This is a genomic window from Ignavibacteriales bacterium (assembly GCA_020635255.1).
Taxonomy (GTDB): Bacteria; Bacteroidota; Ignavibacteria; order Tepidaquicellales; family Tepidaquicellaceae; genus JAEYVS01.
In genome coordinates, this window is the sequence record JACKAC010000001.1 from 828,186 (window position 1) to 885,856 (window position 57,671).

Below are 57,671 nucleotides of genomic sequence, written 5' to 3' on the forward strand. Positions count from 1 at the left end.
TCGGTAAACACATATTATAGTATTGAAAAGTTTACAATTAACCGAGATACAATAATATTCGGGGTAAAGTATTATTATCTTGAAGTAATTCCAAATCACAGCGATATCTGGGTCAGGACTGATACAGTGACAGGATCTTTATATACATTTGATTCAACTAATAGTTGTTTCAATTATTTTTATGAAAAACTTGTTGATAGTCTGGCTGCCAATCAAAATGACACATCCGGTATGTGTTTTACTCTTGATAAATGTTTAGGACAATCTCAAGATACATTATTTAATACCACAATAAACAGTCTTGGTTTTCAAATGATAAACGGATTTATGTTTACATACTATGCTAAGAACATTGGTCTTTATTATGTTTGGGGTGGAATGCCAATGTATATCTGGTCTGATAGACTTCGTGGTTGTGTAATAAATGGCATAGTTTATGGAGATACTTCAAGTAGCTTGAGTAATATCGGTATTATTAATCAGGAAACCCCCTCCATCTTCTCCCTCTCTCAAAACTATCCCAACCCATTCAACCCGTCGACAAAAATAAAATTCGATATCCCCAAAGGCTCACTGGTGAAGCTGAAGGTATATGACATACTCGGACGCGAGGTCGCAGTACTCGTAAACGAAAAGCTCACAGCCGGCATATACGAATACGACTGGAACGCTTCCGCTCTCCCCAGCGGTGTCTACTTCTACCGCCTCGAAGCGGGCGATTTCATCGAAACAAAAAGGATGGTACTGGTAAAATAATTTTTAAACAATTATTTAGCCTTAATCACTTGATTTTACAGCCCTGCTTGGAAGCCTCAAAAGCAGGGCTTTTTTTTCATTTAGATGTCATAAAAGACTAATTATTGAGCAGTTTCTTATATTGACTTTTGGGACGGATTTCAGTATTTTTGTGTTTGTCTAAAAATTGAACTTGTACTGAACCCATGGCTTTAAAGAAACTAAAACCGAATACACCGGCGACCAGATATTATTCGATATCTACTTTCGAAGAGATCACGAAAACCGAACCCGAAAAATCCTTAACCAAACCGTTAAAGAAATCCGGCGGTAGGAATAATCTCGGAAGGATCACCTCGCGTCACAGAGGAGGCGGTCACAAAAGAAGATACAGAATTATAGATTTCAAGCGTGGTAAAGAAGGAACGGCTGAAGTGATAGCGATCGAGTACGATCCGAACAGGACCGCCCGCATAGCTCTTGTTAGATACGAAGACGGAGAGAAAGCATACATCATCGCTCCCAACGAAATTAAAGTCGGCGACAAAATAAGATCCGCGAACGACGCCGATCTCAAACCGGGCAACACAATAGAATTAAAAAGCATCCCGGTCGGTACGTTCATACACAACGTAGAATTGAAACCCGGCAAAGGCGGACAGATCGCAAGAAGCGCTGGCAACTCTGCTCAGCTTGTTGCGAAAGACCAGAAGTACTGCCAGGTTAAACTTCCGTCAGGCGAAGTCAGAATGATACTCAGCAATTGCAAAGCAACCATTGGCGTTGTCAGCAATATCGATCACGAAAACATCAGCATCGGTAAAGCCGGTCGCTCCAGGTGGTTAGGCAAACGCCCTCAGTCCAGAGGTGTTGCGATGAACCCGGTCGATCATCCGATGGGTGGTGGTGAAGGTAAGACGTCCGGTGGTGGACACCCGGTCAGCCCGTGGGGACTTCCTGCAAAAGGATTGAAAACAAGGAAGAAGAAAAAACTGTCTAACAAATTCATTGTTAAAAAGAGAAAGTAATTATAAAAGTATAAATGTCTCGATCACTTAAAAAAGGACCGCACGTAGATTATAAACTCGTTCAGAAAGTTGAAAAACTTAATGAGCAGAATCAGAAGAAGGTAATCAAGACCTGGTCCAGAGCATGCACAGTTATCCCGGAATTCATCGGGCACACATTCGCGGTACACACCGGCAATAAGTTCATCCCCGTTTACGTTTCCGAAAACATGGTTGGACACAAGCTCGGCGAATTTGCAATGACCCGCACGTTCCGCGCTCACTCCGGTCAGAGAAAAGAGGAGAAAGGTAAATAATGGAAGCCAGAGCGATAAAACGATATTCGAAAGGTTCACCCAGGAAAATGAGGCTCGTAGTTGACCTCATCCGCAACCGCTCGGTGCAGGACGCGGTCGGTATCCTCCGCTTTTCGAAGAACCACTCCGCAGACGTAGTGGAAAAAGCTGTTGTCTCCGCTTACAATAACCTCGAGAACAAGCTCGACGGCGGAAGGCTCAGCATGGAAGATGTTTTTGTGAGTGAGGCGTACGTGGACGGAGGACCGTCGTACAAGAGGTTGTTGCCGGCGCCGCAGGGACGCGCATACAGAGTGCGCAAGAGGACGGCGCACGTGACTATAATAGTGAGCAACGGGGAAGAGGAAGAGCTAGTGGAGGAGGAAATACCGGAAGACGAGGAAGTAGTGGATGAGGACGCAGTACAGGAAGAGGACACGGATGAAGAGGACGTAGATGACGCTGAGGACGCGGAAGACGACCAGGAAGAATCAGAAGAAGTAGAAGAAATAGAAGACGAAGAGGACGAAAGCCCTCTGGAAAAAAATGAAGATGATCAGAAGGAAGAAGCAGACTACGACGGGGATGAAGCAGACGAAGAAGAGCAAGAATTAAACAGATAAAAAAACTAAAACTAACTAACTAGGAATAATTTGGGACAGAAGACGCATCCGATAGGTTTCAGACTTGGGGTGATAAACACCTGGGACTCTAACTGGTATGACGAGAAAGATTTTTCGAAGAAGCTACAGGAAGATATTCTAATAAGAGAGTATCTGGGAAAGAGGCTGGAAAAAGCCGGTGTAGCTAAGGTGGCAATCGAGAGGACGCTGAAAAAGATAACTCTAACGATACACACGTCAAGGCCGGGATTTGTAATAGGTAAGAGCGGTAAGGAAATCACACAGCTGGAGAGCGAGATCAAGAAGATCACCAATAAGGATGTAAAGATAAACGTATTCGAGATAAAGAAACCCGAACTGAGCGCAAAGCTGGTAGCGGACAACATCGCTAACCAGATCTCTAACAGGGTTGCATTCAGGAGAGCGATGAAGGGCGCGATCACCTCTACGATGAGGATGGGCGCAGAAGGTATCAAAGTAATGTGCGCAGGAAGGTTAGGCGGTACTGAAATAGCAAGGACAGAACAATATAAAGAGGGAAGGATCCCGCTACAGACATTGAGAGCGGACATAGATTACGCTTCAGTGCAGGCACAGACAATTTACGGAATAATCGGAGTAAAGGTCTGGATCTGCAGAGGAGAGAAGCACACAAAAATAAATTACCAACAATAATTACTAAAGACGCGAGGATAAGCATATGTTAATGCCCAAAAGGGTAAAGTTCAGAAAGATGCAGAAAGGCAGGATGCGTGGAAACGCAACCCGCGGTCACACTGTGAACTTTGGCGCATTCGGATTGAAGACACTCGAAAGAGGTAAATTGACATCAAGGCAGATAGAAGCTGCCAGGGTAGCCCTTACGAGGTATATGAAGAGGGACGGTAAAGTATGGATAAGGATATTCCCGGATAAACCGGTAACAAAGAAGCCTGCAGAAACCAGAATGGGTAAAGGTAAAGGCGCTCCCGAATACTGGGTAGCACCCGTACTTCCGGGCAGGATATTATTCGAGGCTGACGGCGTATCTGCCGCGGTCGCAAGGGAAGCATTCAGGCTCGCATCGAGTAAGCTTCCGATAAAAACAAAATTCGTAGAAAGAGTAGGATAATGAAGACATACCAATTCAGAGAAATGACAACCGCTGACATAGAGAACGAGCTTCAGCAATCAAGAGAGGCGCTGGAGAATTTCAGATTTCAGCATGCAACGGGACAGCTAGAGAATCACAAGGCTATGAAAAACATGAAGAGGGACATTGCAAAGATGGTCACGGTACTAAAGGAAAGGGGAATGGGAATTAATTCTCACCTGGACAAAACCAAAGATAAAAAATAATAATTAATGAGCGAAGAGAATAAAACAGAAGAAGTACAAGAACAGGTGACCGAGGAAGTAAAGACACCGGCGGTTAAACAGGAAGCACCTGCAGTAGAAGAAAAAGGCAGAGGCATCAGGAAGACAAGAGTAGGAAAGGTCGTAAGTAACAAGATGGACAAGTCCATCGTCGTCTCAGTAGAGAGAAGAGTAAAACACAGACTTTATAAGAAGTTCTTTAAAAAGACTACGAAGTTTATGGCACATGACGAGAAAAACGAATGCACAATCGGTGACACTGTGAAGATAATGGAAACCAGACCACTCAGCAAGAACAAGAGGTGGAGACTGGTAGAGGTAGTACAAAAAGCGAAATAATAAACACTAGATTTATAATTTTACACAATGATACACGAAGAAACAAACCTGGTGGTAGCTGATAATTCGGGAGCAAAGTCGATAAGGTGCATAAGAGTTTTAGGCGGTTCAGGTAAAAGGTACGCGACCCTCGGAGATATAATAGTAGTATCCGTAAAGACGGCTATCCCGGGCGGCGCAGTAAAAAAAGGTGAAGTATCCAGAGCAGTAATAGTAAGGACTGCAAAAGAGAGAAGAAGAAAAGACGGAAGCTATATAAAGTTTGATGAGAACGCGGCGGTACTGATAAATAACCAGAACGAGCCGAGAGGCACCAGGATATTCGGACCGGTAGCAAGAGAGCTGAGAGAGAAGCAGTTTATGAAGATCATTTCACTCGCACCGGAAGTAATATAAAGTTTAAACGAAAGTAAGATGGCAACAAAGACAAGATTAAAAAAAGGCGATAACGTAATGGTAGTATCCGGTAACTATAAAGGTACATCCGGAAAGATACTATTTATTAACAGGGAAAAAGGAAGGGTGATAGTGGAAGGTGTGAACATAATGCACAGACACACTAAACCCAACCAGAAGAACCCCCAGGGCGGAATAGTAAGGAGAGAAGCTCCAATTAATATTTCGAACATAATGCTTATCTGCCCAAAGACGAATGAGCCGACAAGAATAGGTATGGAAGTAATAACAGATGAGGCAACCGGAAAGCAGAAAAGGATGAGAACGAGCAAAAACTCCGGTGAAATTTTATTAAGCTAACAAGTTTATTTACAATAGATAATGGCTAAATCCAAAGAAGAAAGAAAAAAAGGTCAAGAAGAACCCGGTAAGCAGAAGGACGAGAAGCAGGCTAAAGGAAAAAAGGCTGACAAAGGTGATTTTGTAGAAGAGAAAGTACCTGCAAGACTGTATGAAAGATATAAAGACAAGATCATTCCTGAGCTCGTAAAGAAGTTTAACTATAAGAGCAAGATGCAGGCTCCTAAGCTGGAGAAGATCTGCATTAACGTCGGTGTGGGTGACGCAGTGAACGATCCGAAGCTGATAGATAAGACAGTAGAAGAGATAGCGACTATAACGGGTCAAATGCCTGTGGTTGTAAAAGCAAAGAAGTCGGTATCGAACTTTAAGCTCAGAGAAGGAATGAACATCGGTGTAAGGCTGACACTCAGGAACGCAAGGATGTACGAATTCCTGGACAGGTTCATAAACATCGCCGTACCGAGGATCAGGGACTTCAGAGGATTATCCGACAAGAGTTTTGATGGAAGAGGAAACTATTCCATCGGTATTAAAGAGCAGATAATATTTCCGGAGATCGACGTAGATAAGGTGACAAGGATAAGCGGAATGGACATAACATTCGTAACGAACGCAGAGACGGATGAAGAATCGCTCGAACTATTGAAAGCATTCGGAGTACCGTTTGCAACAAGACAAACAAAAGCAGAGCAATAATTTTATGGCAAGAAAATCTTTATTAGCAAGACAGGCAAAAAGAGAAAGAATGGCGGCGAAGTACGCGGCTAAGAGAAAAGAGCTGAAAGAAAAAGGCGACTACGAAGGATTACAAAAGCTTCCAAGGAACAGCAGTCCGACAAGACTGAACAACAGGTGCAACGTAACCGGAAGGGTCAGATCATATTACAGGAAGTTCGGTGTATCGAGGCTTGTTTTGAGGGAATTCGCGCTCCAGGGAAAGCTTCCCGGCGTAGTAAAATCAAGCTGGTAAAACAATAAATTAAGAGGAACAATCAATGTCGATGTCAGATCCAATAGCGGATTTTTTAACGAGAGTCAGAAATGCTATTAAAGCAGAGAAGAAGATCGTGGATATACCGGCTTCAAATCTGAAGCAGGAGCTTGCGAGGATATTAAAAGAGAACAATTACATAACAGATTTTAAATTGCACGAAACAGATAACAAGCAGGGTGCAATTTCTATCTACCTGAAGTATAACAGCGGCAAGAGTGTAATAGCCGGATTAAAAAGATCAAGCAGACCGGGACTAAGAAACTATGTAAAGACCGACGACATTCCAAGAGTAAGAAACGGATTAGGTATCGCAGTCATGTCAACATCTAAGGGTGTAATGACAGACAAGCAGGCAAGGAACATGCAGATAGGCGGTGAAGTAATCTGCGAGGTCTGGTAAAAAATTATAAAGAGTAATTCACAGAAAGATGAGCAGAATAGGTAAAAAACCAATTACAATAGATAAGGATATCAAAGTAAAGTTTGAGAACAAGTCTCTCGAGCTTACCGGACCAAAAGGTTCGCTCAACCTGGACATGAAGGGCGACATCAACGTCGAAGTAAAGGACGAAGAGATCGTCGTAACCAGGGCTAATGATCTGAGAGAGAACAGAGCATTGCACGGACTTTACAGGTCACTGATACAGAATATGGTATCCGGAGTAAAAGACGGATATTCAAAAACACTTAACCTGGTTGGTGTGGGTTATAAAGCTGAGATGAAGGGTGACAACCTTTTCGTTTACGCAGGATATTCTCACCCGATCATATTTTCCGCTCCTGAGGGAATAACGATCGAGACAAAAGATCAGACAACGATCCAGATAAGCGGAATAGATAAACAATTAGTAGGACTGGTAGCCGCTAAAATAAGGTCATTCAGACCGCCGGAACCTTATAAAGGTAAAGGCATTAAATACAGCGACGAGCGTATTAGAAGAAAAGCAGGTAAAACAGCCGCAAAATAAGGTAATCTGATATAAATAATGGGATACAAAGAGAATCTTAAAAAAAGAAGAGAAAGAGCAAGACTCAGAATAAGGAGGAAGCTCCAGGGTACTGCAGACAGACCAAGACTGGTAGTTTACAGGAGTTTATCGCACATCTACGCGCAATTGGTAGATGACGAAAACGCAAAAACTATTGTTTCTGCAAGCAGTAAGTCGAAGGAAATAGAAGCAAAGGTAAAGGATTCCAAGGGAAAGATAGATAAGAGTAAAGAAGTAGGTAAATTAATAGGCGAAAAGGCGAAATCTGCCAATATAGAAAGCGTTATTTTTGACAGAAATGGGTATTTATACCATGGCAGAGTAAAAGCTCTGGCAGACGGTGCCCGTGAAAGTGGTTTACACTTTTAGAGAGAAATTATTATATTTGTTGCAATTTAGTAACTTTCTCGGGTCGTCTAATGGCAGGACAGCGGCCTTTGGAGCCGTATGTGGAGGTTCGAATCCTCCCCTGAGAACAATTTTAGATAAACACTAAGTTAGTTAATGGCGAAAAGAGAATTCATAAAGGCAAGTGAGTTAGAGCTGAAAGAGAAGCTGGTGAAAGTCGGCAGGGTAGCGAAAGTTGTAAAAGGCGGACGCAGGTTCAGTTTTAATGCCGTGAGCGTAGTTGGCGACGGTAAAGGTCATGTTGGAATAGGACTTGGAAAAGCAAATGAAGTTACCGACGCGATAAAGAAGAGCGTAGAAGACGCAAGAAAAAACGTAACAAAGGTATCAATTACATCAAAGGGTACTATTCCGCACACGATAATCGGTAAATACGGAGCAGCAAAGGTATTATTGAAGCCAGCGGCACCGGGAACGGGAATCATCGCGGGCGGTGGTGTGAGAGCGGTACTGGAGTCAGCAGGGTACCAGGATATACTTACGAAGTTATTGGGTTCATCGAATCACCATAACGTAGTGAAGGCTACAATGAGCGCGCTTCAAAACCTTGATAACGCAACAGGTGTAGCACAGCGAAGAGGAATATCTCTTCAGGAATTATTCGAAGGAAATTTACAAGAGACAGCGTAATGGCAAAGATAAAGATCACACAAATCAAGAGTGTTATTGACAGACCCAAGAGGCAGAAGCTAACGATGGAAGCGTTAGGACTGCGTAAGATGCATAATATGGTAGAGAAAGAGGACACTCCTCAGATCCGAGGAATGCTGGACAGGGTGAAACATTTGGTCAAAATCGAAGTATCATAATAGAGTTTTTTAGGGGTAATCAGCGCGTTCTTTAAAATTTTAATTTAAGTTAAGAATTTGGGTGGAGAGAGCCTGGAAACGGCACATTAACTGTATGAGAATACAGGCAATTACTCAACAACCAGCAACAGCCGTGACCGCACTTAAAATCCAGATTTATTATTTGAATTAAAATTTAAATTATTTTTATTTAAATTATATTGATGCAGTAAAAACGGCATCAATATAGGAGTTAAAAATTATTTATTCTCTTATTTTATAAATCATTTGAAAGGAGAAAAAATGTCAACAATTAAAAAACTATTTGTTGCATTAACTTTAGTATTATTTGTTGCTGGTTACTCACAAGCTCAGTATAAGCCTGTAAACACAAACTTCGATGGTCCAATGCCAGAAGTAAAGAAAGGTTCAAGATCATTCATCTTTACATATACACCTTTCCAAAGCAATTTAGGATCAGTTTACGCAGGTTCTTATACTTCAGCTAGTGGTACTAACTACGATGAATTATCACAGATTGATCTGTACGGTATCGGTTTTCAGTATTATGTGAGCAATAATGTATCACTGGGTGGTGGTATTCAATTTGGTTCAACTTCAGTAAATGGAGTTGATTCAACAAACCTCCAAGCTCCTGGAACTGATTTCAGTGCTACAACCTTTGGTATTTCGTTAGATGTAAATTACCACTTCAGGTCTCTCTACAGTGTATCACCATACTTAGGACTGAATCTGAATTACGGTAATTATTCATCAACTACTACACCATTAGCATCAAATTCTACAGCTACTGATACAAAAGGTAGTTCATTTGGTGCAGGTGTGAACTTCGGATTTGATTGGTACTTCACCGAAGGTATCTCACTTGGTGGAAGGTATACATTAGGATTCAGACAGTGGTCAGCTCCTGAGCAAACTACTGGTAATAACACATTAACAGGTCCCGATGGAAACAGGATCGGAACAGGTATTATGAGTGTATTAATGAACGTTCATCTCTAAAGATTAAAGATTACTTATATTTAATTCCTTTGGGGGTTATCCCCCAAAGGAATTTATTTATTTTATAATCCACATTTATAACAATAAAAGGAATTAGTTACTGATCAATGAGCATACTAAGTAATTTAAAATACGCCGAAGGATCCAGAAAAAAGCGCAAAAGAATCGGCAGAGGGCAAGGATCGGGATACGGCGGTCACACATCTACTAAAGGTCACAAGGGTCAAAAGTCGAGATCCGGTTATAAAAGCAGGGCGTGGTTTGAGGGCGGTCAGATGCCTATCCAGAGGCGCGTACCTAAATTCGGCTTTAAGAATGTTAACAGGAAAGAATTTAGTATTCTTAATGTCGGACAATTACAAAAACTGATAGACGGCGGTAAGATAGGTGAGACTGTCATAGACAAGGAGTTTTTGATAAAGAGCAAGTTGATCAGAAATAAGAATCTTCCATTGAAGATACTGGGCAACGGTGAATTAAAATCCAAGATAGAGATAACGGCAGACGCTTTCAGTGATTCCGCAAAAGAAAAAATCGAAAAAGCGGGAGGCGTAGTAAAAACAGCATGAGTGGTTTCGTAGAGAATTTCAGGAATGTATTCAAGATAGAAGAGTTACGCACGAGGATCTTATTCACACTTGGATTACTGATAATTGTAAGGATAGGGGCGCACATCACACTTCCGGGTATAAACGCAAGTCTGCTCGCGGCGGCAACCCAAAACCAATCTTCCAATACATTATTCGGTCTTTATGATCTGTTTGTTGGAGGAGCGTTTAGCAAAGCGGCTGTATTTGCACTTGGAATAATGCCTTACATCAGCGCCTCGATCATAATCCAGCTACTCGGTGCGGTATTCCCATACTTCCAGAAACTTCAGAAGGAAGGTGAAGAGGGAAGAAAGAAAATAAACCAGCTTACAAGAGTAGGTACGATCCCGATCGCGGCACTTCAAGCATGGGGAGTAAGCGTACAGCTTGCAAGCAGGAACGTGAACGGGGTGAGCATCATCAGTCCCGACCTATCGAGTTTTATGTTCACGTTTTCGACGGTAATTTTTTTGACAGCAGGTACGGTATTTATGATGTGGCTCGGTGAACAGATAACGGACAGGGGGATCGGTAACGGTATTTCGCTCATTATATTCATTGGTATCATAGACAGGCTTCCTTTTGCGATGCTGGATGAATACCAGCTTATTGCATCGGGTGTAAGAAACGCACTGATAGAGATCGTATTCCTTGCGGCTTTCGTATTTATCGTCGCTGGTGTAGTGGCGGTCACGATAGCAACGCGGAGGATACCTGTTCAATACGCAAAGAGAGTTGTCGGAAGGAAAGTATTCGGCGGGGTAACACAGTATATACCGCTCAAAGTCAACCAGGCAGGTGTTATGCCTTTGATATTTGCGCAGTCGATAATGTTTATTCCAAGTACATTCCTTACGTTTTTCCCGGACAGCCAGTTCATGCAGACGCTTGCGGGATATTTTAGCTATACGAGTTTTGTATATGCGATCATTTATTCATTGCTGATCGTGTTCTTTACATATTTCTATACCGCGATCGCTTTCAATCCGAAAGACGTCGCGGATAACATGAAGAAGCAGGGCGGTTTTATTCCGGGCGTAAGACCGGGTAAACCAACCTCGGATTTCATAGATAACATTTTGACAAAGATCACACTGCCGGGAGCAATATTCCTGGCAATAATAGCCGTACTCCCGACCTTTATCATGAAGGCAGGACTTACATCGGGTATGGCGGCGTTTTTTGGCGGTACCAGTCTGCTTATTATCGTGGGTGTTGCTCTCGATACATTACAGCAGGTAGAATCGCATCTATTGATGAGACATTATGACGGATTTATGAAGGGTTCGAAACTAAAAAGCAGAAGGTAAAGAGTCAATGTCGCTTGTAAAAAGTGAAAAGGAGATCCAGCTGATCTCCGAGAGCTGCAGGATAGTAGCTGACGTTCTTAAATATATTAAAGATTACGTAAAAGTAGGAGCAACTACCAGGGAACTGGACAAGATAGTAGAAGAGTTTATTCTATCCAGAGGCGGTCAACCTGCTTTTAAAGGTTACAGAGTAAAGAACAGAACATTCCCGGCTAGTATCTGCTCATCACTTAACGAGGTGGTAGTTCACGGGATACCAAATGACGAGAAGCTGATATCGGGTGACATTCTTTCGGTGGATGTAGGTGTAAGGAAGAATGGATATTACGGAGACAGCGCGTACACATTCGAGGTAGGTGAGGTTTCAGCTCAGAAGAAGAGACTCTTGAGTGTAACCGAAGAATCTTTATATAAAGGCATACAACAGGCAAGAGAAGGGAATACGGTAAACGATATAGGACTTGCGATACAGGAATTTGTAGAGGGGTCGGGTTTTAGTGTAGTGAGAGAACTGGTTGGACACGGAATAGGTAAGAATCTTCACGAAGAGCCTGCTATACCAAATTACTATTCCCCATCGGGAAAACAGAAATTAAAAAAAGGCATGACCATAGCGATCGAGCCAATGGTCAATTATGGTACTTCGGCAGTATATGAAAAGGAAGACGGATGGACGGTGGTGACGAGAGATCATAAGCCGTCGGCGCATTTTGAGCATACGGTTTTGATAACAGATGGTGAGCCGGAGATCTTAACAAATAGAAATTAGAAGGAAGGTTTATTTAGTATAGATGTCAAAACAGGACTTAATAAAAGTTGATGGAATAATAACGGAAATCCTGCCAAACACGACCTTTAGAGTGAAGCTCGAAAACGGTCATGAAGTTTTGGCGCATATTTCCGGTAAGATGAGGATGAATTTTATAAGGATATTACAGGGTGATAAAGTGACGGTCGAGCTGTCGCCTTATGACCTGTCCAAGGGGCGAATAACATACAGGTATAAATAAAATTTAAACATTACAGTCATGAAAGTAAGAAGCTCGGTAAAAAAAATGTGCGATAAGTGTAAGATCATAAAGAGGAACGGCGTAGTACGGGTAATCTGCCCGAATCCAAAGCACAAACAAAGACAAGGATAATAAAAAAATAAAAATCCAGGAGTTATAAATTGGCAAGAATATCAGGAATAGATCTACCGAAGAATAAGAGGATCGTAATAGGATTAACCTCAATATTCGGTATTGGTAGAAGCACTGCCGAATCAGTATTAAGCAAAGCAGGCATCGACGAGAACAAGAAGGTGTCGGAGCTTACAGATGACGAAGTAAACCAGATCCGTTCGGTAATAGACGCGGAAGCAAAGGTAGAGGGCGCACTAAGGTCAGAGATACAGATGAACATCAAGAGACTGATGGAGATCGGCACATACCGCGGTAAGAGACACAGAAAAGGTCTCCCACTTCGCGGGCAAAGGACACGTACAAACGCGCGTACCAGAAAAGGAAAGAAGAAAACTGTTGCAGGTAAGAAGAAAGCAGCAGCTAAGAAATAAAGTATAAAACTATAAATAAAATTATAGAAATTGGCGAAGTCATTTAAAAAGAACAAGAAGAAGATCCAGGTAGATGCAAACGGTGTGGCACACATTAAGGCTACATTCAATAATGTAATAGTGACATTAACAGACCTGTACGGTAACACTATTTCATGGGCATCTTCAGGCAGAATGGGATTCAAAGGCTCAAAGAAGAGCACACCTTTCGCGGCACAGGTTGCGGCGGAGACAGCTACAAAGGAAGCATTTGATCTCGGTTTGAGGAAAGTCGAAGTACTGATAAAAGGAGTAGGTTCGGGAAGAGACGCGGCGGTAAGGTCATTGAACACGAACGGTCTGGAAATTACTTCTATAAAAGATATTACGCCTCTGCCTCATAACGGGTGCAGACCTCCAAAGAGAAGAAGAGTTTAATAGTAATCAAATTAATAATTGCATTAAATGGCAAGATATACAGATGCAAGTTGTAAACTATGCCGGAGAGAAAGACAGAAGCTGTTTCTAAAAGGCACGAAATGTTTTACCGATAAGTGCCCGATAGAAAAGAAAAACTATCCTCCGGGACAGCACGGATTATCCAGAAGGTCCAGAATGACCGACTATGCCGTCCAGCTCAGGGAAAAGCAAAAAGTAAGAAAGACTTACGGTATCCTGGAAAAGCAGTTCAGGAATTACTTTAAGGAAGCATCCAGGAGAAAAGGCGTAACGGGTAATAACCTCGTCTCTATATTAGAGAGCAGGCTGGACAATACTCTGTACAGACTCGGGCTAGCACCTTCGAGGAAATCAGCAAGGCAGTTGATACTTCACAGACACCTCACGGTAAACGACCAGATCGTCGACAGACCGTCATATCATTTGAGGTCGGGTGACGTGATCAAAGTAAGAGATAAGAGCAAAAAACTGCCGGTATTTCATGACTCAATGAAGAGGATGAAAGATACCATGATGATGCCGTGGCTGTCATTAGATAAAGCCACAATGACGGGTACATATCTAAAGAACCCGGAAAGAGAAGAAGTACCGTTCATTGGAAATGAGCAATTGATAGTTGAGCTTTACTCAAAATAGTAACTAAGGTTTTTAATAACAAATTTAAATCATTTAGGCAGACTATGAAGATATTTCACATTCAAATGCCGGAGAACGTTGTAAGAGAAGAAGCGACATACACTGATACATACGGAAAATTTATTATCCAGCCTCTAGAGAGGGGATACGGCGTTACTATTGGTAATTCATTAAGAAGAATTTTAATATCATCTTTGCCGGGTACAGCGATCACTGCGGTAAAGGTAAATGATGCCCCGCACGAATTTACTACACTAAAGGGTGTCGTAGAGGATCTTTCGGAAATAATACTGAACCTCAAGGAAGTTAGATTTAAAGAAGTAACAGGTAAGGGTTCCAAGATCGAACTAAACGTAAAGGGACCGAAGAAATTCACTGCAAAGGATATCCAGAATGCTACTGCGGATTTTGAGATATTAAATCCTGACCAGCACATAGCAACCCTTAACAAGGATGCTAACCTGGATATAGAGTTCAGAGTAGGGCAGGGCGTCGGATATGTGCCTTCCGACGAGAATAAGAAGAACGAGCTCCCGCTTGGATTCATCAGCGTAGATTCCATATTTACGCCGGTAACGAGGGTAAATTACCTTATCGAGAATACCAGGGTAGGTCAAAAGACAGACTATGAAAAGCTTACACTGGAAATCCATACGGACGGTTCGATAAATCCGGAGGAAGCACTTATAACAGCGGCAAGGATACTCGGACAGCACGTAAATCTTTTCGTTGGATTACAGCCGGATACTATTGAGCCGGAGCCAGTGAAGGAAGAGAAGGACGAACAAGATGAAATGGTAAAGAAGATACTGCTGATGCCGGTAGATGAACTCGATCTTTCGGTTAGATCACAAAACTGCCTGCGTTCGGCTAATATAAAGACAATTGCCGACCTGGTAAGGAAGAACGAATCGGAGATGCTCCACTACAGGAACTTCGGCAGGAAGTCACTTGCCGAACTGGGTGAGCTTATCGAGAGCTTTAACCTGCATTTTGGAATGGACGTAGATAAGTATCTGAACGAAGAAGCAACGTAATTATAATTTTTTAATCATCATACTCTATTAATACTAATGGAACACAGGACTAAGGGAAGAAAGTTTAGCAGAACAGCCAGTCATAAGAAGGCTATGATGTCGAACTTATCTGTCAGCCTCATACTACACGACAGGATCAAAACGACACTTGCAAAAGCCAAGGAGCTGAGATTATACGTTGAGCCTCTGGTAACTAAAGCAAAGAAAGCAAACGGTTCATCGGAGAAGGGTGTACATCTAAGAAGGGTAGCGAAGCAGTTTCTCAAGGATGACTCAGCAGTGAAAAGGTTATTCGATGAGATAGGACCGAGGTACGCGGACAGGCCGGGTGGTTATACACGTGTGCTCAAAACCGGGCACAGGTACGGCGACGGCGCAGATACTGCTATAATAGAATTTGTGGATTATGATCACGCTAAGAAGAAGGAAGCAACGGACGACGATAAGTCAGCGAAGAAGAAAGGTAAAAAGGGCGAAACAGCAGTAGAGCCAAAGGCGAAGAAGACCAAGAGCAAAAAGGAAGATACAAAAGAAACCAAAACGAAATCCGAAGAGAAGAAGCCAAAGAAGAAAGCTTCGAAGAAGAAAGAAGACGAGTAGTAATGATAATATGATTTGGAGTCCTTAACCAGTACACAAACCCGGATGGTGATCTTGGAAATTGAGTTAGGGACTTTTTTATTTTAGTAAAAGCTATGAAGATAAAATCAGCTGAATTTATAAAGAGTATTTACGATCTACGGAACCTGCCCGCGTCGGTATTGTCGGAGTTTGTTTTTGTGGGGAGGTCCAATGTCGGGAAATCTTCTCTTATAAATACCATCTGTAATAAGAAAACCCTCGCCAAAGTGGGATCCGCTCCCGGCAAGACACGACAGCTGAATTATTTTCTCATAAATGAAGAGTACTACCTAGTGGATCTGCCGGGATATGGCTACGCAAAGGTTCCGGAACAGATACGAGCAGGATGGAGGAAGCTAGTGGAGGACTACATCAGCGAGCGGGAGAACGTGAACATGGTATTTGTGCTGATAGACTCACGACATGAGCCCACATACCTGGATGAACTCATGGTTAGCTGGCTAGAATATTATGAAATACCTTACGCGATAGTGCTGACCAAATCCGATAAGATCTCCAAGAACAAAATGGAGAAACAGATATACCGCGCTTCGAAGATCGTCCATAATGAAGACCTCTGTAAAGACTATATACCTTTTTCTATTATATCGGGAGAAGGAAAGAACGACATAGTGAATCTCATCAGCGGAGCTCTCAAGGAAAACAAATCCTAGAACCAACCCTCATACATATTTATTCCCTTTAATAGTATTTCTATTCTTGTAATTTTCCAGTAAGTAAACATACGACTCTGTCAAAACGGATAAAAATACTTATAGCCGATGACGTAGATACAGGTATATTCGATAAATTTCCGAAGAAGAAATACGAAATATTGGTGCAACCCGGAATCCCTAACGATGCTATACCGGATTCGGATTGTGATGTGTTGGTAATCAGAAGTACACGCAAGATATCTAAGGAATTTACGGATAGATTTAAAGGAAAGGTCATCGCAACATTTACGAAGGGGACCGATCATATAGATATCGATGCATGCAGGAAGAATAAGATCAAGGTGCTAAGCGCCGATGAAGGTAACAGTATCTCCGCGGCGGAGCATACGATGGCACTGATGCTGGCCATATCAAAGAATCTAATACTGTCAGATAAGCTGGTTAGAAAAGGAAAGTTTAAGGATCTGGATTATAAGAGGAGTGAATTATTTAGTAAAAAAGTTGGTGTTATAGGTTACGGATCGATAGGGAAGAAAGTTGCCCGGATGTGTGAAGCATTTGGAATGACCGTATATGCCAATGATACCGATCTGAAAGTGAGAAAGCGCAATAAAAATGCTGTTTTTAAAGGTCTTAAATACATCCTAAAGAACTGCGATATTATCACTATTCATATACCTTTGGAAAATAACGTGAACTTTATATCAAAAGAAAAACTTTTACTATTAAAGCCTGACTCCATTATAATAAATACTTCCAGGGGTGAGATAATGGATGAAGGGTCTTTATTAAAACTTCTATCCGAGGAAAAAATAGGGTTTGCGGGATTAGATGTTTTTAAAAATGAGCCTGATATAAGTTCTTTACTTTTCAAGCTTGATAATGTAATATTAAGTAACCATATAGCGGGCAAGACCGTAGAAAGTAAAAAAAGGATCGCAAAAGAAGTCAGCAAAAAGATACGCAGATATTTTGAAAAGGCGTAGTATTTTATGAAAACACTATTACTAATTATACTATCACTAATTATCGTACCGAACACAGGGCTATTTGCCCAGTCCGGGAGTCAGCTTCAGATAAAACCATACAGGATCGAAAAGATAGATGATTATTTCGTTGGAGTTCCTTTTGACAGGAAGTATGAGGTAATACCCAAAGGAAGATACACGTACATCACTACTCCCTCGCCGGTATTCGATGCTTCTTATTCTATTTTAGGGCAGGATTATCTCGACAGTATTCAGTTTGTCTGGACCAGCGGTGAGACCATATTCGATCAACAATCTAATTCATGTCCTGTCCAGATATGGCAGGACCCAACCAGCCCTCAGTTTATTCACGTAGTACATATGGCATCGCCGATGGAAGATAACATTTCATTTCAGTTAAGGAGGACGAAATATTACTTCAGCTCAGACTTTGGCGCAACGTGGAACTTTCGAGCAGAACTACCCTCAAATACAAGGAGCGGTTACGGGGTGATTGACGGGTTGAGTGACGGATCTATTATTATTGCGAATCACTATATTAATAGCGGTTTAAGTATAAACAGGACTATTGTATTCCGAGAAGTTTTCCCTCAATTAGGTTCTTTTGACAGGCTGGATCCCGGATTAGGGACAACGGGACAGGTTGAGTGGCCAAGAATGGTAGCCAGTGACAATATTAACGGGGCGGTAAAATTTGCGTTGGTATCATCGGGCAACGAGACTGACTCTGCGTTTTATAATTATTGTAATGGCTTTATTGGCAACGGACAATTCGGGCAGTGGAAGTTTTTTCGTTCGAGAAATGACGAGTGTTACGCAATTGCAAGGTCTGATGACGGTAAGGTCGGTGTCGCGTTTATAAATAACAATGAGCGGATACCCTCAGATTACGGGGATGTATTTTTTATGGAATCTACAGATATGGGAGCATCATATTCAGCGCCCATAAAAATATTCGATGCGGATTATACATCTCCGACTGCCGACAGCCTGGGAGGATTTAGAGGTATATCGTTGGTTTATACAAATAATAAAGCCAGGATCGTATTTGAGACGGTATTCCAGGATGGAATAGAAAGTTATTTCCCCGGTATTGCCTCAAATATAAGATACTGGACACCGAGCTTGCCGGGAAACGATCCTAACAGGAGTATAATAATTGTCGATTCGCTAGACGTACCTTTTAATCCCCACCAGGGAGTTAACGATCTTTTGACCGGCTTATGCAGACCCGTTATAGGCAGATCGAGAGACGGTTCGGCATTGTTTATGGTGTTTGTGGTAGCAGATAGTGTATTGGGAGGAAGTCATACACCAACGTCATTTAACAACATCTATTTAACGGCATCGGTTAATAACGGATTTAACTGGAAAGCCCCGGTCAGAATTAATGGTACGTCACCTAGACGGGATTGGGTTTATCCGAGCATTTCGACGACAAACGATCAAAACTCTTCAAAATATTATGTAAATCTGGTAGCACAATCGGATGTCATACCGGGTTCATATCCATCGGGGAGTGCTAACGGTAAGTCCCTTGCCAAACAAATGTTTATCAGAATTGGGATAAATAAACCTCTCCTTGTAAATCCAATCTCAAATGAAATCCCGGACGAGTTTTATTTGTACCAAAACTATCCAAACCCATTTAACCCTGAGACAACGATACGTTTTTCAATAGCAAAGAGATCATTAGTTTCTCTCAAAGTCTATGATGTTAAGGGGGTGGAAGTAAGATCATTGATCGGAAATTCTATTTTGAATGCGGGAACATATGAGACTAATTTTCTATCTAACAGACTAAGTTCAGGAATTTACTATTATACTTTAAGAGTAGGAGTTATTTCATATACAAAGAAAATGGTTCTGGTGAAATAGTTAAAGAATCGCCCCTATTTCGCAATAATTGTCGTCATTGGGAATTAATACAGAATTGACATAACTGCCGATTACTGTTATATTACTGCATCTACTACATTTACAAACGTCTTAAATTACTTTCTTTAATAATACAATCCAATAACTATGAAAAAATTAATATTTACTTTTGTATTTTTGGTTGTCAGTATGAGTTGTCTGGATACTTTCGCGCAAACAGACAGGATAAGTATTATTCCTCAAAGGAAGCTTGATGATTTTGGAGTAAGTAAATCACTTGCCCCTCTTAATACTTCGCCAATATCAGCTCCGTTTACGCTTGGAGCAGGTTTTTACTCGGGTGATGTCATTATTGGTCCAGAGGTTTTAACCGGCAATGACGGGTTTTATGATTACAAAACAAACGGTGAGGCTAATCACTACATCCAGGTAGATCCCGGAAACCCTCTTTTACTGCATGCAATTGATGTTCAGGCAGATACGACTGATGGAGCCGGAGCAACAACAAGAAGAACAGAGTACGCAATATCTACCGATGGCGGAAGTACCTGGGCATATGTAACTAACGTTCCATTGATCAGGTCCGGATTTGCCGTATTACAATTGGCACCGGGCGTTGGTGACAAGGTTGCAGCAATCGCGAACCATAATCAGCCGGTAGGATTTCCACTAAGTGCGCAGTTGTATTTAGATGCATTTTCTCAGCTAGGATCTTTTACGGAGTATAATCAGATGGGCGAGGCTATATGGCCACAAATGACTGTTTTGAATAACGGAAACATCATCATAGTGTCAAGACCTCAATCGGCATCTTCGGCACAAAACGATACAGTATTTTATTCCATATGGGATGGCGCAACCATCGGTCCTTTAAACGTTTTGTGGGTAGCAACGCCTCCATATTCAGGCGGGGTTGCATTTAGTAACATGGCTTTTAACATTGCAAACAACGGTAACGGGACGGTAGGAATGATCGCTAATCCTGAAACCGAAACTGACGTACTGGATAACCCTATTGTGCATATGAGGATCTCAACTGATAATGGAGCAACATTAGGCACAGCATTTGACATATTTACACCATTTCTCGAGAATGGGGATCAGGACACTGTAGCGATTTCTGGTGGTCATGACCTCACGTTTAAGCAAGGTACTGACGACTGGTATTGGGTTGCCAGCGGTACGGCGGACGGTCTATTTGCAAAGACAAGATTATTTTTGATAAGAGGAACGGGAACTACAGTTACCTCAACCACTGTCATTGCGGATACGGTGAATCTTCCAATGATGGCAAGGACATTTTATCAACCATGGGCGTTTCAAATGGCAATCGATCACCCAAAATTCGGATGGTCGGCAGATAATAATGTACTGTATTGCTCATATGACGTTGTTACTCAGGACAGCGGTATGAACGGATTTAATACCAGGGATGTCTTTTACCAGTATTCAACGGATGCGGGAACCACATGGTCAGATCCAGTGCAGGTGACAAACACTCCGACCATAGACGAAGGATTCCCATCAATATCATTATGGAATGCGGGAACAAATCCTGCTTCATATGAACTCAATATTGTTTATATGAAAGATGTCGGTGACGGACCTACTTCTTTTAACGGATCAAATGCGACAGCACCTGAATCACATAACTTTCAGGTGTATAGGAAAATTACTTTAGCAACAACGGGTATCCATAATAACACAATATCCAATCCAAATGAATATTCGTTATTGCAGAACTACCCAAATCCATTTAACCCTTCGACGACGATAGAGTTTAATGTTCCGCAGAAGGACTTTGTATCTCTGAAAGTTTATAACTCCGCAGGTAAAGAGGTTGCAACTTTGGTAAATGGAAGCATCTCTGCAGGAAGTCATAAAGTTAGTTTCAACTCGTCTTCCTTGTCTTCAGGAGTTTATTTTTATACGTTGGTGAGCGGAGATTTTAGGGAAACAAAGAAAATGGTCCTATTGAAATAATGTTATAATAGCATAAAACAAGAGATTTGTAAAAAACCGCCGGAAATATGATTATCCGGCGGTTTTTTTTTAGAATCAGTTAAGACAGTGATTTTGGGCGAAATATTGTCGTCATGCATTAGGAATACAGCAGTTAATATTATATTAACGCTGTATTTAAATTACGAAAATCTATATTGACAAGATTTTGTAATAGTATTATATTGTTTTAAAGTTTACAATTATTTAACAAATTTCTATAATTAAAACAAAGGGAAAAATGTCAAAATCTTTATTGTTTTTAATGGCTATTCTTTCTCTTGCTTACTTTAACATGGAAGCAAATGCCAACTCTCGCGAAAGAGTTAACAGGCAGCAATCCATGGTAAAAATGCAAGAGGGAGTTAATTATTCGCAAAGTAATGTATTCAATTCTAAGCAAATTACTCCAGAAGGTTACAGGGGCGGTGATGCATACGTAATCCGTCCGGAAGTTGTAACTTCAATCACAGGTTATTATGACTGGCAAACCAATGGTGCTTGCCCACACTTTGTAAATTACGTTTCACCAACAATCATTCACGCGATCGAAATGATCGCAACAGATTCGACTGACCTTAGTGGTTCCAGAAGAACCGACTATTCATTCAGTTCAGATGGCGGTGCAACATGGGGAGCAACAAACACAGTTCCTAACATCAGGAGCGGTTTCCCGACATTGACAGTTGGTACTACGGGTGCATCACAGGATGTTGCAATCATCGGAAACCACTATCAGCCGGGGTCATACCTTCTTGGCGGATGTCACGTCGATGCATTTCCTGGGTTAGGTTCGTTCACCAGCTATCCATATCCAGGAACAGTTTCAAACTTCATTTGGCCACAATTAACAACTCTTACCAACGGTAATGTAATGGTAAGTGCAGAGACCTATCAGGGTGCAGCAGCAACCGATACAGGATATGTAGTAGTATTTGATCCAAATGCAGGAACATGGGCAGGATCATCTCAATTGTTTGTAAGCTCTGCAAACAGCCAGCTCAATATGAGGTGGGCATCTGCAACAGGTCCAGGAGGAAAAGCTATCTACGTATTAGATGCACTTAATGACACAGGTGATCCATTAGCAGGAAACAGGATATTTTATTATACTACATCAGATAACGGCGCAACATGGTCAGCAGAAAACGTATTATGGGAAACAAACATCACAGGTGCTGATACAAACTTTGCATGGTTAGGTATCGATGCATGTTATGACAATGCAGGAAACTTTTACGTAGTATGGAACACAACTTCAACAACATTCAGCCAAACCAAGCTATGGGTATCAAAGAACGGCGGTACACCAGAAATGGTTTGTCAAATGACAGACATTCCCGGCGGTATTACTTCAATGGTAACTGCAATGGGTAACGCAAGTGGTCTAGACTGGCCTACGATTGCTGTATCAGCTGATGGAAACTACGTAATGACAGGTTATAGTGCATGTATGCAAGATGATACTCTTAATGGATTCAATTCATATGATCTTTATTACAGTGTATCACCTACAAGCGCACTTAGTTTCTCAGCTCCAAGGCAGATCACTTCAGGAATGGATGACGAAAGATATGTAAGCTTTAACAGAGTAACGACAACCGATGGCAGCAGTAACGAGATCCTTGCAATGACTTACATGAAAGACCCACAACCCGGTTCATGTGCATTTAATGACAACGCACCTGTATCGAGGAACCACTTAATATACAGGGAGATCGAAAACCCGCAAACTTCTATTCACAATGTAAGCGGTGAGATCCCAGGAACTTACAGACTTCTGCAGAATTATCCAAATCCGTTCAACCCTTCAACCATGATCAGGTTTGAATTACCTAAGAACATCAATGTAACACTTAAGGTATATGACATCACTGGTAAAGAGGTTGCAACATTACTGAACAACCAGACTCTAACTGCAGGTGTAAAGGAATTTGATTTTAACGGCGCTAATTTAGGCAGTGGTATCTATTTCTATACATTGCAAGCAGGTGATTTCAAAGAAACCAAAAAGATGGTTTTAGTAAAATAATTTTTTTGAACTAAGTCTTTTATAGAGTTAAAAACCCGTTTGACCCTCGCATTTAAAAATGCGAGGGTCACATTTAAAAAAATTTAAAGATATCGGAGGGAATTATGAGGGGTAAGTTTCTCTACTCTTTTATAGTCCTAGTTTTTTTAGCCGGTTCGTTTTTAGTCTCTTCAACTTCTTACGCCCAAACTACAGGAAGTATAGGGGGTAGAGTTATTGATGCTAACGACAACTCACCTTTAGCGGGTGCCACGATCAAGGTCGACGGGACACCTTTAGGTGCTGTTACCGACGATAACGGCGAATATGTAATCCTAAACGTCGATGTTGGCACTTACACTGTAATTGCTTCATATATCGGCTATACAGATACCAAGGTAAATGGAGTAAAGGTGTCTGTTGACCAAAGGACGAAGATCGACTTTGACATGAAGCCGGAAGGCGAAGTAGTGACAGATGTAATCGAGATTACCGCAGAAAGAAAAGGTATCGATGTAGATCAGAGCGGTAGGCTTATAACACAGGATCAAATCGATGATTCCGGTGTTAGAGGAATTCAGAACATTGTTTCCAAAACAGCCGGTGTTGTACAGGATGAAAGAGGAAACAATATCAATATCAGGGGTGGTAGAACAGACGAAAACGTTATTATAGTTGACGGTGTTGTTACCACAAATCCAATCGACGGTACATCAACAGCATTTGTTTCCAATGGACTTCTTCAAGAGATCGCGGTATACACCGGTGGTTTTGGCGCAGAATATGGAAACGTGCTTAGCGGTGTTATAAACGTTACAACAAAGGGCGGTACCGATAAGTACACCGGTTCTATCGAAGCAGCCACTGATGAGTTTTCAGGTGACTGGTTAAATACCGTTGCACAAGGTTACAACCTTTATAGTTTAACTTTTGGCGGTCCTCTTATTCCTACAAAAGATCTTTCAAAGGTTATCAATTTTTATGGTGGTGTGGAAAAACAATTTTTGCTAGTTAGAAACCCCAGCTGGATATCAAGGGATCTTTTTTCCGACGGTATCGTTCCAAACTTCACAGAAAATCTATATTCATATAATGCGAGACTGAATATTAATTTTTCAGATATAAAAGGAAGCAGTATTCCTATTAATCTGAAGGGCGGTCTTTTAATGACTGACGATCATAACAGAAGCTTTATTCAGTCATACTACAAGAGTAATTCATTCAGAAACCCACTTGAGATCACAAAGGACAGACAATTCTACGGAAGAATGATTCACAACGTTTCTTCTAAATTCTTCTATGAACTTCAGTTTACTAATTATTCTACTACTGATGAGTTCGGTGATCCGTACTTTCTTGGTAACTGGTTTGCTTACGGTGATACAAATAGCATTCCGGAACTTATGGCAATTCAGAGACAGACAGGGATCTTGAGGCAGGGAAGCAGACTTGGAAACGACCCTTCAACGGAAAACGTGTTCTTTTTACCGGGTAGGGTAAATAACTTCTATTCCAAATCAGATGTTAGCTACATTGGTGGAAAGGCTGACGCGACATTCTCAGTTCTTACAAAAAAATATGGTGACCACGAAGTAAAGTTTGGTGGTGAGTATAAGTATAACACACTTAGATCTCTCGAGCTAAGCCCGGTTGCGTTAGCTAATAATCCAATTGTTGGAACAGATCCGAGCGGTAACCCAATCTATCAATTGAATCCTACTGACCTCTTCTTTGGAAGAGAGGTTTTATTGAAGTCATATGGATATGAAGTAAGAGACCAATACGGTAATCCTATCATTGTATCCGGAGAAGATTTTGAACCAAAAAATCCGATCATAGCAGCTGCGTACTTGAGGGACAAAATTGACTTTGGTGACCTTACTATTAACGCCGGTGTGAGGATGGATTATCTGGACGTTAATACAGAAGTTTTAATTGATCCAAATAATCTTCTTGGTCCTGACGGACAATTATTAACCGATGATGATTTTGAACAAAGTTCACCGAACATAGAATTCAGCCCAAGGCTTGGATTCTCATTCCCGGTTACCGACAAAACTGTATTTATTGCAAACTATGGACGTTTTGTTCAGCTTCCACAGTTACAATTAATGTATATTCCTAGAGAATATTTCCAGAAGTTCTTCAGCAACTCTGTACAAAACGTAGTAGAAAATTCAGGTCTAGAACCTGAGAAACTAACTTCTTACGAAGTTGGATTTAAACAGCAGGTAGGAGATATAATTAACCTAGGTATTACTGCTTTCTACAAAGAGACAAGGGACCAGATCGGTACAGCAAGAATATTGAAAGGACCCGGAGTTCCAAGCGGTTATGCAATTTATGAAAACACTGACTTTAGCTTGGCAAGGGGTCTTGAAATGTACTTCAGCATGAGAAGGTATCAAAGGGCTTCTATTGATATCTCATATACATTATCATATTCTTCAGGTGTAGGTTCTGATCCATTCTCTAAATTTTCTTTGGCAAACAATCCTGACGGTGTATTCCCTAAATTCTTATTCCCGACAGATTTTGACCAAAGGCATACTGGAAGCATCAATCTGGATTACAGATTTGGAAATGACGATGTACCAAAAGGATTTGGCGGTGAAATTCTTAAGAATCTTGGTTTCAACTTCTTGTTTAGTTTTAATAGCGGAAGACCATATACTGTAAGAAGCTTACCAAAGAATGCATTTGACAATGGTGACGTTGCTCTTTCTTCCAAAAACGGTGTTTACACGGATTGGAATACAAGGCTTGATTTTAAAATGGACAAGACCATTGATATATGGAAAACCAGTCTGAATATCTACGTTTATGTACTAAACTTATTTGATACTGAATTAGTAAATAGTGTTTATGGCGCAACAGGATTGCCGGACGATAATGGTTATCTGTCAACGCCTACAGGATCGCAGACCAGCGCGAACTATCAGTCAAACTGGCGCGACAGAGTAAGATCTATAACGAACTGGGGTCCACCCAGACAGGTAAGATTCGGTGCTAAACTCAGCTTCTAAAGCTGACAGTATTATTAAGTTTAAAACTAATTTAAAGAGTCGCAAAAAATGAAGACAAAAATATTATTGTTATTTCTAATATCTGTCATGCTGTGGGCTACTCAGGTAGAGTCCAAGCCCAGGGTTAGGGTAGTGAACCCCAACAACGGGTTTGTTCTAGCTAGTCCAAACGGTTTCGACAGTCCAAACGCGATCATACAGGAGTTTGAACTCCTCGACGCGAACAATGTCTCATCTTATATTATCAATACCGGTATTTTTGACCAAAATATCGAGCAGAATAACTCTCCGGGTTTTGAGTGGCCAAAAAACAATGCTACTGGAGCCAACGCAATATTTACAGCCGGACTGACTATTGCTGCGAAGATAGATGGTCAATTAAAAATGTGCGCCGCCTCATACGAAGGTGAATGGGCACCCGGCTATTGTGTAAACGGTGAGGGTTTTACAGATTCAAGATTTAAGCTGTACAAGATCAACAGTTCAGATAACGCAAACAATAACCCCGATTATGCTAATTGGGGTGAGATGGTTCCTTTTGGGGCACCTTATGTCGATAAGAACGGAAATGGTCAATATGATCCGGGAACAGACATCCCGGGAATTAAGGATGCAAATCAAACAATATTTGTTTGTTTAACAGATGGATTCCAGGACCAGCATAATTCCAGTGAAGGTTTTGGTGGGGGTACAACTCCAATGTATGCTCAGCTTCAGCTAACAGCCTGGGCATATAATATATCCGGTATCCAAGATATGCAGTTTCTTAGATTTGTTATTTCAAACAAAAACACACTTGCATGGGATAGTACATTCTTCGGGATAGTAGTTGATCCTGACCTAGGTGATGCAACCGATGACTGGATCGGATGTGATACTGTCAATAATATGGGTTACTGTTATAACTCTGATAACGACGATGGCGGCGGCGGTCCTGGTACTTACGGATCAAATCCACCTGCATCGGGAATGGACTTTTTCGTTAGCCCGATCAATTATAGTGTAAATCCACCTCAGCCTCTAGGATTAACTTCATTCGTGTATTTTACTAACCCTGGAAGCGGTCAGGCAGTTTGTGAAAGGGATCCTGATAATCCTACTGAAGCTTACAGATATCTTCAGGGTATCAAAAGTGACGGTACCTCGTGGCTGGACCCAACATTTAGTCCTCCCAGAAAGACCGTTTTCTGCTATCCCGGCGAGCCGGATGGTAGCCAAGGCTGGACAGAATCAGATGGACGCATTAACAACTGTGATGGTGACACTACAGGAACAGTTGAACCAAGTCCTGGTGGTGATAGAAGGTTCATATTTAACTCAGGAGCCTATGACTTTAGAATGAGTCCCGGCGATACGCAGACAGTTGTTTTAGCACAGTTTGCGGCTAAAGGATCTAATTATTTAAATTCTGTTACAAAGTTAAAGAGATTAGACGTTACTGCACAGAAATTATATGATGCTGACTTTAACGTTATTCCACCTCCTCCAACCCCTGTTACTAATATTAGTTTTCAGCCTAAGGGTGGTGAAGGTTCTAGTTTTGTTAACTTGAATATTTCCTGGAATGATACTGCAGAATCATATGTATTCAGGGATACAGTCCTTTCACCTGATACAATAAACAGTACTTACTACTTCCAGGGGTATGAGGTATATGAGGTTGACAAAACTGCTTCAACGTTACCAGACTTTAATCAACCATCATCTATTAATAATACCTTGACCTTATTGGCAACTTATGATCTAATAGATGGAGTCGGTATTATTCAGGATAGTCTTTCGTTTGGAATATCCGTTAATGGTGTAGAGCAATTGGGTTATTTCCCGGTTGTACCGCCATATACGTATTCAGTACCGGCCGGATTCCCAAATTCAGGATTATTTAGGAGTCTAAGTATTACCAAGACTAATTATCCTGATAACTACGGCGGTAACTCAGATTTCATTTATGGTCAGGAATATAAATTTGTAGTAGTTGCATATGCATACAGTGATTCAGCACAAAACGGATTGAAAGTGATAAGATCGCCGTTGGTGCCATTTAGTGTTATTCCTAAAGCACCTGTTGCAGGAACGCAATCAGGTTATTCAGATGGCGATACTTTGAATACTAATAGAAGAGATCTTGGGGTTGCTCCAATTATTCTTGATGCTAATTCAGTTATTGATGCAACTTATAGAGTACAATTTAACTCACCTGATACAACATATAATATCCAAAGATCTACAGACGGCGGCGCATTTACAAATCTCGCTCAAAATCTGAAGATATCATCAGGTGCGAGAAACTTCGATGGTATTGAGTTCGGTGTTAATAGAATTACTAAACAGGGCGTGATTCGAGATACAATAGAGAACCCAGCTGTTAACCAGTCCCGTTTATATGGCTGGAGCTATGAGCCTTCAGGAAATCAATTCGTCGAAGGAAGTAAGTATTTACTCAGTGGTGATAGACCATACCAGTCACGCTTAATGTCACTGTCATGGCCGACACAGGGTACGTATACAAACCTGCCTTCGCTGGTAAAAGCGACTGAACTAAAGAATGTTCAGATCGAATTTACCGGAACGGGAGGCGCCGGTCAGATGGCGTATAGATACAGGGTGACAACACCGATCAATTACGCATACCAGGATTTTGTTGAGGTTCCGTTTAAAGCCTATGAAATAGATCCAACAGATAGTACTGCTTCAAGGAGACAAATAAATGTTGCTTTCCTTGTTACAGATTCTACTATGACATCCTGGAGCCCGACTGCTGATAGTTTGGGTGGAAAGATTATTACATATTTCCTCAGATCGGATTATAGTTCAACACCGGATCCGTTCTATACATCCAAGAATCTATTCTTACAGCAGAGCCAGACCGATATTTATTATGTATGGTCACCGAAGTTGATCTCTGCAGGTGCCAGCTATACAGTGGGTGATCTAATGACGATATATCCGTATACCATAACGAGACCGTTTATGGAGCCGGGATATCCGCTTTATTATCAGTTTAGTGTATCAGGTACCACAGTGTCAAATTCAACTGCCGTTTCAAGAAACGATATGGAAAAGATCAGAGCAGTACCGAATCCATATCTCGGATTTAACGTTCTTGAGACCAGCAGTTCCAATAGATTTATAACGTTTATGAGGCTTCCCGAAGTTTGTACAATAAAGATATATACACTTAACGGGGATCTTATTAATACCATAAATAAAGATAATACTACCTCGGACCAGCAATGGAATTTGAGAACGTTTGAGGACGTTCCTGTTGCTTCGGGTATGTATATAGCATTGATTGATGCTCCGGGTATTGGGCAGAAAATAATTAAGCTTGCAATATTCACAAGTCAAGAAAGAGCTGACTTTTAATTAGCAAAATTCACAGGCAATCCCTGAATGGATTTTTAGGGATTGCCTAAATAAAAAGGAGAGTTTAAAAAATGAACCTCAAAAATATACTAATAGTCTTAATAGTAATTATGACAGGGGCAAGCTCTTTCGCGGGACCCAGGACCAAGTTTGGTACCATGGCCGCACCGGAATTGCTGATCCCCGTAGGTTCTGTGGGAACTTCTCTTCAAGGGTCTAACTTGGCAAGCGTGACAGGTATTGATGCGATGTATTGGAATCCAGCAGGTCTGTCGCAATTACAAAACCCAACCGGAGAAGCACTTTTTTCACACATGAACTATATCGCCGACATTAACATGGAATATGTTGCCGGCGTAGTTAAACTAAGTAATCTTGGTTACCTCGGGTTTTCTCTGAGAACTCTTGATTTCGGTGAAGAGCTGGTAACAACCGAATACAACCCTGAAGGTGACGGTTCTACATTTAGTCCGACATACCTTGTTGGTAGCATCAGCTTTGCAAGAGCTATGACCGACAAGATCCATTTCGGAACTAACATTAAGTTAATCAGTGAGAGCATTGCAAATGTAAACGCAACCGGCGTTGCTTTTGACTTTGGTCTGCAATATGTAGCAGGAAATTCAGGCCTCAGATTTGGAATCGCTTTAAAGAATCTCGGACCAGCCATGACCTTTAACGGTCAGGGATTGGACAGACAGGTAGTTGAAAACGGTCAAACAGTTACAAGAAGGGTTATCCTTCAAGACTTTGACCTTCCAACTAATCTGGAGATCGGAGTATCCTATATTGCTAACCTGAACAAGCAAAACCATGTAATGCTTTCTTCAGCATTTGAAAATTCAGGTTTCTCAAGTGACGAATACAAATTCGGACTTGAGTATAACTATAATAATAACTTCTTCCTGAGAGGGGCAGTAAGTATTAAACCCGATAAAAACACGGACGAAGAGCTCTGGGGACCAACCTTTGGAGCAGGAGTTAAATATCCTTTCGGAGGCATTTCTTTGGGCTTCGATTACGCCTACAGGATAGTAAATGAGGATGGTTTCAACTCAACAAACCAATACTTTACTTTGAATGTAGGATTTTAATATTTGTTTAATTTTATTATTATTAGGTAATTCTCTTTAATTAGAGAATTACCTTTTTTATTTTTATGAGGGCGCGCTTTAAATTTATAATTATGAAAACCATCGTAAAAACAGCATTTTTAATTTTTTTCCTTTGTGTTTCTCTAAATTCGTCAGTTGCAGATAATATATTTAACTTCAGCATTGATTACTCAGTATTTAAGGGACAAGATGGAAAATCAATAGTCGAATTTTACTATTCATTCTATAAAAAAAGACTGATATTCAGTAATTCGGGCAGTGAATATACAGCCCAGGCAAAAATAGACCTCGATATTTTCAAAAAAGGGACAGATGAGCTGGTATTTTCTCAGACTTATATGATACCGACAACCGTGACAGATACATCGGGTACTAATCTCGATAACAATCTAGTGGGGCAATTGAATTACCAGATATCGCCCGGAGATTACACGGTAAAGATATCCGCTTCCGATGCCAATAACTCCGAAAATGTCGAATCAGCCGTAATAGAACTCACTGCAGAGGACTTTAATACGGGCTTAAAGATAAGTGATATAGAATTATCTACGGACATTCTTTCAAGCGGGGATAAAGAGAGTATCTTTTATAAGAATACACTGGAGGTCGTGCCAAATCCCGACGGTATATACGGGAATAATATAAATAAGCTTTATTATTATTTCGAAATATACGGTCTTACTCCGCAAAATATAACGGACGAGTTTTATATTCTGGCAGAGATCACAGATCCGAACAAAGATAATATATTTATTAAGAATGTTAAGAAGATAACATCTCTTAGCTCAGAGGATATAGTCCAGCAAGGAAGTTTTCAGATAGACAGTTTACCAACAGCTAAGTACATACTCCTCGTATCGGTAATTGATAATAAAAACTCTACCAGGTTTACCAGGGAAAAACAATTTTGGGTTTATAATAGCGGTATTACACAGGATTTTTCTTTTTCAGGGGAGGAAGAATTTCTAAAAAGTCCTTACGCCACGATGAGAGAAGACCTTGTAGAGAAAGAGTATGAGATCACGTCATATATACGAACCGATAAGGAAAAGAATGTATATAATAAGCTGACAGATATAAACGATAAAAGGAAGTTTATGTTCGACTTTTGGAAGATAAGGGATGATAATCCTGCAACCCTGGAAAATGAATTTAAAATCGAATATGTAAAACGCATTCTTGAAGCCGATGCTTCTTTTAAGGAGCCTTATAAGGAAGGATGGAAGACGGACAGAGGCAGGATATATGTACTTTTTGGAAAGCCGGACGATATAGAGAGATTTCCCTTTGAAGCAAATAAGAAGAGTTATGAGGTCTGGACTTATGACAAGTTAGAAGGCGGAGCAACATGTGTATTTGTTGAGAGGAAACCGGAAGGTTCCGGATATTTTGACATGGTTCACTCGACCTTAAGGGGTGAATTTAGGAATGACAACTGGGAAAACGAACTAAACTATTAAACATACTGACCTGTAGTGAAGAAGAATTTTAGGCTCTATCTTTTTTCATTTGGATTTGCATTTATATTATGGCTGTATTTGAAATTCAACGTAGCCTATAATATAGAGCTGTCTATTCCTCTGCATGTACATGTCACAAATAACCAGGCTCTTTCCGAAAATCTACCGGAAAATATTACCGTTGTGGCAAGCGGTAAAGGCTGGGACCTGCTCAACCTGATGATCTCGCGTGACAAGGATTTCTCCCTGGACCTATCCAATATAAAAAATGACACAAAGCTAAATACGCGTCAGCTTTTGAGCGAAAGGCTGGATGTTCCCTCGAATGTTTCGATAGTGAGTGTAGATCCCGAAACCATCAATATCAGCTTTGAAAAAGTATTTAAGAAGTATGTTAAGGTTCGTAATAATGTAGCGCTTCAGCTGGCAGACGGATATGAAATAATAGGGGAACCGCGGATCATTCCAGATTCGGTGCTTGTCTCCGGCGCTTCATCGATCGTGTCCAATATAAAATATCTTTCGACCGAATATAAGCTGGTAAAGGACGTAAAGGAGAACGTAACCGAGACCGTTGCCATAAAGGACACATTATCGAATATAATAAGGATCGAACCCTCTATGGTATCGGTCACATTCGAGGTTGATCTTCTTGCCGAGAGAAAATTTAACGACCTGGATATTACTATCGAAAATCTGCCGGATGATAAGGAAGTCCTTCTTGTACCACCTAAATTGGGGCTTTCACTTAGAGGAGGAGTGAACGAATTAGCAGATATTAACCCCGGCGACATAAAAGTGATCGTGAGATATGGTGATATCGAAAATGATTCCCTCGGCTTTATAATACCGGAGATAATCCTCCCGATAGAGGCATCGATAATTAGTCTTACCCCGGAAAAACTGCAATATATTATAAAGAACAAATAGCATAATACTTGGTAAAGAAATATCTTTCCGAACTTAAGGACCTTAAGCAGATAATAAAGTCGCTGGACTTTAAAGTTACTTATGTCTTTTTATCTGTCGCTGTTATAATTTTTCTTTCAATATCATTTGCTACACCGCTTTTTTATTATAATAATATCGGTCAGGACAGGCTCGATTCAAGATTATACTGGTTTTTTACGGACGGCTTGCTCATGTTCCTGATCCCCTTCCTTTCTATAAAGTTTGTTCTAAAGGGAAAACTTTCCGATTACGGATTTTCATTAGGCGACAAAAAGTTCGGACTGTTCTCTGTGGCGGCGTTCTTTTTGTTTATGCTTCCTTTCCTGTGGGTCGTATCAGCCACACCGGATTTTGCCAAGACCTATCCACAAGGCGGTTCGGAGGTTAGTTCCAATCTCAGTATTTTCCTTTTATATGAAGCCGGGGTATTGACTTATATGCTAGGATGGGAGTTTCTATGGCGCGGGTACATGCTATTCGGGCTTAAGGAAAAATTTGGATACTATTCTATATTTATTCAAATGATACCGTTCTTTATATTACATAAAGGAAAGCCTGAGCTTGAGTTGCTCGGTTCTATTTTTGCCGGATTGGTAATGGGTATCCAGGCATGGAGGAGTAATTCATTTGTTTACAGCTGGATACTACATTGGCTCATAATGTTTTCCATAGATACAATTTCGATTTTAAGAGAAAAAACAGGGTTTTATAAAATATTTTAGTATGAGATTAGCTGTAAACATCGATCATATTGCCACAGTCAGAAATGCCCGTGGTGGGGTCGAACCTGATCCCGTTCCGGCGGCAACTATCTGCGAGCTGGCTGGTGCTGAAGCGATCATTTGTCATCTAAGAGAGGACAGACGGCACATAACAGACAGGGATGTAAAACTTTTGAAAGAGATCGTGCAGACGAAATTCGAACTTGAGATGGCGCCTACGGATGAAATGATAAAGATTGCACGTGAAATCAAGCCGGATGTCGCGATGCTTGTTCCAGAAAACAGGAAGGAAATTACCACTGAGGGTGGTCTGAACCTGGTATCGGGGAAAGATAAAATCCGCTCAGCCATAGATAAGCTAAAGGAAGATGATCTTAGAGTGAGCCTCTTTATCGATCCCGTACCGGAGAATATCGATGTGGCAGTCGAACTTCGGGCAGATACGATAGAGATACATACGGGAGATTATGCAAATGCCCGTACAGAGCGTGAACAGATAGAGGAGCTTACAAAAATATCCGTGGTTGCCCGCATGGCATCGGAAATGGGGCTGGACGTTACTGCCGGGCATGGCTTGAATTATTATAATATCCTTCCTTTACTGACAATAAAAGAAATAGGTGAGGTAAGTATAGGGCACTCCATTATTTCACGCGCGGTCTTTACAGGGCTGGATAAAGCAGTCCGAGATATGGTCGAAATCCTCAGGATTGCGTATTGAGCAAGCTCAAAACATATAATCTAGTAAAAGAATATAAAAAGCGAGCTGTTGTAAATGATGTTTCACTTCAGCTCGAGCAGAGTGAGATAGTCGGTCTGCTCGGACCAAACGGAGCCGGGAAGACCACGACATTTTACATGATTTGCGGGTTGGTCAAACCAAACAGCGGTGAGATAGAGCTCGACGGTGATGACATCACCAAAATGCCGATGTATAAACGCGCTCAGCATGGCATCGGGTACCTACCGCAGGAGCCCTCCATTTTTAGAAAGCTTACAGTAGAACAGAATATCAAAGCGGTCCTGCAATTTATGCATCTCGATAAATACGAAATTGAGGATAAATGCGATCAGCTTATCAAAGACTTCAGCATAGAAAAAATTAGAAATACTCTCGGATACTCACTCTCCGGCGGGGAGAGAAGAAGGACGGAGATTGCGAGGGCGCTGGCATCCGCGCCAAAGTTTATCCTGCTGGACGAACCGTTTGCGGGAATTGATCCTATCGCCGCGGAGGATATTATGAAGATAGTTGCTGGGTTAAAGAAACGAAAAATTGGCATACTCATCACAGACCATAACGTTCATGAAACACTATCAATTGTGGATAGAGCATATATACTGATCGAGGGTAAGATCTTCCGGTCGGGCACGGCAGAGGAACTTGCCGCCGATGAAACTGTTCGTAAGCTCTACCTGGGAGAAAGTTTCAGCCTGGACAGATACTTATTAAACAAGAAGAACATAGATAAATAAAAAGGTGGTCTCCTTAAAAAGGACGACCACCCTTGGTGCTGTCATTTATAAAAATGACAGGCACTCACCCTTAGCATGATGAGACTCTATTGAATATCTTTGTTTTCTTCTTTCTTTATCTGTTTAAAATCGTCTTTTGTTACCGCAGTACCGTCACCCAGGTATGTCCACTTTATAATGTTGGTATATTTGTCGAATACTTCATTTATTTGTTCCAGGGTAGCATTCTTAATTTCGTCGTTAAACTTCTCTGACAGAGTCCAGTCGGAAATTATCTCGTTAGTTCCGAGGTTCTGTGTCTGAGCATTATTTGTCATAAGGTTCATATAATATAAGGTCGCGAACATTTCTTTTTTATTTCTTAGCTCATCCTCGGTAAACCCATTCTTTTTAATATCTTCCAGAATATTCACCATTACTTCCATTGATTCTTTTGGCTTTTGTGTAGAAATATACAGCACATTGTATGGATTTCTTATTGCGCCTGTGGAGTAGAATGCGCTTGGGGCGTATGAAAGGCTCCTTTTTGTTCTTAACTCTACAAAATATCTGTCACCGAGTATCGCCATTGCAAGCCTCATCGGTACACCATCGTCCTCAGACATTTTCGGCGCGGAGAATACTCCTCTTATGTAATTCGTCTCGATATCCCTATCTTCGATCATTTCGCTGGGCTCATTAATTAAAACCCTATCCTCGACATTAGCGGCTTCACCCTCCGGCAATCCGGCAAGAGAGTTTCTTATTTTACTTGTAATATCCTCTTTTGACATATTACCTACTACAACAAGGAATATCCTCTTCTTAACCATTATGGTTTTATAATAGCTCTCTGCGTCCTGTAATGTAATCCCCTGAAGGCTCTGAACTGTACCGTTTGGTACTTTAGAATAATTCTTGCCCTTGAAAACGTTTTCCATGGACATATTCAGCAAATGCGCATCCGGATTTGCTTCGGTCTGGTTTGCTCCTGCGATGAGCTGGTCTTTTACCGTCTGGAATTCCTTATCGGAAAATGCCGGGTTCATTATTGCATCGGCAAAAAGATCCCATGACTTATCCCAGTATTGAGAGACACATGTCATACTTATATTACCGAAATCGAAACTTGTACTGCTATTGATCGAAGTACCTATTTTTTCGAGTTCGTTATTAAATTCCACTTTTGACATTGTCTTTGTACCTCCGGTAGTTGCAAGGTTTAAAGTCAATGCTTCTATCCCTTCCTTATCTTTTGGATAGTTAGCTGTACCGCCGTCGATGAACAGCCTTACACTAATAACGTCTTTTACCGATGGCTTATAGATCACCTTCACGCCATCGACGTCAAATTCCTGTCCCTGTGAATAAACGTTAACTACACCGAATAACAATGCAATCAACAGAAGGGGAAGAATGTAAACTTGTTTTTTTATTGTCTTCATTTTGTTTTTATTGATTGTTTCCGGCTACTTCAAAATTTTCGAGTTTAAATGTTTCCTTCATTTCCGGTGAAAGTAATATACCGGTTATTCTGGGTTTGCCCTTAATATATTTCTGGACATACTTCTTAATATCTTCACGAGTTACTTTATCCAGGTTTTCAATATATGATGTATAGTAGTCTATACTGGCAGATCCCCACCAAAAAGTTACGGTATGTACGTAATTTGTAACATTTTCCCTTCCGTATGCTTCCTGAATTGCAAGCTGAGTCTTTGCTGTTTGTATTTGCTCATCAGTGAAGTAGTCGTCCGAATCCCATTTTTCTATGTGCTCATTGATCTTAGCCAGTACCTCATTTATTTTGTCCGGTTTTGGAACGATGAAAATACTGATAGGTCCTACATATTTCTGTGTTTGATACCCTACACTTACTGCATTTGCCAATCCGCCGTCTATTAGATCTTTTTGAAGCTCAGCGGATGTCTGATTTACTATAAATGAAAATACGTCAGCTGCGTATGTTGCCGGGATATCATGTCTGGTGTCCGGACCCTGCCATTCAATCATAATGATAGGAGTCTTTGTGTTCTCGTTCACCGTTATAAAATTCTTCGATTCCTTTAGAGGTTCAAATTCCGGTATTGGCCACTTAACGAAAGGATCGAAATCCGATGGCTTCCAGTCGCCGAATACTTGCTCGGCTAGCTCGAATGCCTTATCTGGATCTACGTCTCCGCCAAGTACCAAAATGGAATTGTTAGGATAATAATACTTTCCCTGAACAGTCCTCATCTTCTCCGGTGTAGCTGTCATTATGATATCATGATCGCCGATTGCATTCTTTCTGCTCGTCAGGTCACCCCACATGTATTTTCCCATATCGATGAATAAGAAGAATGTAGGATCCGATTCTGCTCTCTGGAATTCGCCGTCCACGACAGGGTTCTCGTTCTTCATTTCCGTTTCCAGGAAGAGGGGATACCTGATCGCGGAATTCATGAATGTCAGTCCTTCCTTCAGGTGCTGGTTCCCTATCGTCATAAAATAATTTACACGCTCATTATTAGTTGTACCGTTCCATATTGCACCTAGTTCATTTGCTCTTTCGATAAATTCCTCCTGTGAAGGAATATCTTTGTTTGCCTTAAAAAACATATGTTCATACAGGTGAGATAATCCGTCATATTCGGGAGACTCTGTGTATGAACCGTTCTTTACCGCTATCTCTACTGTAACAAGCGGTACTGTTTTATCCTGGATCACGAGGACTTCGAGTCCGTTGTCCAGCTTTTTATAATAAAAATTATCGGGTAGATTACTCTGAGCCTGTGACATCGAACTCAAAGCAAAAAATCCGATCACTAAAAATAAAATTTTTTTCATCACGCCAATTGTTTTTTTGCTATAAAATTATTTACGTAAAACGAAGAAGTTTGTTTCGATATAAGTAGCTGTATAAATAAAAGTTACAGCTATGCTTTTTCCGGAGTCGTCTGAGAATTTTTCGAATCACTTTTCGAGGAAGTGTCGCTTTTTTTCTCAGCTGTCGCAGAGGTTGAAGAGTTTTCGTTAGATTTTGATGAAGAGGATTTCCCCTGATTTTTATAATCGGTGAGGTAAAACCCGCTGCCCTTAAATATTAATCCTGCTCCCGTACCAATTAACCTTTTGAGTGTGTCCTTTCCGCACTCCGGACATTTTTTGAGCGGATCAGCTTTTATTGACTGAAACGACTCGAATGTATGACCGCAATTCTCGCATTTATAATCGTATGTCGGCATATTATATCTTTAGAAACTCCTGCTTTGCTTTATTGTATTCTTCTTCCGTTATTAATCCGTCATCGAGAGCCAGCTTTAACTCTTTTAACCGTTGCAAGCTCATTCCTTCATTGTTTCCATTGGAGATCGCCGGTTCCTGTATCAGGTTACCATCGAGTTCCTTTTCTTTTCCCATTAATATCTGTTGTATCTTGAGAACTCTCTTCATTCCGTCGCCGCAAAGTTCCGAGAATGCGTCGAGATTGTTTTTAAGATACAAAACTCTGTTTATGAATTCTTCTCTTTCATTCGGCTGAACTTTACTTTCTATCTCCCTTGCAAGATTCTTTGCTATCGTATATTCATATGTTTCCATTTTTATCTTCGCGTCTCCTGAAATTTCTATTTCCTGGAGATTGTAGATATTCTCATAGTAGTACTCAAATATAACAAGCATCTCGGCAAGGCAGTTCCTTGTGAAAAGCTGGTTTTGTATCGCTTCGGCATCCTTGAGTATCTTATAGCGCAAAGCTTCGCGTCCCTGCTCCTCGAATAATCTGTTTATAAGCCTCGATTCCACACCTAATTGCTCCACCCTGCGGACGGTGATCCCTTCCTGCAGTGTGTATTTATAAATGGATTTAGGCTTGCCTGTTTCATTATCTATTTCGGTCACCACGTCGAAAACACCAAAGATAAGCCCCATAAGGTACGCGCGGTAAGACTCATCCAGTCTTTTTCTCTCCTCAGCGGAAAGGGGAATAATGTCCAGGTAAAGGAAGTAATTCCTGTCCGTGTGCAAATCGATGTTCTGATTCTGCGTAAGTTGTTTGTAATACGGCTTCATTTCCTCCGCTATCGTATAGGAATAGAATAGCGGAAATCCAGCCCATTCCGTATAGAATGTAATTGATGAATTATCCGCCGAATCCTTAAATTCAACAGATGATCCTGCAATCGAACGTATAAGATTTTGGAATTTCCTGAATGATGGCGTATTTGTCCTTATACCGATGTAGTATTTCTTTGCTGAATCCTCCAGCTTAAAGCTTCCCGGTGTATCCTTTATTCTCAGCCATGGAAATGCCTGCAGGAACATTCCGCGTATCTTTGATTCACTTCTTATCGGATCCTTTTCGAATAAGATCTCCGTTATATTGTAATCATCCTTTATCTTCTCGAAATGCTTCTTGGCAAAAGCAACCATTCTTTCCTCGACTACTTTTGCGTCACTGTCTTTGATTATGTTTACAATGTCCGTAACATCCGATGCATTAAGCTCCTTTAGAAGCTTATACGCGATACTTTTAATATTATCATGTGCATTCTGCCCAGTGCCAATGTACCGTACATAATATTCGTTTTTAATGTCTTCCGGCTCATAAATCTGTAGATTGAAGCTCGTATTCTGTTTCTGCGCGAAGTATTTGTATTTACGCTCGAAGTTATCCTTTAGCACACCGAGGTTACCGGTAAGTTTTTCAAGGTCAGCAATCAGTCCGGTGAATTGTATCTTACCCGTGTCTGTCTTCGTTCCTTTTTCGATAACATTCAATATCCTCTGTGCGATCTCTTTTGCGTAATATCTTGCTCTTATCTTTATAAGCGCGTTATAATACTCGTCCAGTGTCTTTATCAGCTTTTCGAGAGTGCCCGTCATTGCGGCTTTCTTGAGCATATTGACCTTTGACATTGATTCGTCTTCTCTTAGATCCTGGAAGCGTCTCTTAACCTCTGAATCGAGCTTTGATATTACTATTTGCAGATCCTGTATGTCCTTCTCAAACCTCGGTATATAGTTGAAGTTCTCATTTGATAATATGAATTGCAGTCTTCTTAGTACGTTTATCGCGTAGAATACGCCTCTCGTCGAATCGTTTACCAGCGAGTTTATCTGCTTTTCTATTCCGCCGATAATATGTCTCGCCGGGTCACCGACGGTATTATTCATAATATTTGTCCTGTTGGAGTGTATCTGCGAATAATACATCCCCTGCCTCAGCACATCATTATCGTCTTTGAAGTTGGTATCGAACTTCTTCACCTCAGCCAGTATAAAAGCAGACCAGTTCATTCCTCGCTTACCGCTTACCAGTTCATTCTGGAGAGCATTAAGGAATCCCTTGATCTTTGCCGGGATGGATGACTTTTCACCTATGCTGTAAAGTGATTCTAACAATTGGTGCTTTGTATTGGACTCCAGTATTCCCAGTGATGGAAGGAATTCATCCATTAGGTATGTGTCTATATCGCTCTGTGATCCCTCTGCGAATGTGAGATAATAGTTTATTATATCTTCGCATAGCTTATATGAGCAGGAGAGAGTGATTCTATCGATTGGTATTGATATAGTTGCCTGTCCCAGAGTAGAATATTTTCTCGAGTAGGTATTCTCCGTAACGGTATTATCGTCCGGCCATAATCTCTGTTTATACTGTACGAGGTTTACCCTAACTCCTCTTTTGTAGTTCGCAAAGTCCGAGTTAGAGAAGTCCTGGAATATCGTGTCCGCGAGCATCTTGTAAATGTCCCTGTTACTTATGTCCGACAGGGAAAGGTTTTTTGCGTTTTCACCGTCGATCATATACACATCATCATAAACGCCAGGCTGGAATGAGTGCGGGAAGTTCTTCTTCCATGACACATCGAATACGTTCTTTAAGTTGTAATGCTCAAGCTCCTTCAGAGCTGCGTAACCGTTTGCGTAAACTCTTTCTTTTCCGTATGATTGGAATATCTGCGGCAGTACGACATAGCACGATGAAACAGCCGCGTTTTTGAATATATTCCGTATTATAAATCCAAAATCAACGAACATACCGGAACCCGTTCCGCCGCTCACCGATGTTATCACATATACATTTATCTTGTCGGTATTTACGTTCTTAATTTTGTGCTTATCTTTGACCAGGTTGATCGACTTGGAATCAGTTATCCTTGATTTTGCCGAGGTTAGCTTGCTTACTATTTCATCATAATTATGGTACAGCGCAAGCCTTGCAGCGGGCCTTATCTGTCCGGCGCCGGTGTTCATTGTGCCTAGCTTGCCTATTTCACCCGTTGTGTTGAGCCACTGCTTTATGTGAGGTACGTCGTGTATCTTATGAATATAATCCGACGGGTTAACCGGGTTGAATATCTTCTCTGCCGGCTGAAACTCGATGTCGTTAATGAGATAGTCCTGCTCACGCGCAAGACCGCCCTCTTCCGTCGGTGCGTTATCTGTATCGATGTATAAATATGAAATGATAGGGAAGTCGTTCAGCGATCCGTATTTTTCAACGAACTGCCTTCTGAGCCGTAATAACACCTCTTTACCCGTTCCGCCCAAACCGATTATGATAGTGGGCATGAACTCCTGTGTCTTTAGCTCAAGGCTTCCTTTGTCCTGTGATGTTAGGTTGATGCTTGCGTCAGGTGAGTATTTTCTATTTTCCGGGTAAAATCCCATATTTTCTTCTCCATACTAAAGTGGTGCTTTAGTTCCTTCTTAAATTTCTACTATGCTTTCGCCCCCGTCTATGCCAATGATGTTTCCGGTTACCCAGTGTGAATCTCTCTTATAATTATCCACTACAAAATCTGCCACGTCGTGAGGGTCGGTTAATATGTGCATCGGGTTTCTTTGCTTTGCATTTTCTATTATCTTGTCTGCGTTTGGTATCCTTTGCAATGCCGGGGTATCGGTTACACCCGCTTTTAAAGCGTTCACTGCTATTCCCTTCGGTGCCAGTTCCATTGCCAGCTGCCTTACGAATGATTCAAGGCTTGCCTTTGCCGCGGAGACTGCTCCGTAAAATTCTATTTGTCTTGTACCGCCGCTCGATGTCATCGCATAAATCTTTCCGCCCTTTCCCATGAGCCCGCTTGCTACTATATCCTGCGCCCAGTAAACAAGACTACATGCCATTACATCGAGGGTCATGTTTATCTGTCTCTGTGTTATCATCTTTGACGGGTCATCATCTATGAAATTAACCAGCGTGCCGAATGCCAATGAGTGTACGAGAACTCTAATCGTTGGGTTATCTTTTCCCGCGAATATCTCATCTTTTATCTTGTCGACGATCATCTTTCTCTTCTCTTCGTCAGCCGCGTTAACATTGAAAAAGTGTGCTTCCACTCCTTCTGCCTTTATGTCGGATATCAATTGCTCAACAGCAGGCATTGTTGTTGCTCTGTCAAGGTGTACCCCAATAATGTTTACTCCGTCTTTAGCAAGTGCCAATCCAATTGCCTTACCAAATCCGCTCGATGCGCCTAATATCAGTGCATACTGTTGTCCCATAAATGTGACTTAGAATTTAATTTGCAAGTATATGTAAAATATTAAAATCGTAACAAAATTGAAAGAAATAAACTCATTTACTTTTCACCGATATTATAACCATAACAAGCGATACTATGAATAAAAATATCATTGTTACCATAAATGCCGCTGAACTCCAGAATTCTCCGACTATTCCCCATATAATGAACAGCCACACAATACTAACCGTAAAGAACAAATTCCATGAAAGCATCATCGACTGGCGTGTGCTTCGTGTCTTGTGGAATGTCTTGAATAGCATCTGTACGAATATGTAATAAAATAATGCCAATCCGAGTATGCTGAGCACAATATAAAGAAACAGCTTAAAATTAGTCAGCTTATTCTCCGTTACCGGGGCTATCAGAGTGGAATCGACAAGCTGTGCTGTATCTATCTGAGTCTTTTGTGTGTCGATAGGGACTTGTTGTGATGATGTGTCTATCTGCAGATCGTTCTTCTTACTTGTATCAGGGGCAGTTGTAGTATCCTTTTGCTGTGTCTGGGTTTGTTTTTTTGTTTGTGTCTGTGTCTGCGTTTGTGTGGTGTCCTTACCGGACTGTACTGCATTCGCATTCAATCCAGTCATTAAAAGCCCGGCTATTACGACCGCGTATATTATTATCTTTCTCAATTTGCTTTTCCTTAGTCGTTCATCTTTTCGATGAATGACGTGTCATAGTTGTTGCTTAGAAACTTCTTATTGCTCATTATTTTTTGATGGAATGGTATTGTTGTCTTTACGCCTTCAATGATAAATTCATCAAGCGCTCTAGACATTTTCCTCACTGCTTCATCCCTGTCCTTACCTACTACGATCAGCTTGCCGATCATAGAGTCATAGAAAGGAGGGATCCTGTATCCTGAGTAGCAATGTGTATCCACTCTTACACCGTGTCCCCCCGGAACGTGAAATGCCGTTACTATTCCCGGTGACGGACGGAATCCGTTATCCGGATCTTCCGCATTTATTCTGCATTCTATAGAGTGCCCTTTGAATTTTACCTTTTTAAGCTTTATCTCTTCTCCGTCGGCGACCTTTATCTGTGCCTGTATCAGGTCGAATCCGGTTATCTCTTCTGTCACCGGGTGTTCTACCTGTATCCGCGTGTTCATCTCCATGAAATAAAAATCCTTGTTCTTATCCACGAGAAACTCCACCGTACCCGCGCCCAGGTAATTAACACTCTTCGCGCCAAGTATTGCCGCCTCACCCATCCTCTGGCGCAAGTCTTCATCGACGATAGGGGAAGGGGACTCTTCTATCAGCTTTTGATGTCTCCTCTGTACTGAGCAGTCTCTCTCGCCGAGGTGGATTATGTTACCGAACTTATCACCCAATACCTGTATCTCCACATGTCTCGGGTTTTCCACGAACTTTTCTATATATACGTCGCCATTGCCGAACGCTATCTCGGCTTCACTGCTTGCCGTCTGGAATGCCTTCTCTACTTCATCGAGGCTTTTCACGATACGCATTCCCTTGCCTCCGCCTCCGGCAGATGCCTTTATCATTATTGGAACGCCTATCTCTTCTGCTAACTTCTTTGCTTCCTCGACTGTCTCTACAACGCCGCCGCTTCCCGGAACTACCGGCACGCCTGCCGACCGCATGGTCTCCTTCGCGAAGGACTTATTGCCCATCGCGTTTATCATAGCCGCATCCGGACCAATAAAGATCAGCTTTGATTCCTTACAGATATCGGAAAATTCTGCGTTCTCAGCCAGAAAACCATATCCCGGATGAACTGCGTCCGCATTGGTTATTTCCGCTGCAGCTATTATTCTTGGTATATTAAGGTAGCTTTCCTTGGATTGACCGGGTCCTATACACACGGCTTCATCCGCAAATCTTACATGGAGTGAATCCGCATCCGCGTCCGAATAAACTGCAACGGTCTGGATACCCATTTCACGGCAGGTTCTTATTATGCGGAGAGCTATCTCTCCTCTATTGGCAATTAATATTTTCTTTATTTTCTTCAAGATGATGTAAATGGTGAATGAAATATGTGGGGCTATTATACTTCAACCAGGAATAAAGGTTGATTGTATTCCACTGCCTGGGCATTTTCTACTAGGATCTTCACTATCTTTCCGGAAACTTCCGATTCGATCTCGTTCATCAGTTTCATTGCTTCTACTATGCAAAGAACCGATCCCTGTTTTACTGAGTCGCCCACGTTTACAAAAGGATCTGCATCCGGAGAAGGAGCCCTGTAAAAGGTTCCTACCATTGGGGATTTTACTTCATACACATTAGAAGGCATCTTTTCTTCTTCTGATGGCTTCTCTTCTTTAGCAGTCTCCTCTGTCTTTACAGGAGTTTCAAAATGCACCGGAAGATGTGGTGGCATTGTTGCGTGTACTGCCTGTGCTGCCGGTACAGCCATATGTCCCTTGTTCAGCCTTATTTTCAATCCTTCTTCTTCGATCTCTAATTCGTTAAGATTACTGTTGTCGAGTATCTTAATAACCTTTTTTAAATAGTTTAGATCCATTTTCGATGGTTTATGTTGGGTGTAACGTTTACGATTTAACTCTCTCTATGTAGTCGCCGGTTCTTACATCGACCTTTATCACTTCACCTTCCTCGATGAATAGCGGTGCGTTGACCGATGCGCCGGTTTCTACCATAACTACTTTTGTTGCTCCCGTTGCTGTGTTTCCTTTTACTGCAGGTGGAGCTTCCGTGACTTTTAATTCTACGTGAGGAGGAAGCTCGAGGTTCAGTGGTTTTCCATCGTGAAATACGATTTGTACCGTCTGTCCTTCTTTCATAAATCCTCCCTGCTTGCCGACCACATCTTCGGGAATATTCATTTGCTCGTAGCTCTCCATATCCATAAATTGGTAATCATCACCGTCTTTATATAGATACTGGAATTCCTTTGTTTCAAGCCTTACTATTTCCACTGTCTCATTGGGTCTGAATCTGTTCTCGATCATCTTCCCGTTCTTGAGATTCTTCATTCTAGCCTGGTAAAATGCTCTCAGGTTGCCGGGCGTCCTGTGCTCTAGCTCGAATACCTGGTGTAGCTCGTTATTATACATAATAACATTGCCCGTTTTTAATTGCGATGCTTCTGCCATAAAATTGAAAAAATTGGTTAGTTTTTAGTTAAAATTGGTGAAAAACATACTAAAATACTCAATAAATGCTTCAAAATCAATTTAACAAATTATACAAAACAATACTCGCTTGTTCGCGCCTTATCCAATCCTATTTACATTGTAAATCACTCATTTTTTGGTTATTTTGCTCTATTCCATTAAAAAATCACGTAAAAATCTTAAATTATATAAATTTATGGCAATAAAAGTCGGAATTAATGGTTTTGGACGTATCGGAAGACTTGTCTTCAGAAGGATGAAACAATTGGGCGGATTCGATGTGGTTGCTATTAATGACCTTACCGATGCTAAGACACTGACACACTTGCTTAAATACGACTCTGTTCATGGAAAATTTCCCGGTGAAGTAAAGGGAACGGATAATGGTTTTTCTGTTGATGGTGATGATGTGCTGATAACTGCCGAGAGGGATCCCAGCCAGCTTAAATGGGGTGAACTCGGCGCGGACATAGTGATAGAATCCACGGGTGTATTCACGAATAGCGAGAAACTAAAATTGCACAAAGATGCCGGAGCAAAGAAAGTTATCCTTACCGCTCCGTCAAAAGACGACCTCGATGCAATGATCGTTCTCGGTGTTAATGATGACGCTTTGAAACCTGAATACACAATGGTATCTAATGCTTCATGTACAACTAACTGTCTCGCTCCTATGGTTAAGATCCTCGACGACGCATTCGGTATAGAGAAAGGCTTTATGACAACGGTTCACTCATATACAAATGACCAGGCGTTGCTAGATCAGCCTCATAAGGATCTTCGCAGAGCAAGAGCGGGCGCGATCAATATTATCCCGACAACGACCGGTGCCGCTAAAGCAGTAGGTAAAGTGCTTCCGCATCTTAACGGTAAGCTGGATGGGTTCTCCCTTCGCGTACCTACTCCGGACGGATCGATCACCGATTTTGTCTGTATCCTGAAAAAGGACGTAACAAAGGATGAAGTAAATGCAGCGTTTAAATCTGCTTCCGAAGGCGCATTCAAAAATTATGTGGAATACACGGAAGACCCGATCGTTTCTACCGATATAGTGGGAAATGACCACTCATGTATCTTTGATTCACTCTCCACTATGACTAACGGAAATCTGGTGAAAGTCGTCGGATGGTACGATAATGAATGGGGATACAGTTGCAGGGTAGTAGATCTGACAACGAAGTTTGCAAATATGTAGTTTTGTCATGCTGAACTTGATTCAGCATCTGATTTAAATGATTTTCTCGTTCCCAAATTCCGGTTTCGGAATAGATTGAGACTTGATAAATCAATTAGTAACCGGTAATTTGTTCCTCACAAGCGGGAATAGCTCAGTTGGTAGAGCGCAACCTTGCCAAGGTTGATGTCGCGGGTTCGAGTCCCGTTTCCCGCTCTCCTCATTCCCAAATTACGGTTTGGGAATGCTCATTTATAAGGCGTCGTACTCCCGAGTACTCGGGACTCAAGGGAGTATGGATGCAAAACTATGGCGTCGTACCCAAGTGGCTCAAGGGAGCAGTCTGCAAAACTGCCATTCATCAGTTCGAATCTGATCGACGCCTCAAATCTGCCATATCACTACCTCCATGAGAACAATTTTATTAATATTTTTTATAGTTTCAATTGCCGCATGTAATACTGTTAAGTATTCGGCAGAAAATATCTGGCGTTTATATGAGTTAAACGGTGACTCTATTCTTCCTGGAAAAAGTTGGGATGAAGAAATAGTATTTATGTTTGAAAAAAATAATAGGATTGAAGGATTTGGTGGTTGCAATGAACTGACCGGAAGTTACGAGAAGGGAATTTATGATATTAAGTTCAAAGTTATCTCGACAAAGAGATATTGCGAAGGAAAGATGGAGATAGAAAATGAATTTATAAATGCACTTAATTCGGCAAACCGATATGATTTGCCGTATGAGAACGAATTATACCTTTATAAGGATTCTTTACTCCTTGCTAAGTTTATGGGAACAATAGTTAAGTGATATCGGAACATTCCATCACATTCAACGTTTTAACTCAAAATGAAAACTTTTTTAAAATATTCTATTTTTATCCTGTTTCTTACTCTTTCCGCCTGCGCCTCATCAGACACGGGACTCTCACTGCAGGGCAACCTCTGGAATCTCTCCGAACTCAACGGCAAAGAATATTTTCCCGATGACCGCTACGATCCTGCTTACATTGAATTTGGCCAGGACGGCATGATATCCGGCACAGGCGGTTGCAATGAGATCTTTGGCTCATACGAAACATCCGGACGCAATATTACCATTAAGTCCGCCATCACCGCAAAATACTGTGACGGAATTATGGATACAGAGCTCGACCTCGACGCCGCGCTCCGTTCCGCCGACCGCTACAAAACCACAAAAGACGAACTCTACCTCTACAAGGACGGCAAGGTCATTGCCAAATTCTTCGCCCTCATTATTAAATAGCCCAAATTAAACCTTTTTAAAGCATTTATATCATACTATATACACGGCGGAAACCTTTTTACTATTCCACTGTTAAAAATTTAAAGAGCAAGGGTAATGAAGTTTACCTGCGTGAAGTTCTAACGAAAATCAAAAGGGGCAATTTATGAATTAGTAATATACGTTAACCTTTAAACCTTCTGAGGAGGAAGGAGGGTAACAAAATGATAAGATTAATTGATAATCCCCTTATCGAGCAGGTTATCTGGGCAATACTATCGTTCCTTACAATAAATATCAATAGCTCTGTCAGTACAAAGTATACTGTTGATGTGAACTTTCGCAACAGTTACTTCTTCCAGAGCGATGAAAAAAAGATCATCGAGTTTTATACTCTTGATAGCGTTGCTTTGACAAAGAACGCCTTGCGTACCTTCAAAGGATCTGAAGCTTACCTGCTCAAACAGATCGTTGAAGACAGTTCCGGCATTTACCTGATGCGTCTTCTTAAAGGCAGGTTCTACATTGGTACTGACCCGTTCCGCATAGATGTAGCGACGATGAATTCCGATACTAACTTCAATATCAGCCTTTTCGACAGGTATGATAATTACCTCGGCGACATCGTCTGGAACAGGAGTCTCCTGGACACGGCGAATCTTCAGCCGGAGACTAAGGAGCTGTATCGTATGCTCGGCAATAAGAACTTTAACATTGTCTTCACTTTTTTACACGAGGTTTCGCATTTCGTCAGCTTTGTAAATGCAAGCCCTAAGAAAGAGGGCGGTACGTGGTTTGTAAAGAAAGATAAAATACTCTCGGAATGGGAAACGGACAGGGAAGCCGAGCGCTTGATTAAGCTCTACCTCCCTGACATTAAAGAAATTTATTACACATACAAAGTACCGCAAAAAGAAGTAACACTAACTGAAATGAATGAATGAAAAAGCCCCTCTCGCAGGGGCTTTTTAGTTTAACTATTCGACCTTCTCGCCCGGTACTTCATTACCGCCCTGGTAGAGCGTCATACCGGTAACTTTACCGCTTTCGTCCACATCGAATACTATCCTTGCAGCTACAACCTTTAGATAAAAATCCGTCTCCGATGTAGGGAATATCTCGAACTTCTGCTGTCCGGTTGCCTGCTCGAATATCTGCGTGCCCTCGACCGTTATCTCTATAAAAAATGTCGGCGCAAGCTGGTACTTCCCGATGTACCTGCTCAATATTTCGTTCGATAATGTAATATCATCCGTTTTACCGGTTTCCACACCGAGCTTTTTCAGCATTTCGACGGCATTGTCATTAGAAGGGTTCAGTTCCAGCGACTTTTTATAATTTTCTATTGCTTTCTCATTCTCGCCGTTATTCATCAATGCCTCTGCGTAACTGTCATATGTGTTTGCTGATTGCGGGAATATATCGATGTTTATCTTAAAGAATGCCAGCGCTTTTTGAACGTTCTTTTCTTCGAGCATTGTCTGGTAACCCGTAAGGTTGATGATGCCTTCGTTTATGCTGAAGTCGTCCTTCAATGTGCTAATGTTCTGTTCAACATATTCCACTGCTCCATCATATCCTTTCTCTGTAAATAATCTTTCCAGTTCGGGCACGAAAGGCTTCTTTATCTTTGCTGGCTCTTCACCATCGAGGACCCGAAGGATGTTGTTGGTGATTCCATTAAGGCTTGTCGGTCCGGTGTTATTCAAAAGGATGATCGTCTTATCCTCATCCACCAAACGCGCGAACATAGTGTTAAAACCGTTTATCCCGCCTGTGTGCCATAATATGGTGGAACTGTCCTTCCCGGGTTCATCCGCATTTTCGTTCATTATTACCCAGCCGTAGCCGTAGTCTTCAAGATAGGGATGCCACATTTTCTTCTTCGCGTCTTTTGAGACGAACTCATCTCCGTAAAGTAATCTGTCCCATTTGTACATATCCTCTACGGTAGAGTATACATCTCCAGCTCCTAATGCATTAGGCATGTAAAAATATTCATCCTTAACGAAGTTCATCCCCTGTGGAACATAACCTTGCGCGAGATTTGATGGAGGATTCTCTTCTCTTTCTATACCTGTGCTTGTCATGCCTGCCGGCTCGAATATCCATTCCTTCAACAGCTGTTCATAAGGGATACCCGAAACCTTCTCTGCTATGACTCCAAGCAGGTAATAGCCCGTATTATTGTAATTGTATTGTGTACCTGGTTCGAATTCGAGATCTCCCGAATGTGCGTACTTTATCATATGATCTTTCGTAAATCTGAACTTCGTCGAATCCTGCCACCATCCGGGTACGTTCGTGTAGCTGTGAATACCCGATGTGTGATTTAATAGTTGATGTATTGTGATCCTGTCTCCTGTGTCATGTCTGTATTCGGGAATGTATTTTGTCAGAGGATCATCGAGGTTTATTTTTCCCGCTTCGACGAGTTTCATTATTATTGTCGCTACGAATTGCTTTGTAATTGATCCCATACGGAACTGGGTCTCGGTCGTGTTCTTTATCCTATTATCGAAATCCGCATATCCGTATCCTTTTTTAAGTATTATGCCCGTTTTGTCAGCTATTAACACGCTCCCGTTAAATATTCCGTATTCATTGTATTTGTTCAATAGCTCGTCCAGCATCTCCGCTTTTGTCTGGGCCTGTAATCCTGTTGAAAGGCATATTATGAATGCTACTAATAAAAACTTTATAAAATATCTCATCTTAAAGGGTTTTTTAGTTTCTTAGATTGAAATCTTCCTCTAAAGGTTTCAAATAGCGAATTACTATAGTGAAAATTAGGTTTTTGCAACTAAAATGCGGACTTGAAGTAAAATTAAATATATTAATTGTTATATTTGTAGTAAACCAAAATAAAATTACACCATGGGATTCATTTTCAAAGCGCGCGGAGGAGCAAACATTGGATTATTTATCATAAGACTGGCTGTGGGATTTCTTTTCCTTTTTGCAGGTGCTGAAAAACTAATGGATATCGAGGGCTATATCAATACACTCAAGGCAATGGACGTTATGCCTGAGAATCTTGCCTTTATAACTGGATTTATTGTGCCCTTTGCTCAGGTTTTTCTAGGTGGGCTTTTTATTATAGGACTTTTTACCCCGATCGTGAGTTTTTTCCTTTCTGCGATTACTCTCTCCGGTATTTTTATTTACGGAGCAGGGGATCCAACGCATGCGTTCAGCCTAAGCTGGGTTGTTCTTGCGTGTACTCTTTGTGTGCTTTTTTCCGGAGCTGGCAGGATCTCTTTCGATTCATTCTTTGATAAAAAGAAAAAAAGTGAAATAACATACGCGCCGGCTTTTGATTCAGGCTCAGGTATGCAAAAAACAGTCGTCATAAAAGAGGAAAAACCAGAAGTGAAAACGGAAATAAAAACTGAAGTGAAATCGGAAGAAGATACCACCGATAATAAAGGCGATAAGATTATTTAACTTTTGAAATTCTAATATAGAGCGTGTTATTCTCCCCTCCGACGGAGGGGCTGGGGGTGGGTTCCCAAAGTAATATCCTATCAATCAATACAAACTTTCTATCTATTTGACTATCAGACTCTCTCTCTCCGGTCCGACTGAAATGTACTTTATCTTGTAACCTAAAAGCTCTTCTATCTTATTCACGTAGTCCTGCGCGGTTTTCGGCAGTTCCTCGAACTTCCTGCACTTATTAATATCCTCAGTCCATCCCGGCATCTCAATGTAAACCGGTTTTGCTTTATCCAGTATTGGGTTGAGAGGGAAGTTCTCGTAGGTCCTACCGTCAGCCTCGTACGCCGTACATATATATAGCTTATCCCTCCCCGAAAGCGAATCTAGCTTTGTTATTGCAATGTCATCCACTCCCTGTACTTTCGCGCCGTACCTGGAAGCCACAGCGTCGAAGTGTCCTATCCTCCTCGGTCTGCCTGTAGATGCGCCGTACTCGAATGCCGTCTCTCTTAAATTATCTGCGTCCTCGCCTGATATCTCCGTTACGAAAGGTCCCGCGCCCACGCATGTAGAGAATGCTTTCATTACGCCGACTACCTTGTCATACCTGTGAGTCAGCAGTCCGCCTCCTATAGGAGCGAACGCCGCCAGCGTGCATGACGAAGTAGTAAATGGGTATATCCCGTAATAAATGTCTCTCAGTGACCCCAGCTGTGCCTCAAAAAGTATCTTCTTGCCCGCATTAGCTGCTTCTTCTAGCATTACTGTCGTATCCTTGATGTATGGTTTCACTTTGTCGCCGTATTTCCTCGTCCATTCAAGTGCTTCTTCATAGGAGATCATCTTGTCTTCTCTTCCATAAAAATCCTTTATCAATTGGTTCTTCCACGTAACGAGATCCTTCAATCTCTTCTCCATCTCGCCTGGATATAACAGCTCACCGATAAGCAGACTCTTCTTTAGATATCTCTCGCCATATGCGTACGCAATACCTCTCTTTGTGGAACCGTATGCTTCCTTGCCAAGCCTCTCCTCTTCCAGTTCATCCTCTATTCTGTGAAAGGGGAACGTTATGCTCGCCCTGTCCGAAACTACTATATTATCCACTTTGATTCCGGATTCCTTTAGCGCGGTGAATTCCTCGTCCATTGCCTCCAGGTCTATCACCATTCCCGTACCCAGCACGTTCGTAACGTTGGGATTGAATATTCCCGACGGTACAAGGTGTAGTTTGAACGTGCCAAGCTCGTTCACGACCGTATGCCCGGCGTTGTTACCGCCCTGGAATCTTACTACATAGTCCACGTCCTGCGCAAGATAGTCCACCATCCTGCCTTTGCCTTCGTCGCCCCAGTTGAGACCTACGATGACCATGATGTTGTTTTTGTTTTCAGACATAAAAAAACCGCCTATAGTTTAGCGGATTAATAAGGATTTATTTAGAAGAGTAACTCATTAGCTCAGGTCGAAGACCCTGTCCAGTTTTGTGATCTTAAAAATGTTTAATAGCTTGTCGTTTGCGTTTATCAGTTTCAGGTCGCCGTCCGCGTCCTTTACCGACTTGTAACAGCTTATCAATATGCCCAGCCCAGAGCTGTTAATAGAGTTTACTTCGCTCAGGTCTATCGCGTAAAACAAATGTCCTTCCGAAAGAAAATTCAGTATCTGGGATTTTACATCGTTTAGATTTGTAAGTCCCACCGACTCTTCTTTCAGAAGGATTGACTTATAACTGTTCGAATCGATTTCTATTTCCTGTATCTCGTAGTTCATTCTTACTTTGTTCTTGCTGCGAGTCTCTTGCCCTTTGTTGATGCCTTCGACTTATCCAGTCTGTGCTTCCAGTCTACAACCACCGCGCTTGCTACGAATATCGATGAATAAGTACCCGTGATTATACCCACCATAAATGTGAATGAAAATCCTCTTAGTACCTCTCCTCCGAATATAAAAATTACCAGCACAGTAAGAAATACAGTACCGCTGGTTATTATCGTTCTGCTCAATGTAGCGTTTACGCTCTTATTCATCACCGATTCTATCTCTTCATTCTTGAATAACCTTATGTTTTCACGTATTCTGTCGAATATAACCACCGTATCGTTTACCGAGAAACCGATAAGCGTAAGGAATGCCGCCAGCATAGGCTGATCGAATTCCAGCCTCAATGGCAGTACCGCGTTACATATCGCGATTGCTGATATCGTGATCAGCACGTCGTGGAATAGCGCCGCTACTGCGCCTATTGCGTATATGAATTGGAATCGTAATGAAAGATATATCAATATACCAAGCAGTGAGAATATGATCGCGAATAAAGCGTTCCTTCTCAGCTCCTCACCGATCTTTGGTCCTACCTTATCTACTCTCAGCACTTCGAAATTATCGCCGGGGAAATTCTTCTTTATCGCAGTCTGTATGTTTTCCGCAACTGTCTGCCCTTCACCCTGCAGCGGAGTCCTCAGCAGTACGTCGTTCTCCGTGTCCATAGTCTTGATCTCCATACCCGGCAGACCTTCTCTGTCCATCGCGTCTCTCAATTCGCTTACGTTCACAGGTGTCTGGAATCGCACTTGCAATTCCGTACCACCGACGAAGTCTATTCCCAGCGGGATGCCCTTTACAAACAGGGTTGCCATACCCACTATTATTACAATTAATGATACAATATAGAACTTCTTCCTTTTTCCTAAGAAATCTATATTTGTATTTTCGAAAAGTCTCATTATACTATTAAAATTATTCTAAATTTTCTATTTGCTTTTGGCTGTGCCAAAACTGAACGTCCATCCCTTTTCAAGGAATATGTCGAATATAAAGTGCGTTATCACTATAGCTGTGAATAGGTTCGCTACGAGACCGAATAACAGCGTTATCGCAAATCCCTGTATCGGACCTGTTCCGAACTGGTACAGTATGATACCCGTAATAACACTGGTTATATGCGAGTCTATAATAGCCGAGAACGCTTTCTTATAACCTATCTCTACCGCCGTCTTCATTGGCTTACCTGTTGCAAGCTCTTCCCTTATACGCTCGAATATAAGTACGTTCGTATCAACCGCCATACCGAGTGTCAATATAAGACCCGCGATACCCGGCAGTGTCAGCGTCGCTTTAAATGAAGCCATGATACCAAGTACGAATAACACGTTGATAAGCAGTGCAAAGTCCGCTACCGATCCGCCCGTCCTGTAATATACTATCATGAATAACGCCACCAGTAACAGCGCTGCAATGGATGATGTTATTCCTGCTCTGATAGAGTCTTCACCGAGTGATGGTCCTATCGTTCTTTCTTCGATTATCTTCAGCGGAGCCGGTAATGCACCCGCTTTAAGTACGATCGCCAGCAGGTTAGCTTCCTGCACGCTGCCCATACCTTCGATGACCGAATTACCGCCCGTGATCTTGTTCCTTACCACCGGCGCGGAATATACAACGTTATCGAGTACTATGGCTATTCTCTTATCTATGTTAGCGCCTGTTATTCTTGCCCATGAACCTGCGCCCTCACTGTCCATTCTCATGTTTACGACAGGGGAGTTGCTTGTCTGGTCTATCGTTGCTACTGCATCTACTATAGATTTACCTGTAAGCTCAGGGGTTTTCTTTACTGCTATCAAAGTGTAAAACTTCACACCGCCCTCGCCAATTCCTTCGCGGTTAGCCCATAGGAATTGCATGTCCGGCGGAATTAATGCCTGGACGTCTTTTCTCGCTAAAAGCCTGTCTACTTTCGGTCTGTCTGTTTCGGTTACGTATCCGTCTGCCTGTCCTGACTGCGGATTTATCTGCACCAATGTAAAGAACAGCGGATTCTTCTTTATAAACTCTTCCTGTGTCATTTGAGTCGTATCCTGTGTCTGACCCGTATCGGAACTATTCGATGTATCACTGCTCTTAGTGGTATCTTTGCTCTTTGTTGTATCTTTTCCTTTAGTAGTATCTTTCTTTATTGTTTCGGTAGTCTTCTTGGTAGTATCTGTTTTCTTTGTAGTATCTTTCGGTGTTGTGCTGGTCTTTGTGTCCTGCTTCTTTCCTGTGGTATCATTCTTTCCGGCGGTTGTCTTCTTATTGGTAACCGTATCGGTTAGACTGCTCTTTGTGGAGTCGTTCACCTTTATATCGGAAAGAGGATTGGTGTTTGTAGCGTCTTTATTAAGTGTCGTATCGCTCGCAAGGTATTCATTAACCCTCTGCATGACTTCGACTGTCTTCTGCGGATCATATACCAGCTTAAATTCCAGCAATGCCGTTCCCTGCAATAATTGCCTTACGTCTTCGGGATTACTTACACCCGGAAGCTCGACGATTATTCTGTTACCGCCAACCTTTTGTATCTGTGGCTCGGCTACACCGTATTGGTCGACCCTGTTCCTTACAACTTCGACAGCTCTTTCGATAGCGCCGTCTATTTCCTGGTCCAGCTTTCCTTTGATCTCATCTTCCGTATCCTGTATTTCTCCGTAATATGATTTCAGTGAAAGTCCCTTTGCGTTTAGCTTTTGCTGTAATACTTCAGCCACCGGCTCATCGGAATCTATATTAGTATTCCTCATCTCGGCCAATATATCTTCTAACTGCTGGTCCTTTCGTACAGCAAGGTCGCTCAATAGCTTGATAATGTCTACGTCCAGTACGACGTACATTCCGCCCTTAAGGTCGAGTCCGAGCTTTATTCTGTGCTCCTGGGAGCTTTTTAGATCCTGTGTATGATCATCCAAAAACTGGATGCTGTCCTGTCCGGTCAGTTTACTTAGATCTTTCCTTAATTGGTAATCTTTATAGGTGGGATATATAAAGTATATTGATATTCCTATCAGGCATACTGTAAGAACTATCCTCCAGAGATTTTTCTTCAAAATTCTACTCCGTGAAAATATTAAATTATTTCAAGATTTGTTGCCAAAGCCGTAGCTTCGGAAAAAATGACAAACGCTAAATTACTTGAAATACTTAGAATTGTCAATGTAATTAAGGGTTTAGATTAGTGCCTAAACCCTTGTTACTTTTGAATAATATCTTGAATTGAATTTGCTTATTATATTGAGTAATTTTAATGCTGTTTGAAAAAACATACCTTAAATCACCGCGAAATGACCAGGATAGAAAGCATAAGGAAATCGTTCAAAAAACATGGGATTGATGCGCTCCTCGTTACTAATCTTACCGGCATTAAATACCTTACGGGATTTCTAGGCAGTGCCGCTGTTGTCCTCATAACAAAGAAAAATGCTTACTTTATTACCGACTTCCGTTACAAAACGGTCGTCAAAGACGGGCTTCCTTCTGATTATGAGGTCATGATCTCTAAGCAAAGCTCATTTGAATTCCTGAAAAAGCTTATAAAAAAGAATAAGCTTAAAAAAATTGGCTTTGAAGCTACAACGCTCAATTACAATGCGTATCTCGACCTTAAGGAAAATTACAAAGCAAAATTCGTTCCTGTTGCCGGGCTGGTAGAGTCCGTCTCCGCAATTAAGGAACCATATGAGCTTGATTGTCTGAAAAAAGCTATCGAGATCTCTGATAAAGCTTTCGAACATATTCTTGCGGCTATCGTCCCCGGGAAAACTACCGAAAAGGACCTCGCCGCCGATATTACTTATTTCCAGATGAAGCTTGGCGGAGAAAGGAATTCTTTCGACCCCATCGTAGCCGGCGGTGAAAATAGTGCTTTACCTCACGCTCATCCGACAGATAGAGTGATTCAATACGGCGATCTGCTTACACTCGATTATGGTACCGTGTATAAAGGCTTTAATTCCGATATGACCCGCACGGTCGCGATAGGACAGATATCCGACGATAAAAGAAGGATATACGAAATAGTAAAAGAAGCGCAGAGGAGAGCAGTCGAAGCGATAAAAGCAGGTATGGTTTGTAAAACCGTCGATGCAGTTGCTCGTGATTTTATTCGTGAGAATGGTTACGGTGATAATTTCGGACACGGGCTTGGGCACGGACTGGGATATGACGTGCATGAAGCCCCGAGATTAAATCAATTTAGTAAGTACAAA

General features: G+C 41.5%; 61 protein-coding genes and 3 tRNA genes (1 of these 64 only partly in view). 50 read left to right on the plus strand and 14 right to left on the minus strand.

Annotated features, from left to right (window positions below):
* Positions 1–231 precede the first annotated feature (231 nt).
* The 42 genes from H6614_03740 to lptB all read left to right on the plus strand — a co-directional run bounded on the left by H6614_03740 (position 232) and on the right by lptB (position 35,176).
* Positions 232–756 (plus strand): T9SS type A sorting domain-containing protein, encoded by a 525-nt coding sequence (locus H6614_03740; GenBank protein MCB9242760.1) that lies wholly within the window; start codon positions 232–234, stop codon positions 754–756.
* Positions 757–941: 185 nt separating this feature from the next.
* Positions 942–1,763 (plus strand): 50S ribosomal protein L2, encoded by an 822-nt coding sequence (rplB, locus tag H6614_03745; GenBank protein MCB9242761.1) that lies wholly within the window; start codon positions 942–944, stop codon positions 1,761–1,763.
* A gap of 14 nt (positions 1,764–1,777) precedes the next feature.
* On the plus strand, positions 1,778–2,059 hold the full coding sequence (gene rpsS / locus H6614_03750; GenBank protein ID MCB9242762.1) for a 30S ribosomal protein S19: 282 nt from the start codon (positions 1,778–1,780) through the stop codon (positions 2,057–2,059).
* The gene (rplV, locus tag H6614_03755) at positions 2,059–2,661 is read left to right on the plus strand and encodes a 50S ribosomal protein L22 (protein MCB9242763.1); all 603 of its coding nucleotides are present in this window, start codon (positions 2,059–2,061) and stop codon (positions 2,659–2,661) included. The genes rpsS and rplV overlap by 1 nt, the downstream gene beginning before the upstream one ends.
* 30 nt (positions 2,662–2,691) lie before the next feature.
* Positions 2,692–3,336: a 30S ribosomal protein S3 gene (rpsC, locus tag H6614_03760; GenBank protein MCB9242764.1), complete on the plus strand. Its 645-nt coding sequence runs from the start codon at positions 2,692–2,694 to the stop codon at positions 3,334–3,336.
* A gap of 25 nt (positions 3,337–3,361) precedes the next feature.
* Positions 3,362–3,772: a 50S ribosomal protein L16 gene (gene rplP / locus H6614_03765; GenBank protein MCB9242765.1), complete on the plus strand. Its 411-nt coding sequence runs from the start codon at positions 3,362–3,364 to the stop codon at positions 3,770–3,772.
* Positions 3,772–3,999, plus strand: a complete 228-nt coding sequence (gene rpmC / locus H6614_03770; GenBank protein ID MCB9242766.1) for a 50S ribosomal protein L29 — start codon at positions 3,772–3,774, stop codon at positions 3,997–3,999. Before rplP ends, rpmC begins: the two co-directional genes overlap by 1 nt.
* Before the next feature lie 6 nt (positions 4,000–4,005).
* Entirely contained in the window at positions 4,006–4,356 is a 351-nt protein-coding gene (gene rpsQ, locus H6614_03775) for a 30S ribosomal protein S17 (GenBank protein MCB9242767.1), read from the plus strand.
* A gap of 27 nt (positions 4,357–4,383) precedes the next feature.
* Complete coding sequence (gene rplN / locus H6614_03780) at positions 4,384–4,752, plus strand: 50S ribosomal protein L14 (GenBank protein ID MCB9242768.1); 369 nt, start codon at positions 4,384–4,386, stop codon at positions 4,750–4,752.
* Between the two features lie 18 nt (positions 4,753–4,770).
* A complete protein-coding gene (gene rplX, locus H6614_03785) occupies positions 4,771–5,112 on the plus strand; it encodes a 50S ribosomal protein L24 (GenBank protein ID MCB9242769.1) in 342 nt (113 codons plus the stop codon).
* Positions 5,113–5,133: 21 nt separating this feature from the next.
* Positions 5,134–5,811, plus strand: coding sequence for a 50S ribosomal protein L5 (gene rplE / locus H6614_03790; protein MCB9242770.1), 678 nt, complete (start codon positions 5,134–5,136; stop codon positions 5,809–5,811).
* A gap of 4 nt (positions 5,812–5,815) precedes the next feature.
* Positions 5,816–6,085 carry a 30S ribosomal protein S14 gene (gene rpsN, locus H6614_03795; protein MCB9242771.1) on the plus strand — a complete coding sequence of 90 codons (270 nt, stop codon included), beginning with the start codon at positions 5,816–5,818 and terminating at the stop codon, positions 6,083–6,085.
* Positions 6,086–6,110: 25 nt separating this feature from the next.
* Positions 6,111–6,509: a 30S ribosomal protein S8 gene (rpsH, locus tag H6614_03800; GenBank protein ID MCB9242772.1), complete on the plus strand. Its 399-nt coding sequence runs from the start codon at positions 6,111–6,113 to the stop codon at positions 6,507–6,509.
* Positions 6,510–6,537: 28 nt separating this feature from the next.
* The gene (rplF, locus tag H6614_03805; GenBank protein MCB9242773.1) at positions 6,538–7,077 is read left to right on the plus strand and encodes a 50S ribosomal protein L6; all 540 of its coding nucleotides are present in this window, start codon (positions 6,538–6,540) and stop codon (positions 7,075–7,077) included.
* An 18-nt stretch (positions 7,078–7,095) separates the two neighbouring features.
* On the plus strand, positions 7,096–7,467 hold the full coding sequence (locus tag H6614_03810) for a 50S ribosomal protein L18 (GenBank protein MCB9242774.1): 372 nt from the start codon (positions 7,096–7,098) through the stop codon (positions 7,465–7,467).
* A 36-nt stretch (positions 7,468–7,503) separates the two neighbouring features.
* A tRNA-Gln gene (locus tag H6614_03815) sits at positions 7,504–7,574 on the plus strand.
* Positions 7,575–7,602: 28 nt separating this feature from the next.
* Entirely contained in the window at positions 7,603–8,136 is a 534-nt protein-coding gene (rpsE, locus tag H6614_03820; protein ID MCB9242775.1) for a 30S ribosomal protein S5, read from the plus strand.
* The gene (rpmD, locus tag H6614_03825; protein ID MCB9242776.1) at positions 8,136–8,315 is read left to right on the plus strand and encodes a 50S ribosomal protein L30; all 180 of its coding nucleotides are present in this window, start codon (positions 8,136–8,138) and stop codon (positions 8,313–8,315) included. The genes rpsE and rpmD overlap by 1 nt, the downstream gene beginning before the upstream one ends.
* Before the next feature lie 282 nt (positions 8,316–8,597).
* Positions 8,598–9,317 carry an outer membrane beta-barrel protein gene (locus H6614_03830; GenBank protein MCB9242777.1) on the plus strand — a complete coding sequence of 240 codons (720 nt, stop codon included), beginning with the start codon at positions 8,598–8,600 and terminating at the stop codon, positions 9,315–9,317.
* Positions 9,318–9,424: 107 nt separating this feature from the next.
* Entirely contained in the window at positions 9,425–9,886 is a 462-nt protein-coding gene (gene rplO / locus H6614_03835; GenBank protein MCB9242778.1) for a 50S ribosomal protein L15, read from the plus strand.
* Positions 9,883–11,217: a preprotein translocase subunit SecY gene (gene secY / locus H6614_03840; GenBank protein ID MCB9242779.1), complete on the plus strand. Its 1,335-nt coding sequence runs from the start codon at positions 9,883–9,885 to the stop codon at positions 11,215–11,217. Before rplO ends, secY begins: the two co-directional genes overlap by 4 nt.
* A 7-nt stretch (positions 11,218–11,224) precedes the next feature.
* Entirely contained in the window at positions 11,225–11,986 is a 762-nt protein-coding gene (map, locus tag H6614_03845; GenBank protein MCB9242780.1) for a type I methionyl aminopeptidase, read from the plus strand.
* 22 nt (positions 11,987–12,008) lie between these two features.
* Entirely contained in the window at positions 12,009–12,227 is a 219-nt protein-coding gene (infA, locus tag H6614_03850) for a translation initiation factor IF-1 (GenBank protein ID MCB9242781.1), read from the plus strand.
* A gap of 18 nt (positions 12,228–12,245) precedes the next feature.
* Entirely contained in the window at positions 12,246–12,359 is a 114-nt protein-coding gene (gene rpmJ, locus H6614_03855; protein MCB9242782.1) for a 50S ribosomal protein L36, read from the plus strand.
* A gap of 29 nt (positions 12,360–12,388) precedes the next feature.
* Entirely contained in the window at positions 12,389–12,772 is a 384-nt protein-coding gene (gene rpsM / locus H6614_03860; protein MCB9242783.1) for a 30S ribosomal protein S13, read from the plus strand.
* A 30-nt stretch (positions 12,773–12,802) separates the two neighbouring features.
* Positions 12,803–13,189, plus strand: a complete 387-nt coding sequence (rpsK, locus tag H6614_03865) for a 30S ribosomal protein S11 (GenBank protein MCB9242784.1) — start codon at positions 12,803–12,805, stop codon at positions 13,187–13,189.
* Positions 13,190–13,216: 27 nt separating this feature from the next.
* On the plus strand, positions 13,217–13,846 hold the full coding sequence (gene rpsD / locus H6614_03870) for a 30S ribosomal protein S4 (protein MCB9242785.1): 630 nt from the start codon (positions 13,217–13,219) through the stop codon (positions 13,844–13,846).
* Between the two features lie 44 nt (positions 13,847–13,890).
* On the plus strand, positions 13,891–14,883 hold the full coding sequence (locus tag H6614_03875; GenBank protein MCB9242786.1) for a DNA-directed RNA polymerase subunit alpha: 993 nt from the start codon (positions 13,891–13,893) through the stop codon (positions 14,881–14,883).
* A gap of 36 nt (positions 14,884–14,919) precedes the next feature.
* Positions 14,920–15,483, plus strand: a complete 564-nt coding sequence (rplQ, locus tag H6614_03880; protein MCB9242787.1) for a 50S ribosomal protein L17 — start codon at positions 14,920–14,922, stop codon at positions 15,481–15,483.
* A gap of 95 nt (positions 15,484–15,578) precedes the next feature.
* Positions 15,579–16,178, plus strand: coding sequence for a YihA family ribosome biogenesis GTP-binding protein (locus tag H6614_03885; protein MCB9242788.1), 600 nt, complete (start codon positions 15,579–15,581; stop codon positions 16,176–16,178).
* 77 nt (positions 16,179–16,255) lie between these two features.
* Complete coding sequence (locus tag H6614_03890) at positions 16,256–17,167, plus strand: hypothetical protein (GenBank protein MCB9242789.1); 912 nt, start codon at positions 16,256–16,258, stop codon at positions 17,165–17,167.
* Between the two features lie 6 nt (positions 17,168–17,173).
* A complete protein-coding gene (locus tag H6614_03895) occupies positions 17,174–19,048 on the plus strand; it encodes a T9SS type A sorting domain-containing protein (GenBank protein MCB9242790.1) in 1,875 nt (624 codons plus the stop codon).
* Between the two features lie 147 nt (positions 19,049–19,195).
* A complete protein-coding gene (locus tag H6614_03900; protein MCB9242791.1) occupies positions 19,196–21,031 on the plus strand; it encodes a T9SS type A sorting domain-containing protein in 1,836 nt (611 codons plus the stop codon).
* Between the two features lie 259 nt (positions 21,032–21,290).
* Entirely contained in the window at positions 21,291–23,081 is a 1,791-nt protein-coding gene (locus H6614_03905) for a T9SS type A sorting domain-containing protein (GenBank protein ID MCB9242792.1), read from the plus strand.
* Between the two features lie 104 nt (positions 23,082–23,185).
* Positions 23,186–26,086 (plus strand): TonB-dependent receptor, encoded by a 2,901-nt coding sequence (locus tag H6614_03910; protein ID MCB9242793.1) that lies wholly within the window; start codon positions 23,186–23,188, stop codon positions 26,084–26,086.
* Between the two features lie 48 nt (positions 26,087–26,134).
* The gene (locus H6614_03915; GenBank protein ID MCB9242794.1) at positions 26,135–29,452 is read left to right on the plus strand and encodes a hypothetical protein; all 3,318 of its coding nucleotides are present in this window, start codon (positions 26,135–26,137) and stop codon (positions 29,450–29,452) included.
* A 71-nt stretch (positions 29,453–29,523) separates the two neighbouring features.
* The gene (locus H6614_03920; protein MCB9242795.1) at positions 29,524–30,546 is read left to right on the plus strand and encodes a PorV/PorQ family protein; all 1,023 of its coding nucleotides are present in this window, start codon (positions 29,524–29,526) and stop codon (positions 30,544–30,546) included.
* Positions 30,547–30,638: 92 nt separating this feature from the next.
* Positions 30,639–32,027 (plus strand): GWxTD domain-containing protein, encoded by a 1,389-nt coding sequence (locus H6614_03925; GenBank protein ID MCB9242796.1) that lies wholly within the window; start codon positions 30,639–30,641, stop codon positions 32,025–32,027.
* 15 nt (positions 32,028–32,042) lie between these two features.
* Complete coding sequence (locus H6614_03930) at positions 32,043–32,957, plus strand: hypothetical protein (GenBank protein MCB9242797.1); 915 nt, start codon at positions 32,043–32,045, stop codon at positions 32,955–32,957.
* Between the two features lie 8 nt (positions 32,958–32,965).
* Positions 32,966–33,700: a CPBP family intramembrane metalloprotease gene (locus H6614_03935; protein ID MCB9242798.1), complete on the plus strand. Its 735-nt coding sequence runs from the start codon at positions 32,966–32,968 to the stop codon at positions 33,698–33,700.
* Position 33,701: 1 nt separating this feature from the next.
* On the plus strand, positions 33,702–34,421 hold the full coding sequence (locus tag H6614_03940) for a pyridoxine 5'-phosphate synthase (GenBank protein ID MCB9242799.1): 720 nt from the start codon (positions 33,702–33,704) through the stop codon (positions 34,419–34,421).
* Positions 34,418–35,176, plus strand: coding sequence for an LPS export ABC transporter ATP-binding protein (lptB, locus tag H6614_03945; GenBank protein ID MCB9242800.1), 759 nt, complete (start codon positions 34,418–34,420; stop codon positions 35,174–35,176). Before H6614_03940 ends, lptB begins: the two co-directional genes overlap by 4 nt.
* Positions 35,177–35,262: 86 nt before the next feature.
* Here lptB and H6614_03950 read toward each other — a convergent pair whose 3' ends face one another.
* The 9 genes from H6614_03950 to efp form a co-directional block, all read right to left on the minus strand.
* Complete coding sequence (locus H6614_03950) at positions 35,263–36,600, minus strand: insulinase family protein (protein ID MCB9242801.1); 1,338 nt, start codon at positions 36,598–36,600, stop codon at positions 35,263–35,265.
* A 7-nt stretch (positions 36,601–36,607) separates the two neighbouring features.
* Positions 36,608–37,987 (minus strand): insulinase family protein, encoded by a 1,380-nt coding sequence (locus H6614_03955; GenBank protein ID MCB9242802.1) that lies wholly within the window; start codon positions 37,985–37,987, stop codon positions 36,608–36,610.
* Positions 37,988–38,073: 86 nt separating this feature from the next.
* Positions 38,074–38,382, minus strand: coding sequence for a zinc ribbon domain-containing protein (locus H6614_03960; GenBank protein ID MCB9242803.1), 309 nt, complete (start codon positions 38,380–38,382; stop codon positions 38,074–38,076).
* Between the two features lies 1 nt (position 38,383).
* Positions 38,384–41,812: a hypothetical protein gene (locus H6614_03965; protein ID MCB9242804.1), complete on the minus strand. Its 3,429-nt coding sequence runs from the start codon at positions 41,810–41,812 to the stop codon at positions 38,384–38,386.
* Positions 41,813–41,851: 39 nt separating this feature from the next.
* Positions 41,852–42,649 carry an SDR family oxidoreductase gene (locus H6614_03970; GenBank protein ID MCB9242805.1) on the minus strand — a complete coding sequence of 266 codons (798 nt, stop codon included), beginning with the start codon at positions 42,647–42,649 and terminating at the stop codon, positions 41,852–41,854.
* Between the two features lie 73 nt (positions 42,650–42,722).
* A complete protein-coding gene (locus H6614_03975; GenBank protein MCB9242806.1) occupies positions 42,723–43,304 on the minus strand; it encodes a hypothetical protein in 582 nt (193 codons plus the stop codon).
* Positions 43,305–43,315: 11 nt separating this feature from the next.
* Positions 43,316–44,647, minus strand: coding sequence for an acetyl-CoA carboxylase biotin carboxylase subunit (accC, locus tag H6614_03980; GenBank protein ID MCB9242807.1), 1,332 nt, complete (start codon positions 44,645–44,647; stop codon positions 43,316–43,318).
* A gap of 44 nt (positions 44,648–44,691) precedes the next feature.
* On the minus strand, positions 44,692–45,171 hold the full coding sequence (locus H6614_03985; GenBank protein ID MCB9242808.1) for an acetyl-CoA carboxylase biotin carboxyl carrier protein: 480 nt from the start codon (positions 45,169–45,171) through the stop codon (positions 44,692–44,694).
* A gap of 28 nt (positions 45,172–45,199) precedes the next feature.
* Positions 45,200–45,763, minus strand: coding sequence for an elongation factor P (gene efp / locus H6614_03990; GenBank protein MCB9242809.1), 564 nt, complete (start codon positions 45,761–45,763; stop codon positions 45,200–45,202).
* A gap of 217 nt (positions 45,764–45,980) precedes the next feature.
* Here efp and gap point away from each other — a divergent pair, with 217 nt between their 5' ends.
* The 6 genes from gap to H6614_04020 all read left to right on the plus strand — a co-directional run bounded on the left by gap (position 45,981) and on the right by H6614_04020 (position 49,151).
* Entirely contained in the window at positions 45,981–46,979 is a 999-nt protein-coding gene (gene gap / locus H6614_03995; protein ID MCB9242810.1) for a type I glyceraldehyde-3-phosphate dehydrogenase, read from the plus strand.
* A 122-nt stretch (positions 46,980–47,101) separates the two neighbouring features.
* Positions 47,102–47,174, plus strand: a tRNA-Gly gene (locus H6614_04000).
* Positions 47,175–47,269: 95 nt separating this feature from the next.
* A tRNA-Cys gene (locus H6614_04005) sits at positions 47,270–47,343 on the plus strand.
* A gap of 24 nt (positions 47,344–47,367) precedes the next feature.
* Complete coding sequence (locus H6614_04010) at positions 47,368–47,772, plus strand: META domain-containing protein (GenBank protein ID MCB9242811.1); 405 nt, start codon at positions 47,368–47,370, stop codon at positions 47,770–47,772.
* A 39-nt stretch (positions 47,773–47,811) separates the two neighbouring features.
* Positions 47,812–48,228: an META domain-containing protein gene (locus H6614_04015; protein ID MCB9242812.1), complete on the plus strand. Its 417-nt coding sequence runs from the start codon at positions 47,812–47,814 to the stop codon at positions 48,226–48,228.
* Positions 48,229–48,431: 203 nt separating this feature from the next.
* Positions 48,432–49,151, plus strand: a complete 720-nt coding sequence (locus H6614_04020) for a hypothetical protein (GenBank protein MCB9242813.1) — start codon at positions 48,432–48,434, stop codon at positions 49,149–49,151.
* A gap of 33 nt (positions 49,152–49,184) precedes the next feature.
* Here H6614_04020 and H6614_04025 read toward each other — a convergent pair whose 3' ends face one another.
* Complete coding sequence (locus H6614_04025; GenBank protein MCB9242814.1) at positions 49,185–50,921, minus strand: serine hydrolase; 1,737 nt, start codon at positions 50,919–50,921, stop codon at positions 49,185–49,187.
* A 163-nt stretch (positions 50,922–51,084) separates the two neighbouring features.
* On the opposite strand from H6614_04025, the gene H6614_04030 reads away from it, so the two are divergent.
* A complete protein-coding gene (locus H6614_04030; protein ID MCB9242815.1) occupies positions 51,085–51,654 on the plus strand; it encodes a DoxX family protein in 570 nt (189 codons plus the stop codon).
* A gap of 102 nt (positions 51,655–51,756) precedes the next feature.
* On the opposite strand, the gene H6614_04035 is transcribed toward H6614_04030, so the two are convergent.
* The 4 genes from H6614_04035 to secD form a co-directional block, all read right to left on the minus strand.
* Positions 51,757–53,022, minus strand: coding sequence for an adenylosuccinate synthase (locus H6614_04035; protein MCB9242816.1), 1,266 nt, complete (start codon positions 53,020–53,022; stop codon positions 51,757–51,759).
* 81 nt (positions 53,023–53,103) lie between these two features.
* Positions 53,104–53,421 carry an STAS domain-containing protein gene (locus H6614_04040; protein ID MCB9242817.1) on the minus strand — a complete coding sequence of 106 codons (318 nt, stop codon included), beginning with the start codon at positions 53,419–53,421 and terminating at the stop codon, positions 53,104–53,106.
* 2 nt (positions 53,422–53,423) lie between these two features.
* The gene (secF, locus tag H6614_04045; protein ID MCB9242818.1) at positions 53,424–54,374 is read right to left on the minus strand and encodes a protein translocase subunit SecF; all 951 of its coding nucleotides are present in this window, start codon (positions 54,372–54,374) and stop codon (positions 53,424–53,426) included.
* A gap of 27 nt (positions 54,375–54,401) precedes the next feature.
* Complete coding sequence (gene secD, locus H6614_04050; protein ID MCB9242819.1) at positions 54,402–56,513, minus strand: protein translocase subunit SecD; 2,112 nt, start codon at positions 56,511–56,513, stop codon at positions 54,402–54,404.
* Positions 56,514–56,747: 234 nt separating this feature from the next.
* Between secD and H6614_04055 the strand changes: the two genes are divergently transcribed.
* Positions 56,748–57,671, plus strand: the 5' portion of a protein-coding gene (locus H6614_04055) for an aminopeptidase P family protein (GenBank protein ID MCB9242820.1). It continues 144 nt past the right edge of the window; the window shows 924 of its 1,068 coding nt (coding positions 1–924); it begins with the start codon at positions 56,748–56,750; its stop codon lies beyond the right edge, outside the window.

Excerpts from the sequence above, each read along its gene's own strand:
- H6614_03740 (MCB9242760.1), top strand. The coding sequence starts at position 232 with ATGTGTTTTACTCTTGATAAATGTTTAGGACAATCTCAAGATACATTA.
- rplB (MCB9242761.1), top strand. The coding sequence starts at position 942 with ATGGCTTTAAAGAAACTAAAACCGAATACACCGGCGACCAGATATTAT.
- rpsS (MCB9242762.1), top strand. The coding sequence starts at position 1,778 with ATGTCTCGATCACTTAAAAAAGGACCGCACGTAGATTATAAACTCGTT.
- rplV (MCB9242763.1), top strand. The coding sequence starts at position 2,059 with ATGGAAGCCAGAGCGATAAAACGATATTCGAAAGGTTCACCCAGGAAA.
- rplP (MCB9242765.1), top strand. The coding sequence starts at position 3,362 with ATGTTAATGCCCAAAAGGGTAAAGTTCAGAAAGATGCAGAAAGGCAGG.
- rpmC (MCB9242766.1), top strand. The coding sequence starts at position 3,772 with ATGAAGACATACCAATTCAGAGAAATGACAACCGCTGACATAGAGAAC.
- rpsQ (MCB9242767.1), top strand. The coding sequence starts at position 4,006 with ATGAGCGAAGAGAATAAAACAGAAGAAGTACAAGAACAGGTGACCGAG.
- rplN (MCB9242768.1), top strand. The coding sequence starts at position 4,384 with ATGATACACGAAGAAACAAACCTGGTGGTAGCTGATAATTCGGGAGCA.
- rplX (MCB9242769.1), top strand. The coding sequence starts at position 4,771 with ATGGCAACAAAGACAAGATTAAAAAAAGGCGATAACGTAATGGTAGTA.
- rplE (MCB9242770.1), top strand. The coding sequence starts at position 5,134 with ATGGCTAAATCCAAAGAAGAAAGAAAAAAAGGTCAAGAAGAACCCGGT.
- rpsN (MCB9242771.1), top strand. The coding sequence starts at position 5,816 with ATGGCAAGAAAATCTTTATTAGCAAGACAGGCAAAAAGAGAAAGAATG.
- rpsH (MCB9242772.1), top strand. The coding sequence starts at position 6,111 with ATGTCGATGTCAGATCCAATAGCGGATTTTTTAACGAGAGTCAGAAAT.
- rplF (MCB9242773.1), top strand. The coding sequence starts at position 6,538 with ATGAGCAGAATAGGTAAAAAACCAATTACAATAGATAAGGATATCAAA.
- H6614_03810 (MCB9242774.1), top strand. The coding sequence starts at position 7,096 with ATGGGATACAAAGAGAATCTTAAAAAAAGAAGAGAAAGAGCAAGACTC.
- rpsE (MCB9242775.1), top strand. The coding sequence starts at position 7,603 with ATGGCGAAAAGAGAATTCATAAAGGCAAGTGAGTTAGAGCTGAAAGAG.
- rpmD (MCB9242776.1), top strand. The coding sequence starts at position 8,136 with ATGGCAAAGATAAAGATCACACAAATCAAGAGTGTTATTGACAGACCC.
- H6614_03830 (MCB9242777.1), top strand. The coding sequence starts at position 8,598 with ATGTCAACAATTAAAAAACTATTTGTTGCATTAACTTTAGTATTATTT.
- rplO (MCB9242778.1), top strand. The coding sequence starts at position 9,425 with ATGAGCATACTAAGTAATTTAAAATACGCCGAAGGATCCAGAAAAAAG.
- secY (MCB9242779.1), top strand. The coding sequence starts at position 9,883 with ATGAGTGGTTTCGTAGAGAATTTCAGGAATGTATTCAAGATAGAAGAG.
- map (MCB9242780.1), top strand. The coding sequence starts at position 11,225 with ATGTCGCTTGTAAAAAGTGAAAAGGAGATCCAGCTGATCTCCGAGAGC.
- infA (MCB9242781.1), top strand. The coding sequence starts at position 12,009 with ATGTCAAAACAGGACTTAATAAAAGTTGATGGAATAATAACGGAAATC.
- rpmJ (MCB9242782.1), top strand. The coding sequence starts at position 12,246 with ATGAAAGTAAGAAGCTCGGTAAAAAAAATGTGCGATAAGTGTAAGATC.
- rpsD (MCB9242785.1), top strand. The coding sequence starts at position 13,217 with ATGGCAAGATATACAGATGCAAGTTGTAAACTATGCCGGAGAGAAAGA.
- H6614_03875 (MCB9242786.1), top strand. The coding sequence starts at position 13,891 with ATGAAGATATTTCACATTCAAATGCCGGAGAACGTTGTAAGAGAAGAA.
- rplQ (MCB9242787.1), top strand. The coding sequence starts at position 14,920 with ATGGAACACAGGACTAAGGGAAGAAAGTTTAGCAGAACAGCCAGTCAT.
- H6614_03885 (MCB9242788.1), top strand. The coding sequence starts at position 15,579 with ATGAAGATAAAATCAGCTGAATTTATAAAGAGTATTTACGATCTACGG.
- H6614_03895 (MCB9242790.1), top strand. The coding sequence starts at position 17,174 with ATGAAAACACTATTACTAATTATACTATCACTAATTATCGTACCGAAC.
- H6614_03900 (MCB9242791.1), top strand. The coding sequence starts at position 19,196 with ATGAAAAAATTAATATTTACTTTTGTATTTTTGGTTGTCAGTATGAGT.
- H6614_03905 (MCB9242792.1), top strand. The coding sequence starts at position 21,291 with ATGTCAAAATCTTTATTGTTTTTAATGGCTATTCTTTCTCTTGCTTAC.
- H6614_03910 (MCB9242793.1), top strand. The coding sequence starts at position 23,186 with ATGAGGGGTAAGTTTCTCTACTCTTTTATAGTCCTAGTTTTTTTAGCC.
- H6614_03915 (MCB9242794.1), top strand. The coding sequence starts at position 26,135 with ATGAAGACAAAAATATTATTGTTATTTCTAATATCTGTCATGCTGTGG.
- H6614_03920 (MCB9242795.1), top strand. The coding sequence starts at position 29,524 with ATGAACCTCAAAAATATACTAATAGTCTTAATAGTAATTATGACAGGG.
- H6614_03925 (MCB9242796.1), top strand. The coding sequence starts at position 30,639 with ATGAAAACCATCGTAAAAACAGCATTTTTAATTTTTTTCCTTTGTGTT.
- H6614_03940 (MCB9242799.1), top strand. The coding sequence starts at position 33,702 with ATGAGATTAGCTGTAAACATCGATCATATTGCCACAGTCAGAAATGCC.
- H6614_03950 (MCB9242801.1), bottom strand. The coding sequence starts at position 36,600 with ATGAAGACAATAAAAAAACAAGTTTACATTCTTCCCCTTCTGTTGATT.
- H6614_03960 (MCB9242803.1), bottom strand. The coding sequence starts at position 38,382 with ATGCCGACATACGATTATAAATGCGAGAATTGCGGTCATACATTCGAG.
- H6614_03965 (MCB9242804.1), bottom strand. The coding sequence starts at position 41,812 with ATGGGATTTTACCCGGAAAATAGAAAATACTCACCTGACGCAAGCATC.
- H6614_03970 (MCB9242805.1), bottom strand. The coding sequence starts at position 42,649 with ATGGGACAACAGTATGCACTGATATTAGGCGCATCGAGCGGATTTGGT.
- H6614_03985 (MCB9242808.1), bottom strand. The coding sequence starts at position 45,171 with ATGGATCTAAACTATTTAAAAAAGGTTATTAAGATACTCGACAACAGT.
- efp (MCB9242809.1), bottom strand. The coding sequence starts at position 45,763 with ATGGCAGAAGCATCGCAATTAAAAACGGGCAATGTTATTATGTATAAT.
- gap (MCB9242810.1), top strand. The coding sequence starts at position 45,981 with ATGGCAATAAAAGTCGGAATTAATGGTTTTGGACGTATCGGAAGACTT.
- H6614_04010 (MCB9242811.1), top strand. The coding sequence starts at position 47,368 with ATGAGAACAATTTTATTAATATTTTTTATAGTTTCAATTGCCGCATGT.
- H6614_04015 (MCB9242812.1), top strand. The coding sequence starts at position 47,812 with ATGAAAACTTTTTTAAAATATTCTATTTTTATCCTGTTTCTTACTCTT.
- H6614_04020 (MCB9242813.1), top strand. The coding sequence starts at position 48,432 with ATGATAAGATTAATTGATAATCCCCTTATCGAGCAGGTTATCTGGGCA.
- H6614_04025 (MCB9242814.1), bottom strand. The coding sequence starts at position 50,921 with ATGAGATATTTTATAAAGTTTTTATTAGTAGCATTCATAATATGCCTT.
- H6614_04030 (MCB9242815.1), top strand. The coding sequence starts at position 51,085 with ATGGGATTCATTTTCAAAGCGCGCGGAGGAGCAAACATTGGATTATTT.
- H6614_04035 (MCB9242816.1), bottom strand. The coding sequence starts at position 53,022 with ATGGTCATCGTAGGTCTCAACTGGGGCGACGAAGGCAAAGGCAGGATG.
- H6614_04040 (MCB9242817.1), bottom strand. The coding sequence starts at position 53,421 with ATGAACTACGAGATACAGGAAATAGAAATCGATTCGAACAGTTATAAG.
- secF (MCB9242818.1), bottom strand. The coding sequence starts at position 54,374 with ATGAGACTTTTCGAAAATACAAATATAGATTTCTTAGGAAAAAGGAAG.